General features: G+C 74.3%; 52 protein-coding genes, 1 other RNA gene and 1 pseudogene (2 of these 54 running past the window's edge). 25 read left to right on the top strand and 29 right to left on the bottom strand.

From position 1 onward, the window contains the following. The 3 genes from ACZ7IF_RS25915 to ACZ7IF_RS25905 all read right to left on the bottom strand — a co-directional run. Window positions 1-396, bottom strand: the 5' portion of a protein-coding gene (locus ACZ7IF_RS25915; protein ID WP_470975661.1) for a class I SAM-dependent methyltransferase. Its footprint begins 252 nt before the window's first position; only the first 396 of its 648 coding nucleotides appear in the window; it begins with the start codon at window positions 394-396; the stop codon falls past the left edge of the window. Window positions 397-502: 106 nt separating this feature from the next. Then, on the bottom strand, window positions 503-991 hold the full coding sequence (locus ACZ7IF_RS25910) for a hypothetical protein (protein ID WP_470975658.1): 489 nt from the start codon (window positions 989-991) through the stop codon (window positions 503-505). Window positions 992-1,011: 20 nt separating this feature from the next. Further along, window positions 1,012-1,284, bottom strand: coding sequence for a hypothetical protein (locus ACZ7IF_RS25905; RefSeq protein WP_470975655.1), 273 nt, complete (start codon window positions 1,282-1,284; stop codon window positions 1,012-1,014). Window positions 1,285-1,355: 71 nt separating this feature from the next. Here ACZ7IF_RS25905 and ACZ7IF_RS25900 point away from each other — a divergent pair. Both ACZ7IF_RS25900 and ACZ7IF_RS25895 read left to right on the top strand, forming a co-directional pair. After that, window positions 1,356-1,742: pseudogene (locus ACZ7IF_RS25900) on the top strand (WYL domain-containing protein); the annotation flags it as partial. Window positions 1,743-1,808: 66 nt separating this feature from the next. Further along, complete coding sequence (locus tag ACZ7IF_RS25895) at window positions 1,809-3,581, top strand: protein kinase domain-containing protein (protein ID WP_470975652.1); 1,773 nt, start codon at window positions 1,809-1,811, stop codon at window positions 3,579-3,581. 44 nt (window positions 3,582-3,625) lie between these two features. Here the strand turns inward: ACZ7IF_RS25895 and ACZ7IF_RS25890 are convergent, their stop codons facing one another. Then, window positions 3,626-3,967, bottom strand: a complete 342-nt coding sequence (locus ACZ7IF_RS25890; RefSeq protein ID WP_470975650.1) for a hypothetical protein — start codon at window positions 3,965-3,967, stop codon at window positions 3,626-3,628. Between the two features lie 103 nt (window positions 3,968-4,070). Here ACZ7IF_RS25890 and ACZ7IF_RS25885 point away from each other — a divergent pair, with 103 nt between their 5' ends. After that, complete coding sequence (locus ACZ7IF_RS25885; protein ID WP_470975647.1) at window positions 4,071-6,203, top strand: acyl-CoA dehydrogenase; 2,133 nt, start codon at window positions 4,071-4,073, stop codon at window positions 6,201-6,203. Between the two features lie 28 nt (window positions 6,204-6,231). Beyond that, entirely contained in the window at window positions 6,232-7,416 is a 1,185-nt protein-coding gene (locus ACZ7IF_RS25880; protein WP_470975644.1) for a lipid-transfer protein, read from the top strand. Between the two features lie 5 nt (window positions 7,417-7,421). On the opposite strand, the gene ACZ7IF_RS25875 is transcribed toward ACZ7IF_RS25880, so the two are convergent. Continuing rightward, entirely contained in the window at window positions 7,422-8,636 is a 1,215-nt protein-coding gene (locus tag ACZ7IF_RS25875; RefSeq protein ID WP_470975642.1) for an amidohydrolase family protein, read from the bottom strand. A gap of 366 nt (window positions 8,637-9,002) precedes the next feature. Here ACZ7IF_RS25875 and ACZ7IF_RS25870 point away from each other — a divergent pair, with 366 nt between their 5' ends. Then, complete coding sequence (locus tag ACZ7IF_RS25870; protein ID WP_470975639.1) at window positions 9,003-10,307, top strand: cytochrome P450 family protein; 1,305 nt, start codon at window positions 9,003-9,005, stop codon at window positions 10,305-10,307. Window positions 10,308-10,373: 66 nt separating this feature from the next. On the opposite strand, the gene ACZ7IF_RS25865 is transcribed toward ACZ7IF_RS25870, so the two are convergent. Further along, window positions 10,374-10,733: a response regulator gene (locus tag ACZ7IF_RS25865; RefSeq protein ID WP_470975697.1), complete on the bottom strand. Its 360-nt coding sequence runs from the start codon at window positions 10,731-10,733 to the stop codon at window positions 10,374-10,376. Window positions 10,734-10,981: 248 nt separating this feature from the next. On the opposite strand from ACZ7IF_RS25865, the gene ACZ7IF_RS25860 reads away from it, so the two are divergent. Genes ACZ7IF_RS25860 through ACZ7IF_RS25850 form a run of 3 tightly spaced genes read left to right on the top strand, consistent with a single transcriptional unit; the run spans window position 10,982 to window position 13,931 of the window. Beyond that, window positions 10,982-11,854 (top strand): MaoC/PaaZ C-terminal domain-containing protein, encoded by an 873-nt coding sequence (locus ACZ7IF_RS25860; protein ID WP_470975636.1) that lies wholly within the window; start codon window positions 10,982-10,984, stop codon window positions 11,852-11,854. Window positions 11,855-11,875: 21 nt separating this feature from the next. Then, window positions 11,876-12,952, top strand: a complete 1,077-nt coding sequence (locus tag ACZ7IF_RS25855) for a Zn-dependent alcohol dehydrogenase (RefSeq protein ID WP_470975633.1) — start codon at window positions 11,876-11,878, stop codon at window positions 12,950-12,952. A gap of 37 nt (window positions 12,953-12,989) precedes the next feature. Beyond that, window positions 12,990-13,931, top strand: coding sequence for a 3-oxoacyl-ACP reductase (locus tag ACZ7IF_RS25850; protein WP_470975630.1), 942 nt, complete (start codon window positions 12,990-12,992; stop codon window positions 13,929-13,931). 51 nt (window positions 13,932-13,982) lie between these two features. Here ACZ7IF_RS25850 and ACZ7IF_RS25845 read toward each other — a convergent pair whose 3' ends face one another. Together ACZ7IF_RS25845 and ACZ7IF_RS25840 are read right to left on the bottom strand one after the other, a co-directional pair. Further along, window positions 13,983-14,618 carry an HAD family hydrolase gene (locus ACZ7IF_RS25845; RefSeq protein WP_470975627.1) on the bottom strand — a complete coding sequence of 212 codons (636 nt, stop codon included), beginning with the start codon at window positions 14,616-14,618 and terminating at the stop codon, window positions 13,983-13,985. A 45-nt stretch (window positions 14,619-14,663) separates the two neighbouring features. Then, window positions 14,664-15,830, bottom strand: coding sequence for a hypothetical protein (locus ACZ7IF_RS25840; protein WP_470975624.1), 1,167 nt, complete (start codon window positions 15,828-15,830; stop codon window positions 14,664-14,666). A gap of 176 nt (window positions 15,831-16,006) precedes the next feature. Here ACZ7IF_RS25840 and ACZ7IF_RS25835 point away from each other — a divergent pair, with 176 nt between their 5' ends. From ACZ7IF_RS25835 to ACZ7IF_RS25825, 3 genes are read left to right on the top strand one after another with little or no spacing between them, the layout of a single operon-like run. Then, window positions 16,007-16,867 (top strand): Nif3-like dinuclear metal center hexameric protein, encoded by an 861-nt coding sequence (locus ACZ7IF_RS25835; RefSeq protein ID WP_470975621.1) that lies wholly within the window; start codon window positions 16,007-16,009, stop codon window positions 16,865-16,867. Beyond that, window positions 16,864-17,607, top strand: a complete 744-nt coding sequence (locus ACZ7IF_RS25830; RefSeq protein ID WP_470975694.1) for a zinc ribbon domain-containing protein — start codon at window positions 16,864-16,866, stop codon at window positions 17,605-17,607. Before ACZ7IF_RS25835 ends, ACZ7IF_RS25830 begins: the two co-directional genes overlap by 4 nt. Further along, entirely contained in the window at window positions 17,607-18,974 is a 1,368-nt protein-coding gene (locus ACZ7IF_RS25825) for a bifunctional RNase H/acid phosphatase (protein ID WP_470975618.1), read from the top strand. The genes ACZ7IF_RS25830 and ACZ7IF_RS25825 overlap by 1 nt, the downstream gene beginning before the upstream one ends. A 60-nt stretch (window positions 18,975-19,034) precedes the next feature. On the opposite strand, the gene ACZ7IF_RS25820 is transcribed toward ACZ7IF_RS25825, so the two are convergent. Next, on the bottom strand, window positions 19,035-21,029 hold the full coding sequence (locus tag ACZ7IF_RS25820) for a serine/threonine-protein kinase (RefSeq protein ID WP_470975615.1): 1,995 nt from the start codon (window positions 21,027-21,029) through the stop codon (window positions 19,035-19,037). Window positions 21,030-21,215: 186 nt separating this feature from the next. On the opposite strand from ACZ7IF_RS25820, the gene ACZ7IF_RS25815 reads away from it, so the two are divergent. Then, entirely contained in the window at window positions 21,216-21,938 is a 723-nt protein-coding gene (locus ACZ7IF_RS25815) for a DUF4352 domain-containing protein (RefSeq protein ID WP_470975613.1), read from the top strand. Window positions 21,939-22,000: 62 nt separating this feature from the next. Here ACZ7IF_RS25815 and rnpB read toward each other — a convergent pair. After that, an RNA gene (gene rnpB, locus ACZ7IF_RS25810) (RNase P RNA component class A) lies at window positions 22,001-22,403 on the bottom strand. A 77-nt stretch (window positions 22,404-22,480) separates the two neighbouring features. Between rnpB and ACZ7IF_RS25805 the strand changes: the two genes are divergently transcribed. Then, window positions 22,481-23,215 (top strand): MerR family transcriptional regulator, encoded by a 735-nt coding sequence (locus ACZ7IF_RS25805; protein WP_470975610.1) that lies wholly within the window; start codon window positions 22,481-22,483, stop codon window positions 23,213-23,215. After that, window positions 23,212-24,021 carry a hypothetical protein gene (locus ACZ7IF_RS25800; protein ID WP_470975607.1) on the top strand — a complete coding sequence of 270 codons (810 nt, stop codon included), beginning with the start codon at window positions 23,212-23,214 and terminating at the stop codon, window positions 24,019-24,021. The genes ACZ7IF_RS25805 and ACZ7IF_RS25800 overlap by 4 nt, the downstream gene beginning before the upstream one ends. 105 nt (window positions 24,022-24,126) lie before the next feature. Here the strand turns inward: ACZ7IF_RS25800 and ACZ7IF_RS25795 are convergent, their stop codons facing one another. Then, complete coding sequence (locus ACZ7IF_RS25795) at window positions 24,127-25,044, bottom strand: AraC family transcriptional regulator (protein WP_470975604.1); 918 nt, start codon at window positions 25,042-25,044, stop codon at window positions 24,127-24,129. A gap of 148 nt (window positions 25,045-25,192) precedes the next feature. Then, window positions 25,193-26,635, bottom strand: coding sequence for an RNB domain-containing ribonuclease (locus ACZ7IF_RS25790; RefSeq protein ID WP_470975602.1), 1,443 nt, complete (start codon window positions 26,633-26,635; stop codon window positions 25,193-25,195). Window positions 26,636-26,893: 258 nt separating this feature from the next. Between ACZ7IF_RS25790 and yaaA the strand changes: the two genes are divergently transcribed. Beyond that, window positions 26,894-27,694, top strand: a complete 801-nt coding sequence (gene yaaA / locus ACZ7IF_RS25785) for a peroxide stress protein YaaA (protein ID WP_470975600.1) — start codon at window positions 26,894-26,896, stop codon at window positions 27,692-27,694. A 103-nt stretch (window positions 27,695-27,797) separates the two neighbouring features. On the opposite strand, the gene ACZ7IF_RS25780 is transcribed toward yaaA, so the two are convergent. Next, window positions 27,798-28,550, bottom strand: a complete 753-nt coding sequence (locus ACZ7IF_RS25780) for a bifunctional DNA primase/polymerase (RefSeq protein ID WP_470975597.1) — start codon at window positions 28,548-28,550, stop codon at window positions 27,798-27,800. A gap of 150 nt (window positions 28,551-28,700) precedes the next feature. Next, a complete protein-coding gene (locus tag ACZ7IF_RS25775; protein WP_470975594.1) occupies window positions 28,701-29,327 on the bottom strand; it encodes a TetR/AcrR family transcriptional regulator in 627 nt (208 codons plus the stop codon). A gap of 158 nt (window positions 29,328-29,485) precedes the next feature. Here ACZ7IF_RS25775 and ddaH point away from each other — a divergent pair, with 158 nt between their 5' ends. Continuing rightward, window positions 29,486-30,295: a dimethylargininase gene (gene ddaH, locus ACZ7IF_RS25770; protein ID WP_470975590.1), complete on the top strand. Its 810-nt coding sequence runs from the start codon at window positions 29,486-29,488 to the stop codon at window positions 30,293-30,295. A gap of 58 nt (window positions 30,296-30,353) precedes the next feature. Here the strand turns inward: ddaH and ACZ7IF_RS25765 are convergent, their stop codons facing one another. Together ACZ7IF_RS25765 and ACZ7IF_RS25760 are read right to left on the bottom strand one after the other, a co-directional pair. Further along, window positions 30,354-31,364, bottom strand: a complete 1,011-nt coding sequence (locus ACZ7IF_RS25765) for a small ribosomal subunit Rsm22 family protein (RefSeq protein WP_470975587.1) — start codon at window positions 31,362-31,364, stop codon at window positions 30,354-30,356. A gap of 9 nt (window positions 31,365-31,373) precedes the next feature. Further along, the gene (locus tag ACZ7IF_RS25760) at window positions 31,374-32,768 is read right to left on the bottom strand and encodes a multidrug effflux MFS transporter (protein ID WP_470975585.1); all 1,395 of its coding nucleotides are present in this window, start codon (window positions 32,766-32,768) and stop codon (window positions 31,374-31,376) included. 108 nt (window positions 32,769-32,876) lie between these two features. Between ACZ7IF_RS25760 and ACZ7IF_RS25755 the strand changes: the two genes are divergently transcribed. Both ACZ7IF_RS25755 and ACZ7IF_RS25750 read left to right on the top strand, forming a co-directional pair. Beyond that, window positions 32,877-33,638 (top strand): SDR family oxidoreductase, encoded by a 762-nt coding sequence (locus tag ACZ7IF_RS25755; protein WP_470975582.1) that lies wholly within the window; start codon window positions 32,877-32,879, stop codon window positions 33,636-33,638. Between the two features lie 69 nt (window positions 33,639-33,707). Beyond that, window positions 33,708-34,571, top strand: coding sequence for a PhzF family phenazine biosynthesis isomerase (locus tag ACZ7IF_RS25750; RefSeq protein ID WP_470975579.1), 864 nt, complete (start codon window positions 33,708-33,710; stop codon window positions 34,569-34,571). A gap of 97 nt (window positions 34,572-34,668) precedes the next feature. On the opposite strand, the gene efeU is transcribed toward ACZ7IF_RS25750, so the two are convergent. The 6 genes from efeU to ACZ7IF_RS25720 all read right to left on the bottom strand — a co-directional run bounded on the left by efeU (window position 34,669) and on the right by ACZ7IF_RS25720 (window position 41,218). Next, window positions 34,669-35,529, bottom strand: a complete 861-nt coding sequence (efeU, locus tag ACZ7IF_RS25745) for an iron uptake transporter permease EfeU (protein WP_470975576.1) — start codon at window positions 35,527-35,529, stop codon at window positions 34,669-34,671. A 22-nt stretch (window positions 35,530-35,551) separates the two neighbouring features. Beyond that, window positions 35,552-36,823, bottom strand: coding sequence for an iron uptake transporter deferrochelatase/peroxidase subunit (efeB, locus tag ACZ7IF_RS25740; protein ID WP_470975573.1), 1,272 nt, complete (start codon window positions 36,821-36,823; stop codon window positions 35,552-35,554). 31 nt (window positions 36,824-36,854) lie between these two features. Next, the gene (gene efeO, locus ACZ7IF_RS25735) at window positions 36,855-38,006 is read right to left on the bottom strand and encodes an iron uptake system protein EfeO (RefSeq protein WP_470975571.1); all 1,152 of its coding nucleotides are present in this window, start codon (window positions 38,004-38,006) and stop codon (window positions 36,855-36,857) included. Window positions 38,007-38,170: 164 nt separating this feature from the next. Next, the gene (locus ACZ7IF_RS25730) at window positions 38,171-39,097 is read right to left on the bottom strand and encodes a heme ABC transporter ATP-binding protein (RefSeq protein WP_470975568.1); all 927 of its coding nucleotides are present in this window, start codon (window positions 39,095-39,097) and stop codon (window positions 38,171-38,173) included. Then, window positions 39,094-40,185, bottom strand: a complete 1,092-nt coding sequence (locus ACZ7IF_RS25725; RefSeq protein ID WP_470975565.1) for a FecCD family ABC transporter permease — start codon at window positions 40,183-40,185, stop codon at window positions 39,094-39,096. Before ACZ7IF_RS25725 ends, ACZ7IF_RS25730 begins: the two co-directional genes overlap by 4 nt. A 1-nt stretch (window position 40,186) precedes the next feature. After that, complete coding sequence (locus ACZ7IF_RS25720; protein ID WP_470975562.1) at window positions 40,187-41,218, bottom strand: heme/hemin ABC transporter substrate-binding protein; 1,032 nt, start codon at window positions 41,216-41,218, stop codon at window positions 40,187-40,189. Between the two features lie 164 nt (window positions 41,219-41,382). On the opposite strand from ACZ7IF_RS25720, the gene ACZ7IF_RS25715 reads away from it, so the two are divergent. The 3 genes from ACZ7IF_RS25715 (at window position 41,383) to ACZ7IF_RS25705 (ending at window position 45,002) form a co-directional block, all read left to right on the top strand. Continuing rightward, window positions 41,383-42,780, top strand: a complete 1,398-nt coding sequence (locus tag ACZ7IF_RS25715; RefSeq protein WP_470975559.1) for an HtaA domain-containing protein — start codon at window positions 41,383-41,385, stop codon at window positions 42,778-42,780. A 74-nt stretch (window positions 42,781-42,854) separates the two neighbouring features. After that, window positions 42,855-44,315, top strand: coding sequence for an HtaA domain-containing protein (locus ACZ7IF_RS25710; protein ID WP_470975557.1), 1,461 nt, complete (start codon window positions 42,855-42,857; stop codon window positions 44,313-44,315). 36 nt (window positions 44,316-44,351) lie between these two features. Beyond that, window positions 44,352-45,002 carry a PhzF family phenazine biosynthesis protein gene (locus tag ACZ7IF_RS25705; protein ID WP_470975554.1) on the top strand — a complete coding sequence of 217 codons (651 nt, stop codon included), beginning with the start codon at window positions 44,352-44,354 and terminating at the stop codon, window positions 45,000-45,002. Between the two features lie 143 nt (window positions 45,003-45,145). On the opposite strand, the gene ACZ7IF_RS25700 is transcribed toward ACZ7IF_RS25705, so the two are convergent. Beyond that, complete coding sequence (locus tag ACZ7IF_RS25700; protein WP_470975551.1) at window positions 45,146-45,793, bottom strand: biliverdin-producing heme oxygenase; 648 nt, start codon at window positions 45,791-45,793, stop codon at window positions 45,146-45,148. Between the two features lie 145 nt (window positions 45,794-45,938). Then, window positions 45,939-46,796: a type I methionyl aminopeptidase gene (gene map, locus ACZ7IF_RS25695; RefSeq protein WP_405980921.1), complete on the bottom strand. Its 858-nt coding sequence runs from the start codon at window positions 46,794-46,796 to the stop codon at window positions 45,939-45,941. A 108-nt stretch (window positions 46,797-46,904) separates the two neighbouring features. On the opposite strand from map, the gene ACZ7IF_RS25690 reads away from it, so the two are divergent. Beyond that, window positions 46,905-47,144 carry a hypothetical protein gene (locus tag ACZ7IF_RS25690; protein WP_470975548.1) on the top strand — a complete coding sequence of 80 codons (240 nt, stop codon included), beginning with the start codon at window positions 46,905-46,907 and terminating at the stop codon, window positions 47,142-47,144. Between the two features lie 49 nt (window positions 47,145-47,193). Here the strand turns inward: ACZ7IF_RS25690 and ACZ7IF_RS25685 are convergent, their stop codons facing one another. Then, on the bottom strand, window positions 47,194-47,799 hold the full coding sequence (locus ACZ7IF_RS25685; protein WP_470975546.1) for a hypothetical protein: 606 nt from the start codon (window positions 47,797-47,799) through the stop codon (window positions 47,194-47,196). Between the two features lie 72 nt (window positions 47,800-47,871). On the opposite strand from ACZ7IF_RS25685, the gene npdG reads away from it, so the two are divergent. Both npdG and ACZ7IF_RS25675 read left to right on the top strand, forming a co-directional pair. Further along, complete coding sequence (npdG, locus tag ACZ7IF_RS25680; protein ID WP_470975544.1) at window positions 47,872-48,576, top strand: NADPH-dependent F420 reductase; 705 nt, start codon at window positions 47,872-47,874, stop codon at window positions 48,574-48,576. Window positions 48,577-48,677: 101 nt separating this feature from the next. Continuing rightward, window positions 48,678-48,860 carry a hypothetical protein gene (locus ACZ7IF_RS25675; RefSeq protein ID WP_470975542.1) on the top strand — a complete coding sequence of 61 codons (183 nt, stop codon included), beginning with the start codon at window positions 48,678-48,680 and terminating at the stop codon, window positions 48,858-48,860. Window positions 48,861-48,869: 9 nt separating this feature from the next. Here ACZ7IF_RS25675 and ACZ7IF_RS25670 read toward each other — a convergent pair whose 3' ends face one another. Beyond that, entirely contained in the window at window positions 48,870-49,673 is an 804-nt protein-coding gene (locus ACZ7IF_RS25670; protein ID WP_470975540.1) for a site-2 protease family protein, read from the bottom strand. Window positions 49,674-49,735: 62 nt separating this feature from the next. On the opposite strand from ACZ7IF_RS25670, the gene ACZ7IF_RS25665 reads away from it, so the two are divergent. Then, complete coding sequence (locus ACZ7IF_RS25665) at window positions 49,736-53,188, top strand: AfsR/SARP family transcriptional regulator (protein ID WP_470975538.1); 3,453 nt, start codon at window positions 49,736-49,738, stop codon at window positions 53,186-53,188. Window positions 53,189-53,252: 64 nt separating this feature from the next. On the opposite strand, the gene ACZ7IF_RS25660 is transcribed toward ACZ7IF_RS25665, so the two are convergent. The 3 genes from ACZ7IF_RS25660 to panB form a co-directional block, all read right to left on the bottom strand. Continuing rightward, on the bottom strand, window positions 53,253-54,101 hold the full coding sequence (locus ACZ7IF_RS25660) for an ABC transporter permease (RefSeq protein ID WP_470975536.1): 849 nt from the start codon (window positions 54,099-54,101) through the stop codon (window positions 53,253-53,255). Continuing rightward, window positions 54,098-55,129 (bottom strand): ATP-binding cassette domain-containing protein, encoded by a 1,032-nt coding sequence (locus ACZ7IF_RS25655; protein ID WP_470975533.1) that lies wholly within the window; start codon window positions 55,127-55,129, stop codon window positions 54,098-54,100. Before ACZ7IF_RS25655 ends, ACZ7IF_RS25660 begins: the two co-directional genes overlap by 4 nt. 127 nt (window positions 55,130-55,256) lie before the next feature. Then, on the bottom strand, window positions 55,257-55,421 hold the final stretch of the coding sequence (gene panB, locus ACZ7IF_RS25650) for a 3-methyl-2-oxobutanoate hydroxymethyltransferase (protein WP_470975530.1). Its footprint extends 696 nt past the window's final position; 165 of the gene's 861 nt are visible here — the last part of the coding sequence; the start codon falls outside the window, past its right edge; the stop codon is at window positions 55,257-55,259.

Genomic DNA, 55,421 nt, shown 5'->3' with positions numbered 1-55,421 from the left:
CCAGGCCGCGGCGACCTGCGGGGAGCGGCCGACGACCGCGATGACGTGCTCCTCCAGACCGGCCCGGTGCAGGGTGCGGCGGAAGGTCGGCAGGGTGTCCATCAGCCCGATCTCCGGGTCCACGACGGTCGGGTCGTGGTACTCCCACCCGGGCTGCTGCTCCTCGCTGCCCCGGTGGTGGTCGACGGTGATCGCGGGGACGCCCGCCTCACGGGCCGCGTCGGCCAGCAGGATCGTGGAACGCCCGCAGTACGTGCCGACCTCCAGCAGCGGCAGCCCGAGGGCCGCGGCCCCGGCGGCCGCCTCGTACAGGGCGAGGCCCTCGCGTACGGGCATGAACCCCTTGGCAGCCTCGAAAGCGGCGAGGGTCTCCGGCTTGGGGGCGGCGGCTGCCATGGGTGTTCCTCCGGCGGTGAGCGGGTGTGGCGGCCCATGGTGCCCTACTGCCCGGTAGGGCACCATGCCGGGGTCCGTACCGCCGCCGCGTCGCCGCGCCGCCGGGTCAGCCGTCCACGCAGACGGCGTACGCACCGAAGAGCGTGTTGCTCTGCGAGGGGTTCGACGCGCGTACACCCCACGCGGTCTGGTCGGGGCCCGGGACGGCTCCGCTGGTCAGCACGTTCACGTCCTCGGGCTTGGCGAAGCCGCCGCCCGTGACCACCTTCCCGGCCGGACACTGCGCGATGACCGTGTCCTCGCCCGGTGCGAGGGTCTGCGTTTCCAGTACGACCTCCTGCCCGCTGACCCCTCCGTCGTCGGGAGCCGCCGGGTTGGTGATGTCCTGCGAAGTGCTCTGGTTGCAGCTGATGTTCTGCGTGCCGTTGACGGTGTTGCCCACGCCCGCCTGGCCGGACGGGAGGCAGGCCGCGCCGATCGCGGGGTTGTCGAGGGCCGAGAGGAGGTCGTCGTCGGCGGTCGCCGCGCCGGCGGAGAGGACGACCGCGGCCGTGGCGGCCGTACAGATGGCGGCGAGGGTCCGGGTGAGCTTCATTCGTGGAGTCCCCTTCCCGGCTACTTGAGCAGGCCGCCGAGGGCGGTGGAGCTCATCGGGGCCGGGGAGAGGCCGGTGACGAGGCCGGAGAGCTGGCGCTTCGCGTCCTGGACGGTCGGGGTGAGGAAGCGCAGCGAGAGCAGGTTGTCCAGGCTGAGGGGGCCGGCCTGGGTGCCGGTGGCCGGGCGGGCGGCGGCGGTGGGGGCGGCCTGGGCGGCGGGGGCGGCGGCGAGGCCGATGGCGAGGGCCAGGGCGGCGCCGGACAGGGCGCGGGCGAGGGTGAGGTGAGCCATGACCGCCTCAACGCCCCCTGTCCCGCCCGGTTATGGGGCATGGGCCGGGCAGGGCCGTGCTTTCGCCCGACTGGCGCCGTCGGCTGGGCCGTTCGGGTGGGCCGTTCGGGTGGGGTGCGGGGCGGGGCGGTCTCAAGGGCGGCATCTGGTACCTGGTGGCCGCGCCGGCGGGGGAGGGCGTACGCACCTACCGGGTGTCGCGGCTGCTGTCGGTGCAGTTCGGGGCGCCGGGGATGCGGGCGCTGGAGGGGGCCGGGCCGCCGGACGGGGACGGCTGGGCGGAGGTGGAGCTGCCGGTGGAGTCGCGGGCCGTCGCGGTGGGGGACCTGCTCCGGCTGGGCGCGGAGGCGGAGGTGCTCGGCCCGCCGGAGCTGCGGGCGGTGGCCGGGGCGGTGGCCGTGCTGGCGGGCCGGTATGCGGTCCCCGTACCGGTGGAGGGAGTTGACGGCTCTGTATGATCCCCTCCCGTACCTGGGGAGGGCGGGAGAGGCATGGAGCCGTTAGGGCCGTCGGGTCCGTCGTACGTGGGGCCGTTCCGTGTGCTGGGCGTGCTCGGCGAGGGCGGGATGGGCCGGGTGCTGCTGGGCACCGCGCCGGACGGGCGGCTGGTCGCCGTCAAACAGGTCCTCGCGCGGTTCGCCGACGACGAGGGCTTCCGCGCCCGGTTCCGGCGGGAGGTCGCCGCGTCCCGGAGGGTGTCGGGGGCCTATACGGCGGCCGTGATGGAGGCCGACGCGGACGCGCAGACCCCCTGGCTGGCCTCGGTGTTCGTGTCCGGGCCCTCGCTGGGGGCGGCCGTCGCGGCGGCCGGGGCGCTGCCCGAGGAGACCGTACGCCGTCTCGCGGCCGGGCTGGCGTCGGCGCTCGCGGAGGTCCACCGGGCGGGGCTGGTCCACCGGGACCTGAAGCCCGAGAACGTGCTGCTCGCCGAGGACGGGGTCCGGGTGATCGACCTGGGCATCGCGCGGGCGGCCGAGAGCGGTGTCGACACCCGGCTGACGCACACGGGCCTGGTGATCGGCTCGCCGCCGTTCATGTCGCCCGAGCAGGCCGAGGGCCGGGAACTGACCCCGGCCAGCGACGTGTTCTCGCTGGGCTCGGTGCTGTTCCTGGCCGTCACGGGGCGCAACCCGTTCGCGGGGTCGTCGACCCTCATGACCCTGTACGACGTGGTGCACGCGGAGCCGGACCTGAGCGCGGTCCCGGCGGGGCTGCGGGTGGCCGTGGAGCGCTGCCTGGCCAAGGACCCGGCCGCCCGGCCGTCCCCGGCCGAGCTGCTGGGCCTCCTCGGGCCGGTCGCCCCGGCGGGCCGCCTGCCGTGGCCTCCGGCGGTGCACCGGATGATCGCCGACCAGGGCGCGGCCATCGACCGGCTCCTGTCCGGCACTCCCGCCCCGGCCGGTACGGCCGCCGGGCCGGCGGACCCGGCGACGATCGCGGCCGAGGTGGTCCCGGAGCCCGGGCACGGCCGGGCGCCGGAGCCGGTGACGTACCCCGGGGTGGTCCCGGAACCCGAGCGGGTGCGGATGCCGGACCGGGGGTCCGGGCCGGGGCCGGCCGCGGATCCCCGGCCTGCCGCCGGGCCGGCCTTCGTGCCCCTGCCGGAGGAACCGCCCGTCACCGTCGGCGCCCTGGCTCCCGGAGCGCGCGGGCGGTCTCCGCGCCGGAGCGCGCTGCGCGTGGCCGGGCCGCTGGTGGCGGCCGTCGCAGTGGTGGCGGCCGGCGCCGGCGTGTGGGCGTACGGGCAGCAGTCCGGCGGGTGGTGGGGCGAGGCGGTGCACACGAAGCTGGACCGCTGCGACAACGCGGCCGCCAAGCTGCCGCTGCCGCCCGGGGTGGACCGGGCGCCGACGCTGGACACCACCCTGCCGGAGCGCGGTGGAGGCCCCACCACCTCGGTGCGCTGCTACTGGTTCGGCGGGGGGAAGCCCCGCGTGATCGTGGAGTGGGCCCTGAAGCTCGACGGCGAGGGCGGCCGGGACGGGCCGGAGGAGCAGCGCAAGCGGCTCGCCTCGGACCGGGGGACGGTGGAGGCGACCGTGCGGACGGTAGCGCAGACGAAGGTGGGGCTCGGCGACGAGACGCTGTGGAAGGACAGCTGCGAACTCGTGGTCCGTGACGGGAACCTCAGGCTCTCCGTGTGGAGCGGGGACGATTCGGGTGAAAGCGGGCCGGGTGAAAGCGGGGCGAGCGGGAGCGAGACCGGGGGGAGCGAGTCGCCCGCCCCGCCGTCCGAGTGCCGGAAGGAAGCCGTGGCGATCGCCCGCGCCGCCCTCGCGGCCGTGCCGGCCGGCTGACGTGCCGGCCGGCTTGACGGGCCGGCCGGACGGGCGAGGGGCGCTCAGCTCCCGCCGGGAGGACTGACGCGGCGCGGGTTGCTCGTGCCGCAGCTCAGGCAGACCAGCCAGTCCCGCAGTTCGCCCGTGCCGGTCTCCCAGACCTCGCTGACGACGTTGGACTCCTCCTCGCCGCAGAAGAAGCAGGTTCCCTCGCCGCCCTCCAGGAGCCGCATCGGGTGCAGCGGGAGATCCGCCCCCCGGCGGTAGCCCAGCCAGCCGCATCCGGTGCACCTCCACCACTGTTCGGGCCTCGGCGACGGCGGTGCCCCGCCCCAGCGGTTGCGGGTGTACGTGACGCTCAGCGCCGTCAGCGCTCTCCCGCAGCGCGGGCAGTCCGGGCTCATGGCGACAGCCCACAGCACCCCGGTTCCCGCCGCAAGAGGCCGTACCGAGAAGACCCGTCGTCTGACCTTCCGTCAGATTGAAACGTGTTCTAGTCTGCCGCGCATGGGCATCGGAATCACGCAAGAGCAGCGGGAGTTGGCCGACGCCGTGCGCGGCTGGGCGGCGCGGGCCGTACCGCCCGAGGAGGTGCGCAAGCTGCTCGACGCCCCGCCCCAGGCGGGCACGCGGCCCGGCTACTGGGACGGGCTGGCCGCGTCCGGCCTGCTGGCGCCGCACCTGGAGGGCGGGACCCTGCTGGACCTGGCCGTCGTGGTGGAGGAGGCCGCCCGGGCGGCGCTGCCCGGGCCCTTCCTGCCGAGCGCGCTGGCCTCCGTACTCCTGGACCGGGCGGGGGCCGAACCGCTCGGCGGGCGGGTCGGGGCCGTCGCCCTCGGGTCGGGCGGCGTCACCGCCGTCGCCGCCGAGGGGGGCGGGTGGCGGCTGGACGGGGACGCGCCGCCCGTGCTCGGCGCCGGCGAGGCCGACCTCGTGGTGCTGGCCGCCGAGGCGGAGGGCGGGACCCGCTGGTACGCCGTGGACGCCGCCGCGCTGGAGATCCGCACCCACGAGAGCGCCGACCCCACCCGCCCCACCGCCGAGGTCCGGGCGCGGGCCGTCACCGTCCCGCCCGGCCGGCTGCTGGAGCTGGACGCCGCGCTCGTCCAGGACCTGGCCCGTACCCTGTTCGCCGCCGACGCCTGCGGCACCGCCGCCTGGGCGGTGCGCACCGCCGCCGAGTACGCGAAGACGCGCGAGCAGTTCGGCAGCCCCATCGGCCGCTTCCAGGGCGTCAAGCACCTGTGCGCCGACATGCTGGTCCGCCTCGAACAGGCCCGCGCCCTCGCCTGGGACGCCGCCAACAGCGCGGACGAGGAGCCCGGCGCCCGCTCGCTCGTCGCCGCCCTCGCCGCCGCGACCGCCCTCGACGCCGCCTACTCCTGCGCCAAGGACTGCATCCAGGTCCTCGGCGGCATCGGCTTCACCTGGGAGCACGACGCCCACCTCTACCTGCGCCGCGCCCTCGTCGCCCGCCAGCTCCTCGGCCCCGGCGACGGCCACCGGATCCGCGCCGTACGCCTCGCCGCGGCCGGCGCCCGGCGCGAGCTGCGCCTCGAACTCCCCGCGGAGGCCGAGGCGTACCGGGCGGCCGCCCGCACCGCCATCGGGGCCGCGCGCGGCCTCGGCCCGGCCGCCGCCCGCCGCGCGCTGGCCCCCACCGGGTACGCGGCCCCCTACCTCCCGCCGCCGTACGGACTCGGCGCCGGGCCCGTCGAACAGCTCGTCGTCCAGCAGGAGCTGAAGGCGGCCGGGGTCAGGATCGCCGACCTCGGCATCGCCACCTGGGTCGTGCCCTCGCTGCTCGCCTACGGGACCGACGAGCAGCGCGCCGCCCACATCCTGCCGACCCTGCGCGGGGACACCACCTGGTGCCAGCTCTTCTCGGAGCCGGGCGCGGGCTCCGACCTGGCCTCCCTGCGGACCCGCGCCGAGCGGACCGCCGACGGCTCCTGGAAGGTCAACGGCCAGAAGGTGTGGACGAGTTCCGCGCACACCGCCGACTTCGGGATCCTGCTGGCCCGCACGGACCCGGCCGCGCCCAAGCACAAGGGGCTCGGCTACTTCGTCGTCGACATGAAGAACACCCCCGGCATCGAGATCCGCCCGCTGAAGGAGATCACCGGCGAGGCCCTCTTCAACGAGGTCTGGTTCGAGGACGCGGTGCTCCCGGCCGACGCCCTGGTCGGGGCGGCCGACGGCGGGTGGAAGGTCGCCCGCAACACCCTCGGCAACGAGCGCGTCCACATGGCCGACCAGATGACCTTCGACACCGGCCTGGAGGCGCTCATCGCCCGCTCCGCCGGGCTCGACGACTCCCACCGCGCCCGCATCGGCGCGCTCGCCGCCGAGGCGCACGCGCTCGCCTGCATCGGGCTGCGGACCACCCTCCAGCAGGTGTCCGGGCTGGAGCCGGGCGCGGGGGCCTCCGTACGCAAGCTCGTGCAGACCCCCCACCAGCAGCGGACCGCCGAACTGGCCCTCGAACTGCTCGGCCCGGCGGGCGCGGTGCGCGAGGGCGCGGGGGAGCGGGCGGTGCACGGGATGCTCATGTCCCGCTGCCTGACCATCGCCGGGGGCACCACGCAGGTACAGCTCAACGTCGTCGCCGAGCGGATCCTCGGCCTCCCCAGGGACTGAACGACCAACGGACGAGGAGTCAGCGTAGATGAAGTCGTACATCGTGGGCGTCGGCATGACGAAGTTCGAGAAGCCGGAGTCGCGGGACTGGCAGTACTGGGACATGGTCAAGGAGGCCGGCGGCGCGGCGCTCGCCGACGCGGGCGTGGACTACGGGCTCGTCGAGCAGGTGCCGGCCGGCTACTGCTTCCAGCCCTCCACCGCCGGGCAGCGCGCGGTGTACGAACTGGGCCTGACCGGCGTGCCCGTCTACAACGTCAACAACAACTGCGCGACGGGCTCCACCGCCCTGCTGATGGCGCGGCAGTTCGTCCAGGGCGGCCTGGCCGACTGCGTGCTCGCCGTCGGCTTCGAGAAGATGAAGCGCGGCGCGCTGGGCGGCGGCGCCGACGGGGGAGACTTCAAGACCTCTCCCGTGGCCCGGCACTACGGGATCATGGCGGCGGCGCACGGCTTCGAGATGTCCCCGCCCACCGCGCAGATCTTCGGGAACGCCGCCCGCGAGCACATGGAGCGGTACGGGACCACGCCCGCCCAGCTGGCGGCGGTCGGCGCCAAGAACCACCGGCACTCCGCGAACAACCCGAACGCGCAGTTCCAGGACGTCCACACGGTCGAGGAGGTCCTCGCGGCCAAGACCATCCACGACCCGCTGACGAAACTCCAGTGCTCGCCCACCTCCGACGGCGCCGCGGCGGCCGTCGTCGTCTCGGAGCGGTTCGTCGTGGCGCACGGACTGCACGACAAGGCCGTCGAGATCGTCGCCCAGGCGATGACCACGGACACCGCCGAGAGCTTCGGCGGCTCGTGCATCGACGTCGTCGGAAAGCCGATGACGGCCGCCGCGGGCCGCAAGGCCTACGAGGCCTCCGGACTCGGCATCGAGGACGTCGACGTCGTCGAACTGCACGACTGCTTCTCCGTCAACGAACTGCTCACCTACGAGGCGCTCGGCATGTGCGCGGACGGGGCCTCCGGCAAGCTCGTGGAGAGCGGCGCGACGACGTACGGCGGACGGTGGGTGGTCAACCCCTCGGGCGGCCTCATCTCCAAGGGCCACCCGCTCGGGGCGACGGGGCTCGCACAGGCGGCGGAACTGGTGTGGCAGCTGCGCGGCGAGGCGGGCGCCCGCCAGGTCCCCGGCGCCCGGGTGGGGCTCGCGCACAACATCGGACTGGGCGGCGCGGCGGTGGTGACCCTGCTGCGGAAATAGGGCTCCTACGCCGGCACGAGCCGCGGCATCAGGCGCAGCGCGTTCTCCCGGTTGACGGCGCGGCGCAGCGCGGGCGTCAGGGCCGGGTCCGCGGCCAGCGCGGGGACGGCGACGTCCGCGACCATGTCGGCGGGGCAGGCCGGCCAGTCGCTGCCGAACAGGATCCGGGCGGGGTCCACGGTGGCCAGCAGGGTGCCGGCCGGGGACATCGGGCCGGCGGTGTCGTAGTAGAAGCGGTGCAGGTGGTCCCGGACCAGCGCCGGCTCGACCGGCGGGTCGAAGGAGCCCGCGAAGGCCTCCAGCCGGGTCGCGATGTGCGGGAGGAAGCCGCCGCCGTGCGGCAGGATCACCGACAGGTGCGGGAAGCGGTCCAGGGTCCGGTTGCGGATCATGTTGGCGGCGGCGCGGGTGGTGTCGAGGAGGAAGTCGCACAGGAAGTTCGGCAGCCCGGGCACGGTGACCCCGGGCGGCCCCCCGGCCCCCGGCCCGCCGGCCGTCGCGGGGGTACGGGGCCGCCCCGGGGCCCCCGGCCCGCCGGCCCCGTACGGATCCCCCGGCCCCGGTGCCCCCGGGCCGTCGACCGCCACGCGCGCTCCGGGCCCGCCGGAGGCCCCCGCCGCTCCGGGCCCGCCCGCACCCGTCGGCGGGCCCGCCGGTACGGCCGGGAGGTTGTGCGGGTGGGTGTCCACCACCGCGGCCCGCTCGTCCAGTTCGGCGAAGATCCCGTCGTACACGGGATCCCCCAGGTACACCCCGCCGTAGTTGGCGGTGACGTTCACGCCGACCGCGCCCAGCTCGTCCAGCCCGTGGCGCAGCGCCCAGGAGGAGACCTCCGGGTCGTCCAGGAAGAGCGGGGTGTGGAAGAAGAACCGCCCCGGATGCGCCTCGACGGCCTCCACCGCCGCCCGCAGCGTCACCGTGACGGCCTCCCGCAGCTGCGCGGAGCTCTCGTACCGCGCGGGCAGCATCGGCTTGAGCACGGCCGTGGCGATCCCGGCCCGGTCCATCATCGCGAGCGCGGACTCCGCGTCCCAGTGGGCCCACGGCGGCAGCGCCCGGGGGTTCACCAGCCCCCGCGCCTCACCCCACTCCCGCCACGCCGGGGCACAGAAGTGGTGGTGGACGTCGATCACGGCCCGGCTGCCGTCGTCCTCCGGGGCCGTGGAGTCGGTCAGTGACGCACCACTGGCGGTGAAACCGCCGCCACCGTATTCCGGCATGCGCGCATTCCCTCTCTTCGGGCCGCGTAACGGGATCGCGGAACGGGATCAGCGCACACCTTAAGGGCTGTCCCGTAATCCCCGGTGGATCGGCGCACGGCGTCGGATGCGGTGCATCGCAAGGCGGAGGGGCGCCCCCGTACTGGGCGTATTCGGGCGTTCCGACAACGCAGCGAGGTGCCGTAGCCGACGTCGTGCGCCCGCCGGGGATTACGGGACAGCCCTTAGGGCGGGACCGGGCCGCCGCCGCCCGGACATTCCCGAGGGGGAGGATTCGGCTCCGAACGGGTCAACGCGGTTTTGTCTTCATTCGCCCCAGGGAAAGGAGCCGACTGTCAATTCCGGGTTACCCGAGAGGTATGGGCCGTGACGACTGAACCGACCGTGGCAGTGGGGGACGGACCCGCGCTCGAAGACGCGGTGGCAGCGGTGACGAAGGGCACGCCGGAATACCGGCAGTGCCCCTATCCGGTCTACCGGTCGCTGCGCGAACAGGCCCCGATCGCCCGGCTGACCCCCGGCCACGGGGTCGACACGTACCTCGTCACCCGGTACGAGGACGCCCACGCGGTCTTCGCCGACCACCGCATCGGCAAGGACATGCACGAGGCCATCGACACCTACCACGCCCTCTTCGGGGACGCGTGCGAGGCGCTCGACGACAACCTCCTGTTCGCGGACCCGCCCCGGCACACGCGGCTGCGCCACATCGCCAAGACCGCCTTCACCCCGCGCCACGTCAAGGACCTGCGCCCGCACATCCAGGAGCTCGTGGACGACCTGCTGGACCGGTGTCCGACGGACGAGCCCGTCGACCTGATGGCGGCCTTCGCGCTGCCGCTGCCCGTCATGGTGATCTGCGAGCTGCTCGGCATCGTCGGCGACGAGCGCGTCGAGGTGCTGCGGTGGTTCGCCCAGGTGACCCGCTCGCGCTTCAGCCGGGACCTGAAGCACGAACTGGTCGAGGCCGAGCACTGGCTGCGCGACTACTTCACGGACCTGATCCACCGCACCCGGGAGAATCCCACCGACGACTTCCTGAGCGTGCTGGCGGAGACCCCGCACGACGAGGAACCGCTGACGGACGACGAACTCGTCTCGATGATCTGGGTGCTGCTCTTCGCCGGCCACAAGACGACCACCCTCCAGATCGGCAACTGCGTCTACAGCCTGCTGACCAATCCGGAGCAGCTGAAGGCCGTCCAGGAGAACCGGGAACTCCTGCCACAGGCGATCGAGGAAATGGTCCGTTTCGAGGGATCGGTGGAAACCTCCACCTTCCGTTACGCGCTGGAGGACGTGGAGATCGGCGGGACGCTCATTCCGCGGGGTGCGGTCGTCCAGATCGCCATCGCCTCCGCGAACCGCGACCCGGAGAAGTTCTCCGAGCCCGACAAGCTCGACATCACCCGCGAGGGGCTCCAGGGCAACCACCTCGGCTTCGGTTTCGGGGCGCACTACTGCCTGGGCGCGCCGCTGGCCCGCCTGGAGCTGGAGATCTGCCTGACGGCGCTGCTGGACCGCTTCCCGGACATGGTGCTGGCGATGCCGTCGGCGCACGGCGGCGACTGGCTGAAGGGGCCGTTCCCCGCCTTCCGGGGGCTGGAGCGGCTGCCGGTGGCGCTGGACCCCTCGCGGACGGTCGACGACTGGACGAAGCCCGCGGGCTGAGCCCGCGCAGGACGCCCCGAGGCCCTCCGCCGTCACCGGCGGGGGGCCGTACGCGCACCCGTGCGCCTACGGACCGGCGAGCGCGGGGTCGATCACCGTCTCGCCCATGGAGGCCCGGCGCAGGCAGTCCGCCAGGTCCTCGACGGGGCCGTCCCGCAGGACCAGTCCCGCCGCGCCCGCCGCCAGGGCCGCCTCCGGCAGGCCGGGGTGGGCGGAGCGGGCGGTGACCAGGACCCGGCATTCGGGATCCTCGGCGAGCAGGGCGGTCACCGCGGCGACCTCCTCCACCAGCGCCACCTCGGGCCGGGCCACGGGGGAGTCCACCACCTCGATGTCCGGCTGGAGGCGGAGCAGCAGTGCGAGGGCCGGGTCCGGCGGCTCCAGCAGGACGCGCAGCGAGCGCGCGGGCCGGTGCGTCACGGGCATTTCGTCCACCGGCGAAGCGTAACCGCCGGTGTCCGAGGCAGGGGGCAACACGCCTCGGCCAAAGGTGATCTGACGTGAAGTCAGGAGTCTTCCCAAGTGCTTGGGCGTGCGTTATACATGCCTTCAGCCGACGCTAGAACGCGTTCTAGAACGCGTCCGGCGTCCGGCTCCGCATACGACCTCGGTGCGGCCGACGGTGCGGACGGCCGTGCCGAGGTCTTCCAAGGAACCGAAGGAGCAGCATCCTCATGCCGATCGATGCCGCGAGGGCCCTGGCCGCCGAACCCCGCCGGGGGAACATCGGCTGGGACCACAAGGACATCCAGCTCTACCACCTCGGCCTCGGAGCGGGAGCGTCGCTGCACGGGCAGGGCCTGGCGACGGACCCCGACGAACTGCGCTACACCCTGGAGTCCAAGCTCCACGTCCTGCCCAGCTTCGCCACCGTCGCCGGAGCCGGCATGGCCATGCTGGGCGGCCTCGCCGCCCCCGGCATCGAGGTCAACCTCGCCAACGTCCTGCACGGCGGCCAGTCCATCGAGCTGCACCGGCCCATCCCCGTCAAGGGGAACGCCACCTCCTCCGCCAAGGTCGCCGCCCTCTACGACAAGGGCAAGGCGGCGGTGATCGTGCTGCGCACCGAGGTCGCGGACGCCGACGGGCCGCTGTGGACCAGCGACGCGCAGATCTTCGTACGCGGCGAAGGCGGCTTCGGCGGCGAGCGCGGCCCCTCCGTCAAGGAGGAGCTGCCCGGACGCGCCCCCGACCGCACCGAGGAACGGCACATCCGCGAGGAGCAGGCGCTGCTCTACCGCCTCTCCGGGGACTGGAACCCCCTCCACGCCGACCCGGAGTTCGCCAAGCTGGCCGGTTTCGACAAGCCGATCCTGCACGGCCTCTGTTCGTACGGGATGACCCTCAAGGCCGTCGTCGACACCGTCCTCGGCGGGGACGTGTCCCGGGTCCGCGCCTACCGCACGCGCTTCGCCGGGATCGTCTTCCCGGGGGAGACGCTGCGCATCCGGATGTGGCGGGAGGAGGGCCGCGTACTGGTCTCGGTGACCGCCGCCGAACGGGACGACGCGCCGGTCCTCGCCGACACCGTCGTCGAACACTCGTAGCACCCACTAAGGAGCCGCACCGTGCGCGCAGCACTGCAGAGCGAGATAGGCCAGGACAAGCTCGAGGTCGTCGACGACATGGAGGCCGTGGGCTTCGGCCCCGGCAAGGTCAGGATCCGGATCAAGGCCACCGGCCTGTGCCACTCCGACCTCTCCGCGATGAGCGGCGTACTGCCGCAGCCCGCCCCCTTCATACCCGGCCACGAGGGCTCCGGCGTGATCACGGACGTCGGCGACGGGGTCACCTCCCACAGGATCGGCGACCGCGTCCTCGTCTGCTGGCTGCCGCCGTGCGGCCACTGCCCCGCCTGCAAGCGCGGCCAGGGCCACCTGTGCCTGGAGGCCTTCGGGAACGTCGCCACCCCCAACTTCAAGCGGGCGGCCAGCGACATCTTCGGCTTCGCCGGCACCGGCACCTTCGCCGAGGAGATGGTCGTCCCCGCCGCCTGCGCCGTCCCGATCCCCGACGACCTGCCCTTCGACATCGCCGCGCTGATCGGCTGCGGCGTCACCACCGGGCTCGGCGCGGCCATCAACACCGCCAAGGTGGAGGCGGGCTCCTCGGTCGCCGTCATCGGCTGCGGCGGCGTCGGCATCTCCGTCATCCAGGGCGCCAAGGTCCAGGGAGCCGCGCAGATCACCGCCGTCGACCCGGTCGCCTCGCGGCGGGAGGCGGCACTGCGGTTCGGGGCCACCGAGGCCGTCTCCCCGGAGGAGTTCGCCGACGCCAAGAACCGGATCACGGCCGGCGAGGGCTTCGACTACGTCTTCGAGGTCGTCGGCAAGTCCGCGACCGCGCAGAAGGCGTACGAGATGACGCGCCGCGGCGGCTCCGTCGTCGTGGTCGGCGCGGGCGCCCTCGACGACGACTTCCAGGTCAACATGTTCTCCCTGTTCTTCGACGAGAAGAAGATCCTGCCGTCGATGTACGGCGGCGGCGACGTGCTCCGCTCCTACGAGCGCACCATCGCGCTGTGGCGGGCCGGCCGGATCGACCTGGAGAACCTGATCACCCACCGGGTGAACCTGGCCGAGATCAACGACGCCCTGGACCAGATGCGCACCGGCGTGGCCCTGCGCACCTGCATCGAACTCTGAGACCGCTGCTCACCGACCGCTGAGAGGAACGCTACGGATGTCACTCCCACTTGAGGGGCTCTCCGCCATCGTCACCGGCGCCGGCCGAGGCCTCGGCCGGGCCGAGGCGCTCGAACTCGCCCGGCTCGGCGCGAGCGTCGTCGTCAACGACTTCGGGCAGAGCGGCCGCGACGGCTCGGGCGAGGCCTCGGCCGCCCCGGCGGAGGAGGTGGCCGAGGAGATCCGCGCGGCGGGCGGCCGGGCGGTGGCGCACCTGGGCGACGTGGCCGACTTCGAGCAGGCCCGGGAGCTGGTGGGCCTCGCGGTCTCCCGCTTCGGCAAGCTCGACGTCCTGGTCAACAACGCGGGCATCCTGCGCGACCGGATGGTCTTCTCGATGACCGAGGACGAGTGGGACTCGGTGATCCGGGTCCACCTCAAGGGCCACTTCAACACCACCCACTTCGCCGCCGCGCACTGGCGGGAGCGGTCCAAGGCGGCGGGCGGCCCGGTGTACGGGCGGATCGTCAACACATCCTCGGAGGCCTTCCTCGGCGGTTCGGCCGGGCAGCCCAACTACGCGGCCGCCAAGGGCGGCATCGTGGGGCTGACCACCTCCACCGCGCTGGCGCTGGCCAAGTACGGGGTGACGGCCAACGCGATCTGCCCGCGCGCCCGCACCCGGATGACCGAGGACGTCTTCGCGGGCTTCCAGGTCCCGCAGGAGGGCAAGCTCGACGCCCTCGCCCCCGAGCACGTCTCCCCGCTGGTCGGCTACCTGGCCTCGCCGGCCTCCGCCAAGGCCAACGGACAGCTCTTCGTCGTGCACGGCGGGATCGTCGTCGTGATGGAACGCCCCCGGGTGGCCGCGAAGTTCGACACGGCCAAGGAGGCCTTCTCCTTCGAGGAGCTCGACGGGCTCCTCACCCCGCACTACGACTCCCGCCCGCCGAACGAGACCTTCGCGGCGGCCGAGGTCCTCGGCCTCAAGCACGGCTAGGGGGTGTCCGGCGGCCCGGGGAGGGGACCCCAGGGCCGCCGCCGCGCTCCCTCAGGACAGGAAGGCCAGCGCCGCGTGCAGATCGGCCGGCCCGCGGTAGTGCAGCCCGGTCATCCCGAACGCGACGGCCGCCTCCACGTTCTCCGGCCGGTCGTCCACGAACAGGCAGCGCCCGGGCGCCGCGCCCGCCCGTTCGGCGGCGATCGCGTAGATCTCCCGGTCCGGCTTGGCGACGCCCTCGCGGGCGCTGCTGACGACGTGGTCGGCGAGGTCGGTGAGCCCCATCGCCGCCAGGTCCTCGTCCAGGTCCAGGGCGGCGTTGGTCACCAGTACCAGCGAGAGCCCGGCGGCCCGCGCCCCGCGCAGTACGGACACCACCGCCTCGTCGGCCGTGAAGGGGGACCGGGTCATCGCCTCGGCCAGCTCCCACGCCCGCGGCTCGTAGAAGTCCTCCCGGAGCCGGTCGGCTATCGCCTCCGCCCACTGGTCCCGGGTGATCCGGCCCAGCAGCAGGGGCCCGTCCAGCTCGGGGGAGAACGCGAGCCTCGCCGTGGTGCCCACGTGGAGGCCGGCCGTCCGTTCCAGCTCGGTCAGCAGGCTGGAGTCGTAGAAGCGGATGACGTTGTCGAGGTCGCACAGGACCGCGTCGAAGGGCCTGTCGGCGCCGGGGGCTTCGGTGTCGCTCATCCCCTCTCCCTATCACGGGGCTTCGTACGCGCTCCCGTACGGCCCTCAGCCCAGCGGCGCCTGCTGGAGCGGCACCGGCCGCGCGGCCGGCGCCGGGGGCGGGTCCACGCGCACGGGGGGCGGCGGGGCGGCGGGCTGGCTCAGGCTGACGACGCCGCAGGGCACCCCGGGGGTGGCGTACGGCAGGCGCAGCCGCCCGTCCGGGCTCCACAGCCCGCTCCCCAGCCAGCCCTCCGGGGCGCCGAGCCGGAAGACGTACCGGTCGGCGGGACGCCACAGCGCGAGGCCGGCCCCGCCCACCCGGAGCGCCACCCCGCAGGTCTCCGGCATCAGTACCTGGCCCGGCTGCACCGCGAAGGGGTGGGCGTCCTCCAGCCTCAGGCACTCCGGGAAGCGGACCGGGCGCTCGCTGCCCAGCACCCCCCAGCCGAGCCGCGGCTCGCCCGGGGCGTCCGAGCGGATCAGCAGCAGCCCGCTGTCCGGGGCCGCCAGCAGCAGCCGGTCGTCACTGTCCTCGGCGATCTGGAGCAGCGGGCTGACCACCCCGCCCCGGCCCAGGTCCACCGCGACGGCCTTGGTGCGGCCGTCGGCCTCGCGGTCCAGGGCCAGGAGCCGGCCCGCGCGGTCCAGCCAGACCCCGCCCGAGCAGCGGCCCGGGACCACCGCGACCCGCTCGGGCCCGCCGGAGCCCCCGGCCACCTGCCAGACGGTGCTCTCCCCGTCCCCCACCGCCAGGGCGTAGGCCCCGCACCCGTCGGGGGACGGCGGCAGCAGGCGGACCCGCAGCCCCTCCTCGGCGTCGACCGAGCCGAGCCGGCACTCCCCGGTGCGGGGGCCGGAGGGCGCGCCCGAGGGGTAGAGGAGGGAGAACTCGTGCCGGTCGGCGACCCGGCGGTGGATCAGCACCTGCCCGTCGGCCAGCGCCAGCACCTCGCTGTCGGCCTCCTCCGGCTGCGCGAGGGGCAGCGGCACCGCGTACGGCTCCGGACCGCCCAGCGTCCAGCGCTCCGGATAGCGTGCCTCGCCCTCGCCGGCCAGCCGGGCCGCGTACGTCCCGTCGGCGGAGACCGCCAGGGCCGGGGCCGGCGGGGCAGGGACCGCCGGGGCCGGGGCCTCGGGAGCCTCCGGCGCGCCGGGGACCTCGGGCGGCCCACCGGCCTCGGGGTCCGGGAGCGCGGTGGTCGTCGTGATCTCGGTGGCACAGACAGTCATCCGGGCCGTCACCTCCGGAGAGGAAGCTAGTTTTCGCACTTCCAGCCGAACAACACGACCCAGCCCGCTTCACACGTACGGGTGGCCGACCACCGATTCACCAGTGGCGGGGGATGCGGTTGTGCTGCCGCCCCGGCCAGGGGACCACCGGTCGCCACGGACGGTAGCCTTGCCCCGTGCCCCGTCTCTCTGAAGTCATCGCCGCGCTGGACGCTCTCTGGCCCCCCTCGCGGGCCGAGGAGTGGGACGCCGTCGGCACCGTCTGCGGCGACCCCGATGCCGAGGTCACCCGGGTGCTGTTCGCCGTGGACCCCGTACAGGAGATCGTCGACGAGGCGCTGAAGCTCGGCGCCGACCTGGTCGTCACCCACCACCCCCTCTACCTGCGCGGCACCACCACCGTCGCCGCGGGCACCTTCAAGGGCCGTGTCGTGCACACCCTGATCAGGAACGACATCGCCCTGCACGTGGCCCACACCAACGCCGACACCGCGGACCCCGGGGTCTCCGACGCCCTCGCCGGCGCCCTCGACCTGCGCGTCACCGGCCCCCTCGTACCCGACCCCACCGACCCGGCGGGCCGCCGGGGCCTGGGCCGGATCTGCGAGCTCGACCACCCCGAGACCCTGCGCGAGTTCGCCGCCCGCGCCGCCGCCCGGCTGCCGCGCACCGCGCAGGGCATCCGCGCCGCCGGCGACCCGGACGCGCTGATCCGCACCGTCGCCGTCAGCGGCGGCTCCGGCGACAGCCTCTTCGCGCAGGTCCGCGCCGCCGGCGTGGACGCCTTCCTCACCGCCGACCTGCGCCACCACCCGGTGTCCGAGGCCCGCGAGCAGAGCCAGCTCGCCCTCGTCGACGCCGCGCACTGGGCCACCGAGTGGCCCTGGTGCGAGCAGGCCGCCGCCCAGCTCGACGCGATCTCCGAGCGCCACGGCTGGGGTCTGCGGACCCACGTCTCGCGCACGGTCACCGACCCCTGGACGGCGCACGCGCCGTCCGCCACACCCCCTTCTAGTGCCTCTGGAGCCCCCAACTGAACGCCGAGCCCGCCGACCAGATCCGACTTCTCGACGTCCAGGCCCTGGACGTCCGGCTGTCTCAGCTCGCCCACAAGCGCAAGTCGCTGCCCGAGCACGCCGAGGTCGACTCCCTGACCAAGGACCTCAGCCAGCAGCGCGACCTCCTCGTCGCCGCCCAGACGCAGGCCAGCGACGCCGCCCGCGAGCAGACCAAGGCGGAGCAGGACGTCGACCAGGTGCGCCAGCGCGCGGCCCGGGACCAGCAGCGGCTCGACTCCGGCGCGGGCATCTCGGCCCGGGACCTGGCGAACCTGCAGAGCGAGGTCGCCTCGCTCGCCAAGCGCCAGGCCGACCTGGAGGACGTCGTCCTGGAGGTCATGGAGCGGCTGGAGGGCGCGCAGGAGCGCGTCACCGAGATCACCGGGCGCGTCTCCGCGCTGGAGGCCAAGCTGACGGACGCCACCGCGCGCCGCGACGCCGCCACCGGCGAGCTCGACGCCGAGGCCGCGAAGACCGCCAAGGACCGCGAGGTCATCGTGGCCTCCATGCCGTCCGACCTGATGGCGCTGTACGAGAAGATCCGCGTCAAGCAGGGCGGGGTCGGCGCCGCGCGCCTGTACCAGCGCCGCTGCGAGGGCTGCCGGCTGGAGCTCGACATGGCCGAGATCAACGAGATCAAGGCCGCGGCCCGCGACCAGGTCGTACGCCACGACAACTGCGGCCGCATCCTGGTCCGTGCGGCGGACTCGGGCATCTGATGCCGCGTTTCGTCGTGGAGGCGGACGGCGGCTCCCGGGGCAACCCGGGCCCCGCCGGCTACGGGGCGGTCGTCCTCGACCCGGCCACCGGTGAGACCCTGGCCGAGCGCGCCGAGTTCATCGGCGTCGCCACGAACAACGTCGCCGAGTACAAGGGCCTGATCGCGGGCCTGAGGGCGGCGGCCGAGCTGGCGCCGGACGCGGTGGTACGGGTCCGGATGGACTCCAAGCTCGTCGTGGAGCAGATGTCGGGCCGCTGGAAGATCAAGCACCCCGACATGAAGCCGCTCGCGGCCGAGGCGGCGAAGATCCTCCCGCGTGCGCAGGTCACGTACGAGTGGATCCCGCGCGAGAAGAACAAGCACGCGGACCGGCTCGCCAACGAGGCGATGGACGCGGGCAAGCGCGGCAAGCAGTGGGAGCCGTCCGCCTCCACGGCCGACCTCGCCCCCGCCCGTGCCCTGGCCGGGCCTCCGGGAGACGCGGCGAAGGGCGCGGCGGCGGTCCGCGCGGCCCTCGCCTCCGGCGGTGGTACGCGGACCGGCGAGGGTGCCGCCGACGTGCGGGCCGCCCGCGGTGCGGCCGCGTCCGGTGCGGACACCCTCTTCGCGGATGCCGGTGCCGAGGCCCTGACCGCGTCCCCCGCCCGCGTCCCGGCCCCGGCCGGCGCGCCCGCGGCGGCCGCGACCGCCGTCGACGGGGCTCCGGCCGCCACCGGGACCGGATGGGGCGGACCCGACATGGGGACCCCCGCCACCTTGGTGCTGCTGCGCCACGGCGAGACCGCCCTGACCCCGCAGAAGCGCTTCTCCGGCAGCGGCGGCACCGACCCGGAGCTGTCCCCGGCCGGCCGCCGCCAGGCCGCCGCCGTCGCCGAGGCGCTGGCCGCGCGCGGCACCGTACAGGCCGTCGTCAGCTCCCCGCTGCGCCGCTGCCGGGAGACCGCGCAGGCCGTGGCCGACCGGCTCGGGCTGCCGGTCGCGGTCGAAGAGGGCCTGCGCGAGACGGACTTCGGCGCCTGGGAGGGCCTGACCTTCGCCGAGGTGCGGGAGCGCTTCCCGGACGACCTCCAGGCGTGGCTGGACTCCCCGAGGGCGGCCCCCACGGGCGGCGGCGAGAGCTTCACCGCCGTCACCCGCCGGGTGTCGGCGGCGCGCGACCGGCTGCTGGCCGCGCACGCGGGCCGCACGGTGCTGCTGGTCACGCACGTGACGCCGGTCAAGACGCTGGTCCGGCTCGCGCTGGGCGCCCCGCCGGAGTCCCTGTTCCGGATGGAGCTCTCCGCGGCCTCCCTGTCGGCAGTGGCCTACTACGCCGACGGCAACGCCTCGGTCCGGCTCCTGAACGACACCTCGCACCTGCGCTGACGTCCGCGCCACGTGCGCGTGAAGGCCCCCGCCCGTCCACGGGCGGGGGCCTTCACGCCGTCAGTCCCCGCAGCTGCCGGCGGTGCCCCAGCGCAGGAACTCGCCGCCGCCGGAGGCGTCTTCGGCGAAGACCGCGTACCTGGTGTAGGGCCAGCCGGCCGACCTCGCGGATTCGGAGGCGAGGTCCGCGCAGGCCCGCCGCGCGGCCCTGAGCGCCCAGTCCTCGCGGGTGGCCCGGTCCCACAGGGGCTTGACCGCCCAGACGTACATGACCCGGCCGGCCGGGTCGAAGCCGACGGCCAGGTTCTCGTGGCCGAGCCGGCCGCCGGACCCGGCGGCGGGGCTGCCGTTCCACTCGCCGATGAGCGACGTGGCGGTCCGGTCGGCGACGCGGATCTCGTCCGCGTCGCTGGAGGGGATCTTCGCGACGGCCAGCCCTCCCGCGGCCGGGTACCAGTCGGCGGCCTGCCCCGCCGGCGGAGTGCTGGTGCGGTCGGTGCCCCGGTCTGTGAGGGAGGCCGAACAGGTGGTGTTCGTACGGAAGTCGTCCGACCAGGCGATGCCGGGGCCTCCCGCGCGACCGGTGTCGACGATCACGAAGGTGCCGTACGGGAGGTCCGGGTAGGCGGTGCGGAGGTGGCGCAGGCCCAGGCACGCGGCCCGGGCGACCTCTCGGAGCGAACCGCCGTCGAGCTCCGGACCGCCGGAGGTGACGTAGACCTCGCCCCGGGGCTGGTGGAAGGTCAGGGCGAACTGCTGGGCGGGGTGGTCGGAGGGGTCGAGCCAGGCTCCCGTGCCGATGGACGGATGGGCGTCGTGCTCGGCGGGCGTCTGCGCCGCGCGGGCCTGCCGCCAGGTCGCGAGGGTCGGCCCGCCGTCCGCCGCCGCCCCCTTGGCGTCGGACGGCGGGCCGCCGCTGCCGGACGGGGCGGGGGCGGCCGGGGTACCGGTGGTGCGGGCCGCGTTCCCGGGGGAGGCGACGGCCGGGGTTCCGGCCGCCCGGCCGTCGTCGCGGGTCGCGGCGGGCAGCGCGAGGAGTCCGCCGACGGCCCCGCCCAGGACGGCCGCGCCCACGGTCACGGCGAGCAGCAGGCGCCCCCGGCCGGGGGCCGGCGGGGAGGGCCACGCGGGGTCGTCCACGGCGGGCAGGTGCCACTGGGCGGCGATCGGGTCGCCGGCCAGGGTGGGCGCGACACCGGCGGCGAGGAGCTGGGTGGCCTCCGCGGACAGCAGGGCCGCGCAGCGCGCGGCGGCCCGCTCGGCCGTCGGCCGGGCCGAGGGGGCCTTCGCGAGGGCTTCCTCCACCACCTCGCGGAGCGCGGCGGGGACGCCGTCGAGGTCGGGGTCCCCGGACATGACGCGGAACGCGACCACGTCGGGGGCGCCGGTGCCGAAGGGGAGGCGGCCGGTGGCGGCGTGGGCCACGAGGGCGCCCCAGGCGAAGAGGTCCCCGGCCGGGCCGGTCGTGCCGGAGCGGTAGTGCTCGGGGCTGATCCAGCCCGGCGTGCCGGTCATGACGCCGGTCCGGGTCACCGAGGTGCCGTCGGCGGCGTGGGCGATGCCGAAGTCCAGCATCCGCGGGCCGGCCGGGCTCAGGATGACGTTCTGCGGTTTCACGTCGCGGTGGACCACGCCCGCGCGGTGGATCGCCGAGAGCGCCTGGGCGGTCCCGGCGGCGAAGGCGTACAGGCTGCCGCCGGTGAGCGGGCCGTGGGCGGCCAGGTGCCGGTCCAGGGTCGGGCCGGGTACGTACTCCGCCGCCAGCCAGGGGCGTTCGGCCTCGGTGTCGGCCGCCAGCACGGGCACCAGGCAGGGGCCCTGGACGCGGGCGGACAGGGCGACCTCGCGGCGGAACCGGGCCCGGAACTCCGGGTCCTGGGCCTGCGCCTGGTGAACGGCCTTGACCGCGACCCGCGTTCCCCGGGGATCGAGGGCGGCGTGGACGGTGCCCATGCCGCCGGTGCCGAGGCGCCCGATGATCCGGTAAGGGCCGATCCTCTTCGGGTCGCCGGGGCGGGCGGGGTGAACCCGCCCGCCGGGGGCGGTGCTTCTCAAGGGGGCTTCTCTCTGTCAGCGCGGCTGATTCGGAGGAGACCGTCTCATTTTTGGGACTTCCCATGTCACGCTTTGGCGTTTTATTAAGCTGGGCGGCGCTCATGTCCCAAGTTCGTGGCGCTCCTTCCGAGGGTGTTCGGCATCCGGCCCTGAGCCAGACGGCAACCACCCAGCGGAGGAGTCCCCATGACCACCCCATACCCCGGCCAGCAGCCGGAGCAGCCCTACGGCGGGCAGCCGCAGCAGCCGTACGGTCAGCAGCCGCCGCAGCCCTACGGCCAGCAGCCCCCACCGCCCTACGGTCAGCAGCCGCCGCCCTACGGCTACCCGGTCCCGCCGCAGCCCCCGAAGAAGAGCAACGCCGGCAAGATCATCGGCTTCGGCTGCGGCGGCCTGGTCCTCCTGTCGCTGGTCCTCTTCGCCTGCGGCGCGGCGATCACCGGTGCCTCCAAGAGCGGCACCAAGAAGGACACCGGGTTCGCGGTGCCCTCTGTGCCCGGCGCCTCCTCGGTCCCCAGCGCGGCGCCGATGCAGCCCGCGCCCGGGAACTCCGAGGCGCCGGCCGGGACGGCCGACAAGAACGCCGACGTGGTGCTGACCGCCTCGCCCACGGCCTTCAAGCCCAGCATCCTCGCCCAGGGCAGCGACTACACCTCCGTACAGGTGACCATCGTCAACAACGCCGCCAAGGAAGTCGACGTCAACGTCTTCTACTTCGAGGTCATGGCCGAGGACGGCACGCGCAAGCAGATCGAGCTGGCGGCGTCCGAGGACCAGATCGACACCGTCAAGCTCGCCAAGGGCGAGAAGGCCACCGGGACCATCACGGTCAAGGGCAAGATCACCGCGAAGACGGTCCACTTCAGGAACGGCTTCATCGGCAAGACGTACAGCGCGCCCGTGAAGTAGCCGCGCGGCCCCGGCGGGCCCCGCTCCGGCGGGGCACGGCCCGGGGGAGAGAAGGAGAACGACAGACGAGTCGGCCTGTACGCCGGGTTCTGTCACCCGGAGACCTCGCGGTCGCCGGGGAGACGGCCATCCATCTAGGACCGGCGTTGCCGCCGGCCTCGTGCGGTCTACCCGCGAACATCGGGCGGGCAGCCCTCAAGCGTTCGCGCAGACCCGTCCGGGGACGGATCCTCTTGACCTTGCTCCAGGTGGGGTTTACCTAGCCGCCTGAGTTACCTCAGGCGCTGGTGGTCTCTTACACCACCGTTTCACCCTTACCGGAGGCCGAAGCCCCCGGCGGTCTGTTTTCTGTGGCACTGTCCCGCGGGTCACCCCGGGTGGGCGTTACCCACCACCCTGCCCTGTGGAGCCCGGACGTTCCTCGGCGGGATCCGGGGACCCCGACGCGGCCGCCCGGCCGACTCGTCTGTCGTGCCGACCATGCTACCGGCTGTCCGTGGCGGCTTGACCTTGACGCAGCGGCAGGGTTTCTACTGAGGGGCATGCGGATCGGAGAGATCGCCGCGCTCGTCGGGCTCAGCACCCGGGCGATCCGGCACTACCACCATGTCGGGCTGCTCCCGGAGCCCCGCCGGCGCCCCAACGGATACCGGGCCTACACCGTGCGCGACGCCGTGCTGCTGGCCCGGGTGCGCCGGCTCACCGAGCTCGGGCTCAGCCTCGACGAGGTGCGGGACGTCCTGGCCGACGACGCGGGGCGCGAGCTGGCCGACGTACTCCACGAACTGGACGCCGACCTCGCGCGGCAGGAGGCCGAGCTGGCCGAACGCCGGCGCCGGCTGGCCGTGCTGCTCGCCGCCGGGCCGGGGGAGGGCGAGCCGGTCTCCCCGGCGCTCGCCGCACTGCTGGCGAGGACCCCCGCGACGGGCTCGCCGGCCGCCGCGAAGGACCGCGAGCACCTGACCCTGCTCGACGCCACCGGCGCCGTCGGGGAGGAGCTGTACTCCGTCCTCGGGCGGCTGGCCGCCGACCCCGCGGTGCTCGCACTGTACGAGCGGCTCGACGAACTGGCCGACGCCCCCGTCGACGACCCCCGGATCGGCCCGCTCGCCGAGGCGATGGTCGCCGCCGTACCGGACGAGGCCTTCGCCGCGATCCGGTCCGGCGGGCCCGCCGTCCCCGGCTTCGAGGAGGCGCTGCTCGCCGATTACGCCCCCGCGCAGGCGGAGGTCGTACGCCGGGTGATGGCGGCCTTCACCGGGAAGGGGCGGGCATGAGCGCCGTACGGGCCGCGCGGATCGCGGCCTGCGCCGTCATACCCGGCGAGCTGGTCCTCGTACTGTGCCTCGCGGCCGGGGTGCGCCCGCCCGGGTGGGCGACGGCCGCCGCCGGGGCGCTGGTGCTCGGGACGCTGCTGCTGGAGGCCCGGGTGCTGGGCTCGCTGCGGCGGCGCACCGGCTCCTGGCGGCGGGCCGTACGGGCCGTCGTGCCCGAGCCGGTCCTGCGGCTGCTGCTGCACGAGCTGCGGGCCATCGCCTCCCTCGGCCGGTGGACCGTGCGCCGCGGGCACGGCGTGGGCCCCGGCGACCTCGCCGCCGGGTACACCGGACCGCAGACGGCCATGATGTACGGACTGCTCTTCGTGTCGGTGATCGAGACCGTCGGGCTGGCCGTGCTCATCCCCTGGCCCGCCGTGCACCGCGTGGTGCTGGTCCTCGACGTCTACGGGGTGCTGCTGGTCCTCGCCATGCACGCGGCCTGCGTGACCCGCCCGCACGTGCTGCGGGCCGACGGCTCGCTGCGGATCCGCTACGGGGCCCTGTTCGACCTCACCGTCCCGCCGGACGCGGTGGCCTCGGCCCGGGTGGAGCGCCGCTACCCCGAGGGGCGGCTCGTCACCCTCTCCGAGGACGGGGTGCTCGACCTGATCGTGGGCAGCCAGACGACCGTGACCCTGGAGCTGAACCGCCCGCTGGACTTCCGCCGGCCGCTCGGCGCCCGGGCCAGGGCCCGTACGATCCGCTTCCACGCCGACGACCCCCGCGCGCTGGTGACCGCACTGCGGCAACCCGCACCCCCGTGACGGGCTGCCGCACTGCGTGGGGACTCTCCGGGGGGAGGAGGAGTCGTACGCCGAGCGTGACAAGCCGGCCGGGCCCTGTCTTGTAGAAATCGGCCCCGGGGTACGTCAGGCCGGCGGCGGGAGCAGCACGCTCGTGATGCGGCCCGGCACCCGGTCCAGCGCCGAGCCCGGCGGGAGGCCGCCGCGCAGCAGCGCGAACCGGGCGGGCGGCAGACCCGTCATGGCCTTCACCTCCCGGCCCAGGTGCGCCTGGTCGTGGTAGCCGCAGGCGGCCGCCACCTCGGCCGGGGGCGTACCGGCCGCGAGCCGGCGCAGCGCGTGCTGGAGCCGGAACAGCCGGGCCACGGCCTTGGGCGGCAGCCCCACCTCCTCCCGGAACCGGGCACGCAGCCGGCGTGCGCTCCAGCCGGCCTCCGCCCCCGCCCGGGCCGGCGCACCCGGGCCGGTGTCCGTCCACAGCCGGGCGAGCGCGCCGCGCACCTCGGGGGCGGCGGCCGGGCCCCGGTCCAGGCGGGCGGTGAAGACGGAGTCGAGCAGGTCGAAGCGGGCGGCCCAGCCGTCCGCGGCCCGGAGCCGCTCGGCCAGCTGCCGCCCGCCCGGCCCGAACACGTCGGCGAGGTCCACCAGGCTCCGCTCGAAGTGGGCCATCGGCACCCCGAAGAGCCGGTACGCGCCGAGCGGGCTCATGTTCACCTCCAGCCCGTGCACCGCGCCCGCGTGCACCCCGATCACGGGGCCGGTGCGGGGGCCGCCGATCAGGGCGCGGGAGGCGGCGGCGGGCCGCAGCCGGGCGGTGGCGAGCTCGGCGCCGCGGGTCACCCACAGGCCCTCGTCGAAGGTGAAGACCAGGGTGACGAAGCCGGTGGGCAGCTCCAGGCGCCGCCGGGGCGCCGCGAAACGGGTGTCGAAGCCGGTGTAGTTGACGATGTGCGGGCGCAGCACGGCGGCGGGCCGGCGCACCGGCGGGGCCGGCGCCGGGGCTCCGGCGGGACACGGCCCCACGGGCCGTTCGGCGGCACCCAACTCCGGGCCTCCCGGGGCGCTCGCGCGGCCGGTGGCGCCGCGGGGTGCGCAGATGATGGCAGAGCCGCCCCCCGAGGGCCATACCCCGGGGCGGCGGGCCGTGCGGGAGGTCCCGCAGGGCCCGTCCGGGGGCCCTGCGCCGGGGGCCCTACGCCGGGGCGAAGAGGATCTTCGCGGTGCCCGGGTCGGCCTGGGTCAGCCGGACCCGGATCCGCTCCCCGAGCGGCAGCCGCTCCGCCGGCGACTCGACCCGTCCCACCACGGCCGGTTCCTCCAGGTGGACGGTCCCGACCTTCGGCTCCTGCTCCTTCACGTCGATGACCGTGGCCTCGAAGGTCTCCCCGACCCGGTCCTTGAGCAGCGCCGCCTCCACCAGGTCCACGCACTCCCGCTCGACCGAGTTGGCCAGCCGGGTGCCCTCCGCCATCTCGTGCGGCAGCGCCTCCAGCGCCTCGACCGCCCACGCCGGGGGCTCCGCCCCCGCCACCGCCGCCACGCACAGCTCGCCGGCGTAGCGGTCGGCGAGCCGGCGCAGCGGGGCGGTGCAGTGCGCGTACGGGGCGGCGACCGCCGCGTGCAGGGCGGGGTCCGGGGTCCGGCCGCCGGTGAAGACCGTGTAGCCGGCGCCGCGCAGCAGGGCCGTGCACTCCTGGAGGAAGGCGGCGTGCGCCGGGAGGCGCGGGTCGAGGGAGCGGACCAGCGCCGCGTACGGGACGTGGTGCGGCCAGTCGATCCGCAGGGCCTTCGCCGCCCGGCGCAGCCGCCCGACCGCTCCGTCGGGGGCGGCGGGGAGGGTGCGCAGGATCCCGGTGCCGGAGGCCAGCATCAGCTCGGCGGCCGCCATGCCGGTCATCAGCGAGACCTGGGCGTTCCATCCGTCGGCCGGGAGCGGGGCCCGGTAGTCCAGGCTGTAGGAGCCGTCACGCTCGACGATTTCCTGCTCGGGGGCGTTCAGGGAGATGCCGCCGCGCTCGGCCTCCAGGGCCTCGCGCAGGGTCCCGATGTCCTTCAGCAGGGCCAGGGAGGGTTCGGCGGTGCCGGTGTCGATGGCCTTCTGCACGCCGTCGTAGTCGAGTTTGGCCCGGCTGCGGACCAGGGCCCGGCGGACGTCGGTGGTCTCGACCCGGCCGTCGGAGTCCAGGTCCAGCCGCCATACGAGGGCCGGGCGGGTCCGGTCGGGCAGCAGGCTGGCCGCGTCCTCGGACAGCACGGCCGGGTGCAGGGGGACCTTCCCGTCGGGGAAGTAGAGGGTGGTCACCCGGCGGTGGGCCTCGGCGTCGAGGGCGCCGCCCGGGCTGACGAAGGCGGCGACGTCGGCGATGGCGTAGTGCACGCGGTAGCCGCCGGTGGACCGTTTCGCCAGGTGCATGGCCTGGTCGAGGTCCACGGAGGCGGGCGGGTCGACGGTGAAGAAGGGGAGGCCGGTCATGTCCTCGGACGGCAGCCGGGGAGCGGCGGCCGCCCGCTCGGCCTCGGCGAGCACTTCGGCCGGGAAGGTCCCGGGCACGCCCAGTCGCGTCCGCAGGTCGCCCAGCGCGGCGCGCAGGACCGCCCCGTCCGCTCCGGCCATGTGCATGTGACGGCGTGGCATGGACCGAGCGTAGGCCGTGTCCGGCGGATCCGCGCGGGCCGCGAAACCCGCCGCGCGGCGGAACGCGGCGCGCAAAGGGTTCCGTACGACGGCGGGAGACGGCGTCGAGCCTGTCGCGGACGAGGCCACGGCCGCCCACGGCCCGGCCGGCCGGTGGGCGCGGCCGTGGCCGTCCGCCCGTGCCCGGGCGGCGGCGGGCCGTCTACCCTGGCTCGGGGGCCGCATCCCCTGCGCCGCGTCGTCTGAAGGAGAACCACCGTGCTCGTGCTGCTGCCGCCCTCCGAGGGAAAGGCCGCCGGCGGCTCCGGCGCACCGCTCGACCCCGCGTCCCTGTCGCTGCCGGGCCTGGCCCCCGCGCGGGCGGCCGTACTGGAGGAGCTCGTCGAGCTGTGCGCGGGGGACGAGCTGAAGGCGCGCGAGGTGCTCGGGCTCAGCGAGGGCCTGCGCGGTGAGGTCGCGAAGAACGCCGCCCTGCTCTCGGCACCGGCCCGCCCGGCCGGGGAGATCTACACCGGTGTGCTCTACGACGCCCTGGACCTCGCGGGGCTCCCGGCGCCCGCGCGCGAGCTGGCCGAGCGGACGCTGCTGGTGTTCTCCGGGCTGTGGGGCGCGGTGCGGGTGACGGACCGCATCCCCTCCTACCGCTGCTCGATGGGGGTCAAGCTGCCGGGGCTGGGCGCGCTGGGCGCGTACTGGCGCACGCCGATGGCCGAGGTGATGCCGCAGGCGGCCGGGGACGGGCTGGTGCTGGACCTGCGCTCGTCGGCGTACGCGTCCGCGTGGAAGCCGAAGGGGGAGACGGCGGGCCGCACCGCCACGGTGCGGGTGCTGCACTCGCAGGTGGTGGACGGGGTGGAGAAGCGGTCGGTGGTGAGCCACTTCAACAAGGCCACCAAGGGCCGCCTGGTACGCGACCTGCTGCTCGCCGGGGCCGTCCCGGCGTCGCCGGCGGAGCTGGTGACGGCCCTGCGGGACCTGGGCTACGCGGTGGAGGCCGAGGCGCCCGCGAAGCCGGCGAAGGCCTGGTCCCTCGACGTGGTCGTCACCCAGATCCACTGAGCCCCGCCCTTCCACGCGCCGCTCGCGCGGCTCGGCCGCGAGCGGCGCGTGAAGGAGGAGACGGCCTGGGGGGCAGTGTCCGGCCCTGATCCGCCGGACACCCCTAGCGCACTGGCGGCCAGGCCGCCGCGGCCGGGGTCTGGTCCAGCGCGCCCGCGTACTGGGCGCAGGCGTCCGTCAGGGTTTCCAGGAGGGTCAGCGGGTCCGGGAGCGGGTGGCGTACGTCGCGCAGCCAGCTCACCGAGTGGTCGCCCGGGAGGGCGGCCGGGGGGAGCAGGACGTAGCTGCCGCGGCAGTGCCAGCGCAGACCGGGGTGTTCGTCCATCGTCTCGGGGTGGCAGTCCAGTTCGCAGGGCCACCATTCGTCCTCGTCCTCCGGCGTACCGCGGGTCGCCGTGAAGAAGAGCATCCGGGCCTGGTCGCCGGTGCCGCCGGACTCGGCGACGGGGCCGACCTCGATGCCCGCGGCCAGCAGGCGCTCCAGGGCGCTGCGGCCGGCCTCCAGGGGAACGTCCAGGACGTCGTGCACCATGCCGGTCGCGGTGATGAAGTTGGCCTGGGGCTGGTTGCGGGCCCAACGCTCGATCTGCGCGCGGTCGGTGGTCGACTGGGTCTGCCAGGCGAAGGAGACGGGGTGCCGTGCGGGCGTGGGACAGCCGATGCGGTCGCACGAACACCGGTAGCCGTCGGCGGGATGCGCGGCGGGGGCGAGGGGGAGTCCGGCGGCGGCGACGGCCAGGAGGAGGGCTTCGCGCTCCTTGCCGGGGTCCTCGGGGGCGGGCTTCGAGCGGCGGCGAAGCCACTGGGAAATCCTGCTCAGCTCGCCGCGTTTGACGCGGCCGGACTCAGACCCCATCTATCCCCTCACCTCACCGTTGCCCCGGCAGACCATTCCATGGTCCCACCATCGGGAGCGCCGGGTGACCGCACCCCCCGAACGGACTCCCCGATCGGGTTCCCCACATAACCACAAAATCGGGCCATATGGTTCTCGGCCGTGCCGGTGTCACCGGCTCTCCGGCCGCCCGGCGGTGACGTATCCCACGCCGCCCAGCACCCCGTCCACCAGCGCGTCCGCGAAGCGGTGCGTCAGCGGCCCGGTCCGCATCAGCCACCGGTAGGTCACCGGGCCCACCAGCATCTCCACCGTCAGCCGCAGATCCGCGTCCGCCGGGAGCTGCCCGGCGTCCCGGGCCGCCCGCAACCGGGCCTCGTACAGGGCGAGCTGCGGCTCCAGCAGCTTCTCCGTGAAGCGGGCCCCCAGCTCCGGGTCGTCCGCCCCGGCGGCGGCGAGGGCGCGCGCGGGGGCCTCGTACCGGGCGTCGGCGAACTCGTCCACCGTGCCCCGCAGTACGGCCTTGAGGTCCGCCGCCAGGTCCCCGGTGTCCGGGAAGCCGGTCCAGCCGCCCTCCGCGCCCGCCTCCCCGGCCAGCGCCAGCGAGGCCTCCAGCAGCACCTCGGCCTTCGAGGACCACCAGCGGTAGATCGTCTGCTTGCCGACTCCCGCGCGGGCCGCGATGGCCTCGATGGTCAGCTTGCTGTAGCCGACCTCGCCGACCAGCACGAGGGCGGCGTCGAGGATGGCGCGCCGGGAGCGGTCGCTGCGGCGGGTGGCATCGGGGGTTTTGGTCACCGGCCCAACCTATCAAGGCAGTCCGAGACGTCTCGTCTTCCAGCCGTTGTGGTAATTCACCCGATCAGTTCACTGCGCGGTCACCCCTGAGGAGAGACGATTCTCTCGACGCGCGCACAGCACCGTGAGTCCGTAGTCGTAGTCGTGAGGAGCCTTCTTTGCGCAGAGACGCCACACCCCGGCGCTACCTGATGTGCCCACCCGCACACTTCAAGGTCACGTACTCCATCAACCCGTGGATGGACCCCACGAAACCGGTGGACCTGCCCCTCGCACACGCCCAGTGGGAAGACCTGAGGGACCGCTACCGCTCCCTCGGGCACACCGTCGAGACCCTCGTCCCCGATCCCGGCCTGCCCGACATGGTCTACGCCGCGAACGGAGCCCTCGTCGTCGACGGCCGCGTGCTCGGCGCCCGCTTCGCCTACCCGGAACGCGCCGCCGAGGCGGAGATCCACCTCGACTGGTTCCGCGCGCACGGCTTCGAGGACGTCCACGAGCCCTCGCACGTCAACGAGGGCGAGGGGGACTTCGCCGTCACCGCCACCTACATCCTGGCCGGCCGGGGCTTCCGCTCCAGCCCGCTCTCGCACGACGAGGCGCAGGAGTTCTTCGGCCGCCCCGTCATCGGCCTCGACCTGGTGGACCCGCGCTACTACCACCTGGACACGGCGCTCTGCGTCCTCGACGGCGACGAGATCATGTACCACCCGCCGGCCTTCTCGCCTGGCAGCCAGGCCGTGCTGCGCAGGCTGTTCCCCGACGCCCTGGTCGTGGAGGACGAGGACGCGGCGGCCTTCGGCCTGAACTCGGTTTCCGACGGGCGGCACGTACTGCTCCCGCAGGGCGCGACCGGGCTGCTGGCCCCGCTGCGCGACCGGGGGTTCGAGCCGATCCCGATGGACCTGGGCGAGCTGCTCAAGGGCGGTGGAAGCGTGAAGTGCTGCACCCAGGAGCTGCGGCCCTAGGCCGTCCCTTCCGGATCTCGCCGGTCAGGTGAGATCCGGAAGAGACGGCCCGGCCCTGCTACTCCCCGGCCGGGGCGGGCGGCCAGGCTTCGCCCCACTCGACGTCCCGGGCCGCCTTGTAGAGGCCGCCGTGGCGCTTGGTGACGGTGGCCCGGGACAGCCCCGCCTCCTCGGGACCGCACAGGTCCAGCAGGACCAGCCCCTTCCGGATCTGCGGCCTGCGCGTGATCCGGGAGGGGACCGGCGTCACGGGGAACCGCGTCGCGGCGACGTAGCTGAACTTCTCGTCCTCGTACGGCAGGGACCCGCCCTTGACCTTCCGGTGCAGGGAGGAGCGGCTGACCCGGGCCGAGAAGTGGCACCAGTCCTGCCCGACCTCGATGGGGCAGGCCCCGTCGTGCGGGCAGGGCGCCGCCACCGTCATCCCGGCCGCCACCAGCTGCTCGCGGGCCTCGCGGATGCGCAGGTAGCCCTGGGGCGTGCCCGGCTCGATCAGTACGACGGCCTGCCCGGCCCGGGCCGCCTCGGCGACGACCGCCGTGCGGGCCTGCTCGGTCAGTTCGCCGAGCACGTACGACACGGTCACCAGGTCCGCGTCGGGCAGGCTGATCCCGCTGCCGATGACGGCACGGTGCCACTGGGCCGCGCGCAGCACCCCGGAGGGCGAGCGGCCCGCCAGCTCCTTGCCGAGCGCCAGTGCCGGCTCCGCCCAGTCCAGCACCGTCGTCGCGCGGGGCCCGTCCCAGGTGGCGTCCACCGCCCAGGTCGCGGCGCCCGTGCCGCCGCCCACGTCCACGTGCGAGGCCGGCGTCCAGTCCGGGGCGGCCTCCGCCAGCCCGTCCAGGGCCGACCGTACGGCTTCGAAGGTGGCCGGCATCCGGTACGCCGCGTACGCCGCCACGTCGGAGCGGTCGCGCAGGACGGGGGCGTCGGTGGGGGTGGCCCCGCGGTAGTTGGCGATCAGGCGCTCGACGGCGGCCGAGGCCTGCTTCGGCGGGAGCCCGTCGAGCAGCCCGGCGAGCGCGCTGCGGAGGGTTTCGGCGGTGGTGGGGGCGGGTGCGGCGTTCACCCGGGAAGTTTACGGCGCCCCGGGGCCCGCTCCGGGTGCGCCCGGAGCCGCGGGCACGGCCATGGGCTCCCGCGTCCGCCAGGGGCGGCACATCCCGAGGAAGCAGGCCACCGCCAGCAGCGAGCAGCCGAGCTGTACGAGCGCCATCGGCACCGCCGTGTCCTCGCCCGCGATCCCGACCAGCGGCGAGGCGACCGCCCCGACCAGGAAGGAGGAGGTGCCCAGCAGCGCGGACGCCGATCCGGCGGAGTGCGGGGTGCGCATGAGGGCCTGCGCGTTGGTGTTCGGCAGGACCAGGCCCATCGCCGACATCAGCACGAACAGCGCGGCGGCGACGGGCACCAGCCCGGCCTTCCCGAACACCCCGGTGGACATGAGCAGCAGGGCGACGGAGGCGGCGGTGATGACGGCGAGCCCGGTGGCCAGGGCCTTGTCCAGGCTGACCCGGCCCACCAGCAGCTTGCCGTTGATCTGGCCGACGACGATCAGCCCGACGGAGTTCAGGCCGAACAGCAGGCTGAAGGCCTGCGGGGAGGCCCCGTAGATCTCCTGCACGACGAAGGGCGAGGCGGATATGTAGGAGAAGAGCACCGCGAAGGCGAAGCCGCCCGCCAGGGTGTACCCGGCGAAGACCCGGTCGCCGAGCAGCCCGCGCATGGTCCGCAGCGCGGCGCCGACCCCGCCGGTCTGGCGGCGCTCGGGCGGCAGCGTCTCGCCGAGGCTGCGCCATACGACGAGGGTGAGGGCGAGGCCGACGGCGGTGAGGACGACGAAGACCCCGCGCCAGTCGGCGAAGCGGAGCACCTGGCCGCCGATGAGCGGGGCGATGATCGGGGCGGTCCCGGATATCAGCATCAGGGTGGAGAAGAAGCGGGCCATCTCGACGCCCTCGTACAGGTCGCGCACGACGGCCCGGGCGATCACGATGGCGGCCGCGCCGGCCAGGCCCTGGAGCAGCCGGAAGGCGATGAGCAGTTCGGCGCTCGGGGCGAGGGCGCAGATCGCGGTGGCGAGTACGTAGACGGCCATGCCGGTCAGCAGCGGCCCGCGGCGGCCCCACTTGTCGCTCATCGGGCCGATGACCAGCTGGCCGAGCGCCATGCCGGCGAGGCAGGAGGTGAGGGTGAGCTGGACGGTCGCGGCGGGGCTGTGCAGGGCGGCGGTGACCTCGGGCAGGGCCGGGAGGTACATGTCCATGGACAGCGGGGGGAGGGCGGTGAGGCCGCCCAGGATGAAGGTGACCAGCAGGCCGGTGCGGCGCGCGGCCGTCAGGGGGGCGGCGGCGGGGGCCTTCCGGGACGCCGCGCCGGCCGGCGGCCCGGGGGCCGGACGGGGTGACGGAACGGGCGACGGATCGGGCGACGGCCCGTGCGAGGGGGCCGTAGAGGGGCCGCTCTCCGACATGCGGAACTCCAGTCTTTTCATCTGCTTTACGCACCCCTGACCGACCCATGCTCTCAGCTGTCGGAACGTCCCGGGCCGGATGTCCGCTGTGACGTACTCTGCGGCCCCATGAGCGCACCCGCGAAGAAGACCGCTGTAGTGACCGGAGCCGGTTCCGGGATCGGCCGTTCCGTGGCCCTGGCCCTGGCCGGCGCCGGCTGGTCGGTGGCCGTGGCCGGGCGCCGGACCGGGCCCCTGGAGGAGACGGCCGCCGCGGCCGGAGCGGGCGCGGAGGTGCTGCCCGTACCGGCCGACGTCAGCGACCCCCGGGACGTGGCCGCGCTGTTCGGGACGGTACGGGAGCGGTACGGGCGGCTCGACCTGCTCTTCAACAACGCCGGCACCTTCGGCCCCGCCGGGGTCCCGCTGGAGGACATCGGGTACGAGGCCTGGCGCCAGGTCGTGGACGTCAACCTGACCGGCTCCTTCCTCTGCGCACAGGCGGCGTTCCGCGTGATGAAGGAGCAGGACCCGCAGGGCGGCCGGATCATCAACAACGGCTCCATCTCCGCCCACGTCCCGCGCCCGAACTCCATCGCCTACACCGCGACCAAGCACGCCATGACCGGCCTGACCAAGTCCCTGTCGCTCGACGGGCGCCCGTACCGGATCGCCTGCGGACAGATCGACATCGGCAACGCGGCCACCGAGATGACCGAGCGCATGCAGACCGGCATCCTCCAGGCCAACGGCCAGCTGGCCGTGGAGCCGGTGATGGACGCCGCCGACGTGGCCCGCACCGTGCTGCACATGGCGGAGCTCCCGCTGGAGGCCAACGTCCAGTTCGCGACCGTGATGGCCACCGCGATGCCGTACATCGGGCGCGGCTGACCGGGCGGGCCGGGCGGGCGGGCCGGGCGGAACCTTTACGGCCGCCCGCCCGCGGATGATCATGAGCGCATGACGAACACCGAGGTACTGCGCTACACCGCCTTCGCCACGGACCCCGAGGGCGGCAACCCCGCCGGGGTCGTGCTCGACGCGGCCGGGCTGGACGAGGCCGCCATGCTGGAGATCGCCGCCGGACTCGGCTACAGCGAGACGGCCTTCCTGACGGACCCGCCCGAGGGGCTCGGCGGCGAGCCCGGCCGGGCGTTCTCCGTCCGCTACTTCAGCCCCAAGGCGGAGGTGCCGTTCTGCGGGCACGCCACCGTCGCCACCGCCGTGGCGCTGGCCGAACGGACCGGGCCCGGGGACCTGCTCTTCGCGACCCCCGTCGGAACCGTCCCGGTCTCCGTCACCACCGAGGACGGCAGGCTGCGGGCCACCCTGACCAGCGTCGAACCGCACACCGAGGAGATCGCCGACGCCGACCTCGCCGAGGCGCTGGCCGCCCTGGACTGGCCGGCCGCCGACCTCGACCCGGCGTTCCCGCCCCGGATCGCCTTCGCCGGCAACCGCCACCTGGTGCTCGGGGCCGCCAGCCGCGCCCGGCTCGCGGACCTCGCGTACGACTTCCCCCGGCTGGAGGCGCTGATGCGGCGCCTGGACCTGACCACCGTCCAGCTGGTGTACCGCGCGGGCCCGGAGCTCTTCCACGTACGCGACCCCTTCCCGGTCGGCGGCGTCGTCGAGGACCCCGCCACGGGAGCCGCCGCGGCCGCCTTCGGCGCGTACGCCCGCGAACTCGGCCTGGTCCCGGAGCAGGCCGAGCTCACCCTCCACCAGGGCGAGGACATGGGCCGCCCCGGCGTCCTGACCGTCGGGCTGCGCGCCGGCGACCCCCGCGTACGGGTCGGCGGCGCGGGCGTCCGCATCCCCTGACGCATCCCTGACGCATCCCCCGGCGCGGCCGTCCCGCGCGAAACGGCCCGGCCGCCTCCCCCGGGGGGAAGGCGGCCGGGCCGTTTCGCGGGACCGGTCAGTCCTTGGCGGGACCGCTCGCCGACGCGGCCGGGGCCGGCGCCGCGGCCGGGGTGCGCAGGCGGGCCGGGAGGAGGAACAGCGTCAGGACGACCGCCAGGTACAGGGACCACACCACCAGCTGGTAGACGGTGGGGTCCGGCTGGAAGTTGAAGACGCCCTTGAGCAGCACCCCGTACCAGCTGTCCGGCGCGATCACCGAGCTGATGTCGAAGGCCTTGTCGGTCAGGCCGCCGAGGAAGCCGGCCTCCTGGAGGTCGTGGACCCCGTACGCGAGCACGCCCGCGGCCACGACCACCAGCATCCCGCCGGTCCACTTGAAGAACTTCGCCAGGTTGATCTTCAGGGCGCCCCGGTAGAACAGCCAGCCGAGGACGATGGCGGTCGCGATGCCCAGCAGTACGCCGATCAGCGGCGCCGAGGAACCCTCGCCGCTCGCGCGGACCGACGCCCACACGAACAGCGCCGTCTCCAGGCCCTCGCGGCCCACCGCCAGGAAGGCGGTGGCGACCAGCGCGCCGGTGCCCATGGCGAGCGCCGAGTCGAGCTTGCCGTGCAGCTCGGCCTTCAGGTGCCGCGCGGTGCGCTTCATCCAGAAGACCATCCACGTCACCAGGCCCACCGAGATGATCGACAGGCTGCCGCCGAGCAGCTCCTGCGCCTCGAAGGTCAGCTCCTGCGTGCCGAACTCCAGCAGCGCGCCGAAGGTGAGCGAGAGCCCGCAGGCGATTCCGATGCCGAGCCAGACCGGGCGCAGGGCGGCCCGGTTCCCGGTTTTGACCAGGTACGCGACGAGGATGCAGACGACCAGACTGGCCTCCAGCCCCTCGCGCAGGCCGATCAGATAGTTGCCGAACACGGCGTTTCCTCTCCGGCGGGGACTACGCGAACAGGGACCGGCCCCACCAGTCGTCCTTGTCGCGGACGCCCGGCGGGACGGCGAAGATCGCCGAACCCACGTGCTGGATGTACTCGTTCAGGACGTCCGCCTTCGCCAGCTGGCGCTGGATCGGGATGAAGCCCTTGCGGACGTCGCGCTGGTAGGCCAGGAAGAACAGGCCGGCGTCGAGGCGGCCCAGGCCGTCCGTGCCGTCGGTGAAGGAGTAGCCGCGACGCAGGATCGTCGCCCCGTTGTTGGTGTCGGGGTGCGCGAGGCGCACGTGCGCCTCCGGCTTCATCGCCTTCAGGAACGGCTCGTCGCGCTCCTTGGACTTGCCCACGGGGGCACCCTCGCCCTTGTCGCGGCCGAAGATGTCCTCCTGCTCCTGCAGGGGGGTGCGGTCCCAGATCTCGATGTTCATCCGGATGCGCCGGGCGACCAGGTACGAGCCGCCGGCCAGCCAGTCGCTGCCGTCGCCCGCGCCGACCCACACGTGCTTGTCCAGGGCGGCCTTGTCGGTGCCCGAGATGTTCCGGGTGCCGTCCTTGAAGCCCATCATGTTGCGCGGGGTCTGCTCCTCGGGCGTGGTCGAGGAGGTCTTGCCGAAGCCGAGCTGAGACCAGCGGACGACGACCTTGCCGAAGCCGATGCGGGCCAGCTGGCGGATGGCGTGCACCGCGACCTGCGGGTCGTCGGCGCAGGCCTGGACGCACAGGTCGCCGCCGGAGCGCGCCTGGTCCAGGTTGTCGCCGGGGAAGAGCTCCAGGTCCACCAGGGCCTCGGGGCGCTTGCCCTCCAGGCCGAAGCGGTCCTTGGCGAACAGCCCCGGGCCGAAGCCGATGGTCAGCGTGAGGCGGGAGGGCTTGAGGCCGAGGGCCTCGCCGGTGTCGGTGGGCGGGGCCTCGGGCGCGCCCTCGAACACGTCGCCGACCGGCAGGCCGGCCGTCATCAGCCGGGCCGCGGCCGTCCACTCCTTGAGGAGCGCGACCAGCTCGTCGCGGCTCTTCGTCTTGACGTCGAAGGCCGCGAAGTGCAGCCGGTCCTGGACGGCGCTCGCGATGCCGGCCTGGTGCTCGCCGTGGAAGGGGACCGCCGCCCCGGCGGAGGCCGCCGGGGAGATGTCCGATCCGCTGCCGAACGCGGCGACCGCGCCGCCGGCCGCGGCCGCGCCGACCGCCAGCCCCGCCCCGCCCCAGCCGAGCACGGCACGGCGCGAGGGCGCTCCGGGGGCGTCTGCGGCACCCGTGGTCTCTTCCGACACCTGGTCGGTCATCGTGGTTCTCCCGCCTCTGCCTGGATCCGGACTACTTGACGACCGCGGCGGCCAGCTTGGAGAGCGGCTCGCCCAGCGCGCTCACGGCGTCCGAGAGCTCCTTGCGCTCGGCCTCGCCGACCTTGTCGTACGAGGTGAACTCGTAGGTGTTCTTGTCGGCGCGGTACTTGTCCAGGAGGGTGTTCATCGCGGCGAACTGGGTGTCCAGCTGCTTGGCGAGCTCCGGGTCGTTCTTGGCGGTGACCGCCTTGAGGAGCTCGTAGGACTTCTGGGCGCCCTCGACGTTGGCCTTGAAGTCGACCAGGTCGGTGTGGCTGTAGCGCTCTTCCTCGCCCGTCACCTTGCCGGTGGCGACCTCGTCGAGCAGTTCCTTGGCGCCGTTGGCCATGGAGGTGGGGGTGATCTCGGCCGTGCCGACCTTCTTCTGCCAGTCGGTCAGGTCGGCGATCAGGGTGTCGGCGAGCTTCTTGTCGTTGTCGTCGATCTTGTTGTCCTGGAAGAGGGACTTCTCCAGGCGGTGCCAGCCGGTCCAGTCCTTGGCCGGGTCCTGGCCGGCCTCCAGGCCGTCCTCGCGGACGTCGACCTTCGGGTCGATGTCGCCGAAGGACTCGGCGACGGGCTCGGTGCGCTCCCAGCCGATGCGGGAGGGGGCGTAGGCCTTCTTCGCGGCCTCCAGGTCGCCGGCCTTGACGGCGTCGGCGAAGACCTTGGCCTTCGGCAGGGTCTCGTCGGCCTGCTCCTGGACGTACTTGCGGTACGCGGCGACCGCGGCGTCCAGCTCGGGGCTGCGCTTCTCGGTGCCGCCCTTGCCGGTGGCCTTGACCTGGGTGCGGATGCCGTCGCCCTTCATGCCGGGCTTGCAGGTGAAGGCGTAGTCGCCCGCCTTGATCTCGGCGGTGATGGTGGCCTTGGTGCCGGGGCCGATGTTCTCGCGCTCGGCGACGATCCGGTCGTCCGGGAAGAGGATGTAGAGCTCGGTGACCTTGGAGCCCTTGTTCTCGACCTCGATGGTGACCTTGCCGGCCGGGAACTCGGTCTTCGAGACCTCGCAGGCGCTGTCGGTCGCGTTCACGTGGATCGCGCCGGAGCCGCTCTTGTCGCTCTTCTCGGCGCAGCCGGTGACTGCGGTGAGCGCGGCGACGGCTGCGGCCGCGGTGAGGACGGTGAGGCGGGCGGGGCGCATGTGGGCTCCTGGCGGGGGTGAAGGCTGGGGGAGGGCTGGTGAGGCGGACCTAACTTAACCGAGGCTTACCTGACCGATACCCACTCGTCCAGTGATTCAGCTCTCACCTTCCGGCCCCGGACACAAGCCCGTCACGGCCCTTCCATGAGCGGCTCAAGCGAGGGTCAAGCGGGAGTCAAGCCGCCGTCCGCATTCCGTGCCGCGCCGTGGTTACCGTCCGGTTCGAGGCCTTGTGCCGCCTGGCCGGGAGGCTGATCCGGAACGCCGCCGTCCCGTACCGGGACCACCAGCGGAGCGCCCGTCCGGGGGTGCGCCAGCACCTCCACCGGCTGCCGGTAGACCCGGCTCAGGAGCCCGTCCTCGAACACCTCCGCCGGGGGCCCGGCCGCCGCGATCCGCCCGTCGTGCAGCACCGCCGCCCGGTCGGCGTACGCCGCCGCCAGCCCCAGGTCGTGCAGGACCACGACCACCGCGTCCCCGGCCGCCGCCCGCTCCCGGCAGATCCGCAGCACCAGCTCCCGGTGGCGCAGGTCCAGGGCCGCGGTGGGCTCGTCGAGCAGCAGCAGCGGGGCCCGCTGGGCCAGTACGCGGGCCAGCGCGACCCGGGCCCGCTCGCCGCCGGAGAGATCCGAGAACGGGCGATCGGCGAAACGGGTGACCTCGGTGGCGGCCATCGCCCCGGCCACCGCCTCCTCGTCGGCGTCCGCGAGCCCGGTCCCCGCCCACGGGGCGCGGCCCATCCGGACCACCTCCGCGACCGGGAAGGGGAAGGACAGCGCGGCCGACTGGGGGAGCACCGAACGGCGCAGGGCCAGCTCGGCGGCGCTCCAGCCGTCCACCGGGCGCCCGTCGATCCGTACGGTGCCCGAGGCGGCCGGCACGTCGGCGGCGAGGGCGGCCAGCAGGGTGGACTTCCCGGCACCGTTCGGGCCGGCCAGCGCCAGCACCTCGCCGGCGCGGGCGGCCAGGTCGATCCCGGTGAGCACCTCGCGGTCCCCGAGCCGGACGTGCAGCCCGTCGGCCTCCGCGACGGCGCTCCCGGGGGCGGGACGCGCGGGCACGGCACGCCGGCCGCGTGAAGGGAACCTCACGCCCAGCCCCCCTGCCCGCGGCGGGTGCGGCGCAACAGCCAGAAGAAGAACGGGCTGCCGATCGGCGCGGTCAGCACACCCAGCGGCAGCTCCGCCGGCCGGGCCACCGTCCGGGCGGCCAGGTCGCCCCCGGCCAGGACCGCGGCCCCGGCCAGCGCGCTGCCGGGCACCAGGAAGCGGTGCCCGGGACCGTTCGCCATCCGCAGCAGGTGCGGGACCAGCAGCCCCACGAAGGTGATCACCCCGGCCACGGCCACGGCGGCCGCCGTCAGCAGGGCCACGACCAGGACCAGGGCCAGGCGCAGCCGCTCGACGTCGATCCCGAGGTGACGGGCCGGCCGCTCACCGAGGGCGAGGAGGTCGAGCCTGCGGGCGTGGAAGGGGGCCGCGAGCAGCCCTGCGAGCGCGCACGGCAGCACCGCGAGCACCTTGGGCCAGGTCGCCTGCGCGAGGGAGCCGAGCTGCCAGAAGGTGATCTGGTTGACCTGGCCGCTGTCCGCGAAGAAGACGAACAGCCCGATCAGGGCGCCCGCGAAGGCGTTGACGGCGATACCGGTGAGGATCAGCGTGACCACCTCGGTCCGGCCGCCGCTCCGGGACAGCAGGTAGACGGAGCCGACCGTGACCAGCCCCGCCACGAAGGCGCAGGCGGTGACCGTCCAGTTGCCGAGGAAGGTCAGGCCCAGCCCGATCGCGGCGACCGCGCCCACGGCGGAGCCCGCCGAGATGCCGATCACCCCGGGCTCGGCCAGCGGGTTGCCGAACACCCCCTGCATCAGCGCGCCCGCGCACCCCAGGCTCGCGCCGACCAGCAGCGCGAGCACGACCCGGGGCAGGCGTACGTTCCACAGCACGCTCTCCCCGACCCGGTCGAGCGGAGCCCCGCCGAGGCCCGCCCGGTGCTGGACGGAGGCGAGCACGTCCCCGGTGGGGATGGCGTACGCGCCGACGCCGGCCGAGACCAGCGCGAGCAGCAGCAGCGCGGCGAGGAGCCCGGCCGTGAGCAGCGGCGCCCTGCGGGCCGGCCGCCGCTCCGGGGGAGCCGCGGACGGCAGGCCCCCCGGGCGCGCCTCGGAGGAGGCGGCCACCTCAGGCCCCCTTGCCGTGGAGCTGCGCGACCAGCGAGGACAGCACCTGGTCGGTGCGCGGGCCGTAGTTGAGCAGCACCCCGTCGTCGACGGTGACGACCCTGCGGTCCAGCCCGGCCGGGGTCTGGGCCACGCCCGGGATCCTCACCAGGCCGTCGACGCCGCCCACCGATTCGAGGCCCTTGGACATGACGAGGACGGCGTCCGGGGCGGCCGCGGCCAGGGCCTCGCTGGTGATCGGGGTGAAGTCCTTGCCGAGCCCCGACTCCTTGCCGGTGTCCACCGCGCCCGCCGCCTCCAGCAGCGAGCCGGCGCCCGAGTCGGAGCCGCCCAGCAGGTAGACCGAGGCGGCGCCGCGCAGGTAGAGGAAGGCCACCCGGGGCTTCTTCCCGGCACCGGCCGGAACGCCCTTGCGGGCGGCGGCGATCCGCTCGGCGGTGCGCTGGTTCAGCTGCGCGCCGGCCTCCTGGACGCCCAGTGCGGCGGCGACCGCTTCGATCCGCTTCGGTACGTCCTCCAGGGCCTTGGCGGGCGCGACCACCAGGACCGGGACCCCGGCGTCGCGGATCTGCCGCACCGCCTCGGCGGGGCCGGTGGTGGTCTCCGCCAGGACCAGCGTCGGGCGCAGCGAGAGCACGCTCTCGGCGGAGACCTCGTGTCCACGTGTCACCACCGGCAGGGCCGAGGCCTGTTCGAAGGTGGCGGTGATGTCCCGGGCGACGACCTGCGGGCCGAGGCCGAGGGTCTGCACGATCTCGTTGAGGCCGCCGGTGAGCGGGATGACCCGGTCCGCCGAGGTGACGGTGACCTGCGTCCCGTCGGCCGAGGCGACCGTCACCGGCAGCGCGGGCCGTGCGGCGGCGGCGATCGGCTCCACCCGGTCGGGGAGGGCGGGTGCGGAGCGGCCGGCGGCGGGGCCCGCGGGGGCGTCCGTACCGGCACAGCCGGTGGCGGAGAGCGCGAGTGCGAGCCCGAGGGCCGTCAGGGCGACGGCCAGGCGGGGGAAGCGGGTTGGGGCGGCGGGCGTGGGCACCGGGACACCGTCCTGATCGTCCGGCCGGGAGGCGGGGGCGGGGGCTGGGCCGGACCGAGGGGTTCCCCGCTCGACCCGGATAGTTTAGGTTAGCCTAACCTTACTTACTGGCTCCCGGAATCGTTTGCCGGCCCCTGGATTCGCCAGACCCTGGAGGGGACTTCATGTCCGCAAGACCCGTCCGCGCGTTCGCCGGGACCCTGTTGGCGGCCCTGCTCGCGGCGCTGCTCCCGGCCACCGCCGCCCGCGCGGAGAGCCGTGCCGTGCAGGGGGGACGGCTCGACTGGGGCATCAGATCCTCCTTCCAGAGTTACGTCATGGGCCCGGTCGCGAAAGGCGGTTTCCAGCTGAAGAGCGGCGCCGCCACCGTCGGCGGCAGCCTGTTCCGCTTCCACTCCGCGACCGGCTCCTACGACCCCGCGTCGGGGACGTTCGAGGCCGCGTTCTCGGGCGGGGTGGCCTTCCAGGGCCACCGGAAGCCCGACGGCACGTACGACCTGGACCTGACCGTCAGCCGCCCCACCGTCCGCATCTCCGGCGGCAGCGGCACCCTCTACCTGGACGTGACCGGCAAGGCCAAGGACACCGGCGCGGTCAGCAGCCAGTCCCAGGTGCCCTTCGCCACCCTCGGCCTCGGCGGCATCGACATGAAGGGCGGCGGCAGCCCCATCGTCCTCACCGGCATCCCCGCCACCCTCACCGACCAGGGCGCCAAGGCCTTCGCCGGCTACTACCAGGCCGGCGCGCAGCTCGACCCGGTCAGCCTGTCCGCCGACGTCAAGGCCGCCCCGCAGCCCGCCCCGCCCGCACGGCCGTCCGGCACCCCGGCCGCCGGCCCGGGGGCGCAGGGGGCCTTCACCGACGGCGCCGTCGACTGGGGCGTGCGCCGCACCTTCCGCGAGTACGTCACCGGCTCCGTCGGCCAGGGCAAGTGGACCCTCGCCGAAGGCGCCCAGGACGGCGGCGCACTGTTCCGCTTCCCGCAGGGGAAGGGGACGTACGACAGCCAGAAGGGCGCGCTCGCCGCCGAGTTCGCCGGTAGCGTCCGGTTCACCGGAGCCCATCTCGACCTCGGGCTCGGCAAGGTGGGCGTCAGGGTCGAGAACGGCAAGGGCGTGCTGTCCGCCGACGTGACCACCGGCGGGCAGACCAGGCCGGCCGTGGCGCTCGTCGAGTTCGACGCCAAGGGCCTCAAGACCGAGGGGAAGCTCGCCACCTTGACCGAAGCCCCCGCCACCCTCACCGAAGGCGGTGCCCAGGCCTTCGGCTCCATGTACAGGGCCGGCACCGAGATGGACCCCGTCTCGCTCGCCGTCGCCCTCGAAGCTGGTGCGCGGCTGCCCGCCCTGCCCGACCTCGGCTCCACCGCCTCCCCGGCCCCCACGACCCCGGCCGCCCCGTCCCCCGCCGCCCCGGCCCCCGCGACCGCCGCCCCGGCGGGCGACCCCACCGACACCGGTCTGTACGCGGCCGTGGCCGTGGCCGTACTGGTCCTGGCGGGCGGGGCCGCCCTGCTGGTGGTGCGCAGGCGCCGCGCGGCGGCGTCCGGGACCGCGCCGTAGCCCCCGCTCCTTCCGGCCCCTCCCTCCCTGTTCGTCCCTCCCCGTTCGTCCCGCACCTCCAGGAGATCCCAGCCATGTCGTCCAACCGCCGCCCGGTCGCCGTCGCGGCCGCCGTACTGACCGCGGCCGCCCTCGGCGCCACCGCCTTCGCCCTCCCCGCCGCGGCCGAGGGCGTCGCCCCCGCCGCCGGGGCCGCCCAGGCCGCCGCCGCACCGATACCCGTCGTGGGCGGCACCCTCGACTGGGGGGTGCTCGCGAGCTTCCGCGCCTACGTCACGGGCATGGCGAAGGGCAGGATCACCACGGCGGACGGTGCCACGCAGAACGCGGACGGCACCTTCCGCTTCGGCACGGCCACCGGCCAGTACGACAAGGACGCCGGCCACGTCGTGAAGGCGCAGTTCAAGGGCAGCGTCACCTTCGAGAGCGCGACGCACGGCTTCGTCATCAAGATGGACAACTTCCGCTTCGACACGGGCACCAAGAAGCTGACGGTCGACATCACCAAGAACGGCACGCTCACCAAGGACGTCCCGGCGGCGGCCGTCGCCTTCGCCGGGATGAACATGAGCGGCCTGGCCACCAAGCTGACCAAGGAGCTCGGCGACCAGCTCGGCGCGCCCCAGTACGAGGGCCGTGACGGCGACAAACTGACGGCCGCCCTGGAACTCCGGAAGCCGCCCGTCCAGTCCCCCTCGGCGTCCGCTTCCCCGTCCCCGTCGGCGCCCTCCTCCTCCGCCCCGGCACCCACCCCGTCCGCCGACGCCCCGCAGAAGATCCTCCGGGGCAAGCTGACGTGGGGGGTGATGGCCTCCTTCCACGACTACGTCGGCGAGAAGGGCGTCACCGCCGGCGGCGGAGCCACCAAGAACGGCAAGACCTTCGACTTCTCCTTCGGCAAGGGCGCACTCGACGTCAAGGAGCAGAAGCTGAACGCCGCCTTCGAAGGCTCCGTGCGCTTCGAGTACGCCGCCCACGGACTCGACCTGACCTTCGGCAACATCCGGATCGAGACCGCGGGCAGGACCGGCACCCTGGTCCTGGACGCCAAGACGGCGGCGGGCGCGGCCAACGACATCCCGTTCGCCACGCTCGACCTGTCCAAGGGCGACTACAAGACCAAGGGCGGCCTGCTGACCCTCGAATCCGTCCCCGCCGTCTTCACGGAGAAGGGCTCGGCGGTCTTCGCCAACGGCGGCTCCGTGCCGGAGAAGTACAAGCCGGGCAAGCCCATGGACCCCGTGACCCTCTCCGTCTCCGTGGACAAGGACGCCCCCCTCCCGACGCCCAGCGCCACCGGCACCGCCACGGGCGGCACGGGCACCACGGGCGGTACCGCCACGGGCGGCTCGGCGGGCGGTTCGGTGGGCGGCGGTTCGGCGGGCGGGCCGGCCGGCGGCTCCGCGGGCGGCAACCTCGCCTCCACCGGGGCAGAGGTCCCGGCCGGCGCCCTGCTCGGCGCATCCGCGGGCGTGGTCGCGGCCGGTGCGGGCGCCGTCTACCTCGGGCGCCGCCGCCGGGCGGTCCTGAGCTGACGGAGGCCGGACACCGCGGCGTGCTTGAATGCCCGCGTGAACGATCTAGACGTGATCAGGGTCTTCTGCGCGGGTGACGGCCGCTTCGGCAACCTGCTCGGAGTCGTCCGCGACGGCCGCACCTGCCCGGACGACGACTCCCGGCAGGCCCTCGCCGCGGAACTGGGCTACAGCGAGACGGTGTTCGTCGACGACCCCGAGCGCGGGGTCGTCGACATCCGCACCCCCGGCACGCGGATGTCCTTCGCCGGACACCCGCTGGTCGGGGTCGCCTGGCTGCTGGACATCGAGGAGCTCCAGCCGCCGGCCGGGTCCGTATGGGCGCGCGACGACGGGGAGTTCACCTGGATCACGGCCCGCCCCGAGTGGGTCACCGGCAAGCGCACCGAGCAGTACGCCACCCCCGCCGAGGTCGACGCCCTGCCCGCCCCGCCGCCCGGCGAGGGCTGGCTGTACGCGTGGGCCTGGGAGGACGAGACCGCCGGCCGGATCCGGGCCCGGGGCTTCCCGCGCCGCCCGGACGGGGTCATCACCGAGGACGAGGCCACCGGCTCGGCGGCGGTACTCCTCACCGCCCAGCTGAACCGCGCCCTGAACATCACCCAGGGCGCCGGCTCCCAGATCCTCACCGCACCCGGCCCCGACGGCACCATCGAGATCGGCGGCCGCGTCCGCTTCGCCTCGTAGGCCCCGTGACCGGCGCCGCCGCCATGGGCGGCGTGACGCACGCGGAGGGGGGGGGGGGGGGGGGGGGGGGGGGGGGGGGAGCCGCACCCCCCCCCCCCCCCCCCCCCCCCCCCCCCCCGCACCCGCACCCGCCCGGCCAGGGCCTACGCGGTCAGCGGGAACTCCTCGCCCAGCTCGCGGAAGACCGCCCCGTTGAAGTCGAAGGCCCGCTTGCACTCGTCGATGATGCGCTGCTTCTCCAGGTCGTCCGCGGCGATCGCGTCCAGCAGCTCCCGGTAGCCCCGCTTGAAGGCGGCCGGGTTGGAGATGTCCGCGAAGACGTAGAACCGCACGCCGTCGCCCTTGCGCTCGAAGCCCCAGGTGCGCTCGGCCTTGTCCCGGATGATCTGACCCCCGGAGAGGTCGCCCAGGTAGCGCGTGTAGTGGTGGGCGACGTACCCGCCCGGCCAGGAGGCGGCGCACTCCGCGACCCGGGCCGCGTACGCCTCCGTCGCGGGCAGCGCGCTGACCGCGTCGCGCCAGCCGGGGCCCAGCAGGTGCGCCAGGTCGCGCTCGATCTCGGCGACGCGCATCAGCTCGGGCCGTATGAAGGGGCCCGCCACCGGGTCGTCCCGCAGGGACTCGGCGCCGTCCTCCAGCGCCTGGTACACGAACCACAGCTGCTCGGTGTAGCGGGTGTACGCGTCCACGCCGAGCCGGCCGCCGAGCAGGTCGCTCATGAACGAGGAGGTCTCGGCTTCGGTGTGCTGCTCGTGCGAGGCGACACGGATGACCGTGGAGAACGCGTCCAAGACTGACCTCCGGAGGAGAGGAGCGGGCCGTGGCGGCACGCCGCCGCCACGCCCGATCCTCCTGCTTAGGCTTACCTAAGTCAATGTGTTCCCGACGTGTTGTCGGTAAAAACCCTCCGGGCGGCAAAAACTCGCCGCCGGCCCCCTACGGCAGGGTCAGGATCTCCGCGCCGGTGTCCGTCACCACCAGCGTGTGCTCGAACTGCGCCGTGCGCTTGCGGTCCTTCGTGACGACCGTCCAGCCGTCCTCCCACATGTCGTACTCGTGGGTGCCCAGCGTCAGCATCGGCTCGATGGTGAAGGTCATGCCGGGCTCGATCACGGTCGTGGCGTGCGGGCTGTCGTAGTGCGGGATGATCAGGCCGGAGTGGAAGGACGAGTTGATGCCGTGCCCGGTGAAGTCCCGGACCACCCCGTACCCGAAGCGCTTCGCGTACGACTCGATGACGCGGCCGATGACGTTGATCTGACGGCCGGGCTTGACCGCCTTGATCGCCCGGTTCAGGGCCTCGCGCGTGCGCTCCACCAGCAGCCGCGACTCCTCGTCCACCTCGCCGCAGAGGTAGGTGGCGTTGTTGTCGCCGTGCACCCCGCCGATGTACGCGGTCACGTCGAGGTTCACGATGTCGCCGTCCCGCAGGACGGTCGAGTCCGGGATCCCGTGGCAGATGACCTCGTTGAGCGAGGAGCACAGGGACTTCGGGAACCCCCGGTAGCCGAGCGTCGAGGGGTAGGCGCCGTGGTCGCACATGTACTCGTGCGCGACCCGGTCCAGCTCGTCGGTGGTCACCCCCGGCGCGATGTGCTTCGCCGCCTCCTCCATCGCCTGCGCGGCGATCCGGCCGGCGATGCGCATGGCCTCGATGGTCTCGGCCGACTGCACCTCCGGTCCGGTGTACGGAGTGGGCGCGGGCTTGCCCACGTACTCGGGCCGGCGGATGTTTCCGGGGACGGAACGGACGGGAGAGAGCTCGCCTGGTACGAGCAGCGACTGGCCAGACATGCAAGCGAGTGTATCCAGCGGCGATGGGGCAGCATGGCGACGAGGAGCGGTATCGAACGGTATCGAGCGGCGGTGCCGGGAGACCGTGCCGGAAGGAGCCCGAAGGCGATGGCCCTGTTCAAGAAGCGTCAGGTGGGGAAACCGGGCGAGTGGTACTACTGCCTGGTCCACCAAAAGGTCGAGGAGGGCCCCGAGTGCCCGGCCAAGGACCGCTTCGGCCCCTACACCACGCGCGAGGAGGCCGCCCACGCCATGGAGACGGCGCAGGAGCGCAACCTCGAATGGCAGAACGACCCCAAGTGGAACGACAAGACCCGCGAGGAGGAGGAAGGCGGCGCCACCCCCTGAAGCCGCGGCCCTGAGGCCACGCCCGCATGCCGCTCCTTGATCCCGCCGCCTACCAGCGGCTGGGCGGCGGGGAGGCCAGCTGGTCGGCCAGCCGTGCCAGCCGGTCGCGCAGCCGCCGCGGGCCCCGCCGCTCCGGCGGGCCGTTCTCCCCGGCCGCCGCGCTGACCAGGTGCTGCACCGTGTCCAGATCCAGCTCCGAGCCGGCGGCGGGCACCGACAGGGCGTCGTGGGCGAGAGCGGTCAGGTCCGGGTCCCCGCCGTCCAGGGACAGTACGGTCGCCCCCGCGCGCCGGGCGTGGTGCACCCGCTCCAGCAGCCCCCCGCCGGGCCGCTCCGGAGCCACCACCAGGAGCGTGTGCCCGCGCCGGGCGGCCTCCAGCCGGCCCAGCCCGACCGACAGGTGCGGCGGCTCACCCGGCCGCACGTGATGGCGTACCAGCGTCGGCGCCAGCTCCGGCTGACCCGACCAGGCGGCCTCGTCCACCAGGTGCGCCGCCAGGTGCCAGGGCTCGTACTGCTCGGTGCCCACCAGCAGCAGGCTGCCGCCGGCCGGCGCCACCGACCGCCGCAGCGAGCCCGCGAAGCGCCGGGCCTCGGCCGGCCACCGGGTCCCGGCGAGCACCTCGCGCAGCAGCGCCACCCTCACGGCATCCATGCGGCATCCATGGCCGCATCCTGCACCATCGGGCCCTCCTCGTCCGGCCTACCCGGCAGTACGCTCGCCAGCATGACTTCCTCAGACAGCACGCAGAAGCCGCCGGCCAAGGACCCCTGGGACCTCCCCGACGTCTCCGGCCTCGTCGTCGGCGTCCTCGGCGGCACCGGCGACCAGGGCCGCGGCCTCGCCTACCGGCTCGCCCGCGCCGGCCAGAAGGTGATCATCGGCTCCCGCGCCGCCGACCGCGCGCAGAGCGCCGCCGAAGAGCTCGGCCTCGGCGTCGAGGGCGCCGACAACGCCGAATGCGCCCGCCGCAGCGACATCGTGATCATCGCGGTTCCGTGGGAGGGCCACGCCAAGACCCTCGAAGCCCTGCGCGAGGACCTCGCGGGCAAGCTCGTCGTGGACTGCGTGAACCCCCTCGGCTTCGACAAGCAGGGCGCCTACGCCCTCCAGGTCGAAGAGGGCAGCGCCGCCCAGCAGGCCGCCGCCCTGCTCCCCGGCTCCCGCGTCACCGCCGCCTTCCACCACCTCTCCGCCGTCCTCCTCCAGGACGCCTCGGTCGAGGAGATCGACACCGACGTGATGGTCCTCGGCGAATCCCGCGCCGACACCGACCTCGTCCAGGCCCTCGCGGCCCGCATCCCCGGCATGCGCGGCGTCTTCGCGGGCCGCCTGCGCAACGCCCACCAGGTCGAGGCGATGGTGGCCAACCTCATCTCCACCAACCGCCGCTACAAGGCACACGCGGGCCTCCGCCTCACCGACGTGTGACATCACCACCCCCGGGCCCCGCACCGGCGGCGGGGCCCGGACGGGATGGGGGACACTGGAGGGGTTCGACCCCCTTCCGTGTCGCCGAGGAGCTGTTCCGGATGCCCCGCCTTGCCGTGTTCGCCGTTGTCGTCTGCGTCCTTGCCGTGGCCGCGGCCGTGGTCGCCTTCGTGGAGGGCAGCTTCCTCGGGATCGTGTGGGTGCTGCTGGCCGGCGTCACGTCCAACATGGCCTGGTTCTACATCCGCAAGGCCAAGGCCGAGAAGCAGCAGCGGGCCGCGTAGCCGGCCGGATCAGTCCTGCGGGGCCGTGCAGAAGAACCCTTCGGAGTCCTGCCAGAAGCGGTACAGGTTGCGGCCGCAGTAGGTCTCCAGGTCCGAGACGCCCAGCGCGCGCAGGATCCCGCGGACCGCGTCGAAGAAGACGGCGTTCACCTCCGGGATCCACAGCAGCGCGAACACCCCGATCAGCGCGAACGGCGCCAGCGGGGCCAGCTCGCGGCGGACGCGGTGGGACAGCCACGGCTCGATCACCCCGTAGCCGTCCAGGCCCGGGACCGGCAGGAAGTTCAGGATCGCCGCCGAGACCTGGAGCAGCGCGAGGAACGCCAGCGCGAAGCGGAAGGGCAGCGGGACCCCGTCGAGGGCGCCCAGCCAGAACGGGGCCGTGCAGACGACGGCGAAGGCCACGTTCGTCAGCGGGCCCGCCGCCGAGACCAGGCTGTGCTTCCAGCGGCCCCGGATCCGGTCGTGCTCGATGTACACCGCCCCGCCGGGCAGGCCCAGCCCGCCCAGGATCACGAAGACCACCGGCAGCACGATGCTGAGCAGCGGGTGCGTGTACTTCAGCGGGTTCAGGGTCAGGTAGCCCTTCGCGCCGACCGTGATGTCGCCGCCGTGCAGCGCGGTGCGGGCGTGCGCGTACTCGTGCAGGCACAGCGAGACCACCCACGCCGACGTGACGAAGAGGAACACGGCCAGCCCCGCGCTCGCCGCGTAGTCCGTCCACACCGCCCAGCCGGTCACGGCCATGACGGCGACGATGCCGAGGAACACGGAACTGATCTGCCGCTCGCCGCGGACGCCCTGATGACCCATGCGGCGAAACCTATCCCGGGCTCGGCGCCGCCGGGGGCGCGGGGGCCGGAGAGAATGGCCCGGTGCGTTACGTGATTCTCGGCACCGCCCAGGCCATCCGCGACGACGGCACCCCCGTCGCCGTCGGCGGAGCGCGCCTGCGCGCGCTCCTGACCGCCCTCGCCCTGCGCCCCGGCCGCGCCGTCCCGGCCGGGCTGCTGGTCGCCGAGGTGTGGGACGCCGACCCGCCGGCCGACGCCGTCGCCGCGCTCCAGGCGCTGGTGGGGCGGCTGCGGCGGGCGCTGGGGCACGCGGCCGTGCGGTCCGTGGAGGGCGGCTACCAGCTGGAGGCGGAGCGGGAGGACGTCGACCTGTACCGCTTCGAACGGCTCGCGCGCTCCGCCGCGGCCGACCCGGACCCGGCCCGGGCGGCGGCCCTGTACGACGAGGCGCTCGCGCTGTGGCGGGGCCCCGCGCTGGCCTCCCTCCCCGATCCGGCGGCCGAGTCCGCGCGCTGGGAGGCCGTACGGATGGACGCGCGCCGGGGCCGCCTGGGCGCGGCGCTGGCGCTGGGCGAAGCGGAACAGGCCCTGCCGGAGCTGACCGAGCTGTGCGCGCGGCAGCCGCTGGACGAGTCCTCGCAGGTGCTGCGGATCCGGGCCCTGCGTGCGGCGGGCCGCCCGGCGCAGGCGCTGGCCGCGTACGAGACCGTCCGTCAGGACCTCGCCGCCCGCCTCGGCACGGACCCGGGCCCCGCCCTGCGCTCCCTCCACTCGGAACTCCTCTCCCCACCGGCCCAGGCCCCCGCCCCGCCCGGCCCCGCCCACCGGCCCGCGGCCCCCGCCCCGCCCGGCCCCGGCGCCGAAGCCGCCCGCCCCCCGGCCGACCGGCCCGCGGGCCCCGCGAGCGGCGGCGCACCCCACCCGGCCGCCCCCGCCACCCGGCCCGGTGCCCCCGCCGGAGCCCCCGCCCCCGCCGCCCCCGCACCCGGGAACCTGCGGGCGCGGCTCACCACCTTCGTCGGGCGGGAGGAGGACATCCGCGTCATCGGCGACGACCTCGCCAGGGCCCGGCTCGTCACGCTGCTCGGCCCCGGAGGCGCCGGGAAGACGCGGCTCTCGCAGGAGGCCGCCGAGACCCACGCCCGCGCCGCGGGCGAAGGCTGGCCCGACGGGGTGTGGTTCGTAGAGCTGGCGCCCGTGGAGGATCCCGAGGACGTCCCCGAGGCGGTCCTCGCCGCGCTCGGCGCCCGCGAGACCAAGCTGCGCGGCACCGCCGCCGAGGAACTGCGCGCGCTGACCGACCGGGGCGGGGACGACCCCCTCGACCGGCTCGCCGAGCACTGCTCCCGCCGCCGGCTGCTGCTGCTCCTGGACAACTGCGAGCACGTCATCGGCGCCGCCGCCGAACTCGCCGAACGCCTCCTCACCCACTGCCCCGGCGTCCGGATCCTCGCCACCAGCCGGGAACCCCTCGGCGTGCCCGGGGAGTTCCTGCGCCCCGTCGAACCCCTGCCGGACCCCGTCGCGCTGCGGCTCCTCGCCGACCGCGGGGCCGCGGCACGGCCCGGCTTCAGCGTCGCCGCCGACCCGGCCGCCGCGGCCGAGATCTGCCGCCGCCTGGACGGTCTGCCGCTCGCCATCGAGCTGGCCGCCGCCCGGCTGCGGCTGCTCACCCCGCGCCAGATCGCCGACCGGCTCGACGACCGCTTCCGGCTGCTGACCGGCGGCGCCCGCACCGTCCTGCCCCGCCAGCAGACCCTGCGCGCCGTCGTCGACTGGTCCTGGGACCTCCTCGACACCGCCGAGCGCACCGTCCTCGCCCGGCTGTCCGTCTTCGCCGGCGGCTGCGACCTGGAGGCCGCCGAAGCCGTCTGCGCGTCCCCGGACCCGGACCCGGAGACCGGGGACGCCGTCGATGTCGCCGACGCGATGGCCACCCTGGTCGACAAGTCCCTCGTCGTCGCCGCGCCCGGCCCCGCCGGCGACATGCGCTACCGCCTCCTGGAGACCGTCGGCGAGTACGCCGCCGAGCGCCTCGCCGAGGCCGGCGGCGACCGGGGGGCCACCGAGCACCGCCACCTCGTCCACTACCGCGAACTCGCCCGCACCTCCGAGCCCCTGCTCCGCGGCCACGGCCAGCGCGCGGCCGCCGACCGGATCGCCACCGAGTACGAGAACCTCCGCAGCGCCCTGCGCCGCGCCGTCGCCACCCGCGACGCGCACGAAGCGCTGTGCCTCGTCCACTCCCTCGGCTGGTACTGGCACATGCAGGACCTGCGCGCCGAGTCCCGGCACTGGTCCGACGCCGCCGCCGGACTCGGCCCCGACCCCTTCCTGCCGCCCCACACCCCCGCCGATCCCGTCTACGAACGGCTCGTCGACTCGCCCCCGCCCTACTCCGGCGAGGTGCTCGCCGAGGGCTGGCGCGCCCTGCACCTCGTACGCCTCGCCGCCCGGGACCAGACGAACACCGACTGGGACAGCCCGGAGGTCCGCGAGCAGGTGGCCGGGGTGCTCGCCACCTACCGGCCCGGCCTCCCGCAGACCTGCCGCACCCCGGCCTCCCTGTGGATCTACGCCGTGATGATCGCGGGAGACGCGGGCCTGCTCAAGCGGGTCGTGGACGCCACCATCGACACCGCCCGGGAGCTCGGCTACCGCTGGGAGCTCGCCTCCGGCCTCCAGCTGCGGGCCAACATCCTCGCCAACCGGGCCGACTGGGCCGGCGACGCCTCCCGCGACGCGGACGAGAGCCTGGCCCTCTTCCGCGAGCTCGGCGACGACTGGGGCTGCGCCGAGGCCCTGTCGGCCCGCGCCGAGTCCCGGGAGAAGCGCGGGGACTACGCCCTTTCCGCGCAGGACTACCTCGCGGCCATCGAGCACGCCGAGCGTCTCGGCGCCAAGGCGCAGGTGACGGTGCTGCGCGTGCGGATGGCCGGCTCCCTCGTCGAGAGCGGCCGGATCGAGGAGGCCGAACGGATCCTCACCGAAGCCCTCACCTCCGTGGTGCGGTTCGCCAACGAGTCCGTGCCCGCCGCGCGGATGTTCCTGGCCGGCGTCTACGGGCGCACCGGCCGGATCCCCGAGGCCCGCGAACAGATCCGGCTGCTTCGGGAGGAGTTCGCGTTCGGCGCGTTCGCCGTCTTCGACGTGTTCCTGCTCGCCACGACGGCCTGGCTGGACAACCAGGAGGGCAAGCACGAGGACGCCCTCCTGCTGGCCCGCGAGGCCGCGCAGGCCGTCCGGCACCCGCTGGCGATGATGGTCGCCCCGTACATGCCGGCCCTCTACCTGCTGACGGCCGCGGTGGCCCGGGGCGGCATCGGCGGCCCGGGGCAGGCGTACGAGAGCGCGCGGCTGATCGGCGCCTACCGCGGCCACCTGCCGGCCGGGCACGTCCCGGTCTCCTCGGAACGCGAGGACGCCGCCCGGGCCGAGGAACGGGCGCGGGCGGCGCTGGGCGACGCGGCCTACGAGGCGGCGTACGCCGAAGGCGGCGGCCTCTCCCTGGAGGAGGCCACCGCCCTCATCTGATCCGGCAGGCTCCCCCGTGCGGTGCCGTCCGGGACGCGATCCGGACGGACCGGCCGGGCCGGGATCAGGTCTTCTGGCGGAACTTGCGGACCGCGACCGGCATGGTGACGGCCGTGATGGCGACCGACCAGGCCAGGGTGATCCACACGGAGTTGCCCAGCGGGGTGCCGTTGATCAGGCCGCGGGCCGCGTCGGCCAGGTTGGACAGCGGGTTGACGTCGGTGAAGCTCTGCAGCCAGCCGGGCATCGTGGTGGGCGGGGCGAAGATCGAGCTGCCGAACTGCAGCGGCATCAGGACCAGCATCGCCATGCCCTGGACGGCCTGCGCGGTCTTCATGGTCAGACCGAGCAGGATGAAGACCCACATCAGCGAGGCGCCGAAGACGGCCGACAGCCCGATGGCGAGGAACAGGTCCAGCACCGAGGACTTGATGGACAGGCCCAGCAGGAAGCCCACGGCCAGCAGGATCGCGATGGCGACCATCATCCGGCCGAGCTCGACGACGATCTTCGCGATGAGGACCGAGGAGCGGGCGATGGGCATGGACCGGAAGCGGTCCATCACGCCCTTCTTGAAGTCGTCGTTGACGCCGGTGCCGACGCCCATCGCGATGTTCATGCCCATCATCGCCATCATGCCCGGGACGACGTAGTTGACGTAGTCGTCCTGGTTGCCCTTGCCGGAGATCGCGCCGCCGAAGACGAACACGAACAGCAGCGTGAAGATGATCGGCATGAGCACGACGTCGAACATCGACTCCGGGTCCTGCTTGATCTGGAGGGCGTTGCGGCGGACCAGGGCGCCGATGTGGCGCAGGTTGGCCCGCAGGCCGATCCGGCCCTCGCCGGACAGCGGGGAGGCGGCCGCGGCGGCCGCGGTGGTGCTGGGCTTCGTCGTGGTTACGGTGCTCATGCCGCGACCTCCTGATCCGTCTCGGTCTTCCGGGTGGGTACGGCGTCCTCGGCCGTCACCGGCTTCTGGCCGGTGATGGACAGGAACACCTCGTCCAGGCTGGGCAGGTACGTGCCGAGGTCGGCGATCGCGTACCCGCGGGCGGCCAGCAGGCCGACCACGGCGGTCAGCTGCTCGTCGCTGAGGATCGGGACCAGCAGCACGCCCTCGTCCGGCACCGCCTGGGAGCCGGCGACGCCGTCCAGGCCGGTCTCCGCCAGTGCGCGGGCCATGCCCGGCAGGTCGGACGCGTCCACCGGGCGGATCCGCAGGGTGCGGCCGCCGACCCGGGCCTTCAGCTCGTCGACCTTGCCCTTGGCGATGACCTTGCCGCGGTCGATGACCGTCAGCTCGCTGGCGAGCTGCTCGGCCTCCTCCATGTACTGGGTGGTGAGCAGGACGGTGACGCCCTCGGCGACCATCCGCTGCACCTCGTCCCACACCTCGTTGCGGGTACGGGGGTCCAGGCCGGTGGTCGGCTCGTCCAGGTAGAGCACGGCCGGCCGGCCGATCATCGAGGCGGCCAGGTCGAGCCGGCGGCGCATGCCGCCGGAGTAGTTCATCGCCGCCTTCTTCGCGGCCTCCGTGAGGGAGAACCGCTCCAGCAGCTCGTCCGCGCGGGCCCGGGCGTCCTTGCGGGACAGGTCCAGCAGCCGGCCGATCATGTAGAGGTTCTCCCAGCCGGAGAGCTTCTCGTCGACCGAGGCGTACTGGCCGGTCAGGCCGATGGTGCGGCGCAGCTGCCGGGGCTGGCGGACCACGTCGTAGCCGGCGACCGTGGCGGTGCCGGCGTCGGGGACGATCAGGGTGGACAGGCAGCGGACCAGGGTGGTCTTCCCGGCGCCGTTCGGGCCGAGGACACCGAGCACGGTGCCCTCGCGGACGTCCAGGTCGACCCCGTCCAGGGCCTTGGTCTCGCCGTAGTGCTTGACCAGCCCCCGCACTTCCACGGCGTGGGCGTTCTTGTCGTTTCGCGTCATGTCCACCATGGGACCAGCCGCCACTGACAAAGCTCCGACAGCCGGCCGACAGCAGACCGACGGCCCGCCGACAAGGCTGTCGGCGGGCCGTCGGAACTACCGGTCGGTTCTTCCGGGACTATCGGTTCTTCCGGGACTAGTGGAAGGCGTGCTCCTCCTGCGGGAACGTTCCGCCGACCACGTCCTCGGCGAAGGCCTTCGCCGCGTCACCCATGGTCCGGCGCAGGTTCGCGTACTGCTTCACGAACCGCGGCATCTTCCCGCCGGTCAGACCCATCATGTCGGTCCACACCAGCACCTG

The organism is Streptomyces sp. NPDC037421, assembly GCF_055602105.1.
Note: the sequence above shows the minus strand (reverse complement) of the source record. Positions and strands in the feature narration are given on the sequence as shown.

Coding starts and splice junctions, on each gene's coding strand:
- npdG (WP_470975544.1), top strand. CDS start 47,872: ATGACTTCCTCAGACAGCACGCAGAAGCCGCCGGCCAAGGACCCCTGG.
- ACZ7IF_RS25690 (WP_470975548.1), top strand. CDS start 46,905: ATGGCCCTGTTCAAGAAGCGTCAGGTGGGGAAACCGGGCGAGTGGTAC.
- ACZ7IF_RS25875 (WP_470975642.1), bottom strand. CDS start 8,636: ATGCCGGAATACGGTGGCGGCGGTTTCACCGCCAGTGGTGCGTCACTG.
- ACZ7IF_RS25910 (WP_470975658.1), bottom strand. CDS start 991: ATGAAGCTCACCCGGACCCTCGCCGCCATCTGTACGGCCGCCACGGCC.
- ACZ7IF_RS25790 (WP_470975602.1), bottom strand. CDS start 26,635: ATGCCACGCCGTCACATGCACATGGCCGGAGCGGACGGGGCGGTCCTG.
- ACZ7IF_RS25805 (WP_470975610.1), top strand. CDS start 22,481: ATGCGGATCGGAGAGATCGCCGCGCTCGTCGGGCTCAGCACCCGGGCG.
- ACZ7IF_RS25760 (WP_470975585.1), bottom strand. CDS start 32,768: ATGTCGGAGAGCGGCCCCTCTACGGCCCCCTCGCACGGGCCGTCGCCC.
- efeB (WP_470975573.1), bottom strand. CDS start 36,823: ATGACCGACCAGGTGTCGGAAGAGACCACGGGTGCCGCAGACGCCCCC.
- efeO (WP_470975571.1), bottom strand. CDS start 38,006: ATGCGCCCCGCCCGCCTCACCGTCCTCACCGCGGCCGCAGCCGTCGCC.
- ACZ7IF_RS25685 (WP_470975546.1), bottom strand. CDS start 47,799: ATGGATGCCGTGAGGGTGGCGCTGCTGCGCGAGGTGCTCGCCGGGACC.
- ACZ7IF_RS25905 (WP_470975655.1), bottom strand. CDS start 1,284: ATGGCTCACCTCACCCTCGCCCGCGCCCTGTCCGGCGCCGCCCTGGCC.
- ACZ7IF_RS25850 (WP_470975630.1), top strand. CDS start 12,990: ATGTCACTCCCACTTGAGGGGCTCTCCGCCATCGTCACCGGCGCCGGC.
- ACZ7IF_RS25890 (WP_470975650.1), bottom strand. CDS start 3,967: ATGAGCCCGGACTGCCCGCGCTGCGGGAGAGCGCTGACGGCGCTGAGC.
- ACZ7IF_RS25750 (WP_470975579.1), top strand. CDS start 33,708: ATGACGAACACCGAGGTACTGCGCTACACCGCCTTCGCCACGGACCCC.
- ACZ7IF_RS25825 (WP_470975618.1), top strand. CDS start 17,607: ATGCCGCGTTTCGTCGTGGAGGCGGACGGCGGCTCCCGGGGCAACCCG.
- ACZ7IF_RS25845 (WP_470975627.1), bottom strand. CDS start 14,618: ATGAGCGACACCGAAGCCCCCGGCGCCGACAGGCCCTTCGACGCGGTC.
- ACZ7IF_RS25860 (WP_470975636.1), top strand. CDS start 10,982: ATGCCGATCGATGCCGCGAGGGCCCTGGCCGCCGAACCCCGCCGGGGG.
- ACZ7IF_RS25815 (WP_470975613.1), top strand. CDS start 21,216: ATGACCACCCCATACCCCGGCCAGCAGCCGGAGCAGCCCTACGGCGGG.
- ACZ7IF_RS25670 (WP_470975540.1), bottom strand. CDS start 49,673: ATGGGTCATCAGGGCGTCCGCGGCGAGCGGCAGATCAGTTCCGTGTTC.
- ACZ7IF_RS25780 (WP_470975597.1), bottom strand. CDS start 28,550: ATGGGGTCTGAGTCCGGCCGCGTCAAACGCGGCGAGCTGAGCAGGATT.
- ACZ7IF_RS25675 (WP_470975542.1), top strand. CDS start 48,678: ATGCCCCGCCTTGCCGTGTTCGCCGTTGTCGTCTGCGTCCTTGCCGTG.
- map (WP_405980921.1), bottom strand. CDS start 46,796: ATGTCTGGCCAGTCGCTGCTCGTACCAGGCGAGCTCTCTCCCGTCCGT.
- ACZ7IF_RS25655 (WP_470975533.1), bottom strand. CDS start 55,129: ATGGTGGACATGACGCGAAACGACAAGAACGCCCACGCCGTGGAAGTG.
- ACZ7IF_RS25840 (WP_470975624.1), bottom strand. CDS start 15,830: ATGACTGTCTGTGCCACCGAGATCACGACGACCACCGCGCTCCCGGAC.
- ACZ7IF_RS25660 (WP_470975536.1), bottom strand. CDS start 54,101: ATGAGCACCGTAACCACGACGAAGCCCAGCACCACCGCGGCCGCCGCG.
- ACZ7IF_RS25710 (WP_470975557.1), top strand. CDS start 42,855: ATGTCGTCCAACCGCCGCCCGGTCGCCGTCGCGGCCGCCGTACTGACC.
- ACZ7IF_RS25880 (WP_470975644.1), top strand. CDS start 6,232: ATGAAGTCGTACATCGTGGGCGTCGGCATGACGAAGTTCGAGAAGCCG.
- ACZ7IF_RS25755 (WP_470975582.1), top strand. CDS start 32,877: ATGAGCGCACCCGCGAAGAAGACCGCTGTAGTGACCGGAGCCGGTTCC.
- ACZ7IF_RS25715 (WP_470975559.1), top strand. CDS start 41,383: ATGTCCGCAAGACCCGTCCGCGCGTTCGCCGGGACCCTGTTGGCGGCC.
- ACZ7IF_RS25800 (WP_470975607.1), top strand. CDS start 23,212: ATGAGCGCCGTACGGGCCGCGCGGATCGCGGCCTGCGCCGTCATACCC.
- ACZ7IF_RS25885 (WP_470975647.1), top strand. CDS start 4,071: ATGGGCATCGGAATCACGCAAGAGCAGCGGGAGTTGGCCGACGCCGTG.
- ACZ7IF_RS25865 (WP_470975697.1), bottom strand. CDS start 10,733: ATGCCCGTGACGCACCGGCCCGCGCGCTCGCTGCGCGTCCTGCTGGAG.